General features: G+C 32.2%; 49 protein-coding genes, 2 tRNA genes and 1 pseudogene (1 of these 52 only partly in view). 22 read left to right on the plus strand and 30 right to left on the minus strand.

Features of this window, described 5'->3' with window-relative positions:
- The first annotated feature begins 684 nt into the window (after positions 1-684).
- The 5 genes from RCH18_RS07175 (at position 685) to RCH18_RS07195 (ending at position 5964) form a co-directional block, all read left to right on the plus strand.
- Positions 685-1899: a T9SS type A sorting domain-containing protein gene (locus tag RCH18_RS07175; RefSeq protein ID WP_326936072.1), complete on the plus strand. Its 1215-nt coding sequence runs from the start codon at positions 685-687 to the stop codon at positions 1897-1899.
- Positions 1900-2234: 335 nt separating this feature from the next.
- On the plus strand, positions 2235-2636 hold the full coding sequence (locus RCH18_RS07180; RefSeq protein ID WP_326936073.1) for an HYC_CC_PP family protein: 402 nt from the start codon (positions 2235-2237) through the stop codon (positions 2634-2636).
- Between the two features lie 74 nt (positions 2637-2710).
- Positions 2711-4735 carry a TonB-dependent receptor plug domain-containing protein gene (locus RCH18_RS07185; protein ID WP_326936074.1) on the plus strand — a complete coding sequence of 675 codons (2025 nt, stop codon included), beginning with the start codon at positions 2711-2713 and terminating at the stop codon, positions 4733-4735.
- A gap of 60 nt (positions 4736-4795) precedes the next feature.
- Positions 4796-5140, plus strand: coding sequence for a heavy-metal-associated domain-containing protein (locus RCH18_RS07190; protein WP_326936075.1), 345 nt, complete (start codon positions 4796-4798; stop codon positions 5138-5140).
- Positions 5141-5277: 137 nt separating this feature from the next.
- Positions 5278-5964: a DedA family protein gene (locus RCH18_RS07195; RefSeq protein WP_326936076.1), complete on the plus strand. Its 687-nt coding sequence runs from the start codon at positions 5278-5280 to the stop codon at positions 5962-5964.
- Positions 5965-6578: 614 nt separating this feature from the next.
- On the opposite strand, the gene RCH18_RS07200 is transcribed toward RCH18_RS07195, so the two are convergent.
- The 14 genes from RCH18_RS07200 to RCH18_RS07265 form a co-directional block, all read right to left on the minus strand.
- Positions 6579-7127, minus strand: coding sequence for an REP-associated tyrosine transposase (locus RCH18_RS07200; protein WP_326936077.1), 549 nt, complete (start codon positions 7125-7127; stop codon positions 6579-6581).
- Between the two features lie 106 nt (positions 7128-7233).
- Positions 7234-7449: a transposase gene (locus RCH18_RS07205; protein WP_326936078.1), complete on the minus strand. Its 216-nt coding sequence runs from the start codon at positions 7447-7449 to the stop codon at positions 7234-7236.
- 518 nt (positions 7450-7967) lie between these two features.
- Positions 7968-9596 carry a chaperonin GroEL gene (groL, locus tag RCH18_RS07210; protein WP_326936079.1) on the minus strand — a complete coding sequence of 543 codons (1629 nt, stop codon included), beginning with the start codon at positions 9594-9596 and terminating at the stop codon, positions 7968-7970.
- A gap of 136 nt (positions 9597-9732) precedes the next feature.
- Positions 9733-10008, minus strand: a complete 276-nt coding sequence (locus RCH18_RS07215; protein ID WP_326936080.1) for a co-chaperone GroES — start codon at positions 10006-10008, stop codon at positions 9733-9735.
- A 138-nt stretch (positions 10009-10146) separates the two neighbouring features.
- A complete protein-coding gene (secG, locus tag RCH18_RS07220; protein ID WP_326936081.1) occupies positions 10147-10476 on the minus strand; it encodes a preprotein translocase subunit SecG in 330 nt (109 codons plus the stop codon).
- Positions 10477-10479: 3 nt separating this feature from the next.
- The gene (locus RCH18_RS07225) at positions 10480-11331 is read right to left on the minus strand and encodes a tetratricopeptide repeat protein (RefSeq protein ID WP_326936082.1); all 852 of its coding nucleotides are present in this window, start codon (positions 11329-11331) and stop codon (positions 10480-10482) included.
- Between the two features lie 94 nt (positions 11332-11425).
- Positions 11426-11929, minus strand: a complete 504-nt coding sequence (locus RCH18_RS07230) for an LptE family protein (RefSeq protein ID WP_326936083.1) — start codon at positions 11927-11929, stop codon at positions 11426-11428.
- Positions 11930-11981: 52 nt separating this feature from the next.
- Positions 11982-13238, minus strand: coding sequence for a sigma-54 dependent transcriptional regulator (locus RCH18_RS07235; protein ID WP_326936084.1), 1257 nt, complete (start codon positions 13236-13238; stop codon positions 11982-11984).
- A gap of 297 nt (positions 13239-13535) precedes the next feature.
- A complete protein-coding gene (locus RCH18_RS07240; RefSeq protein ID WP_326936085.1) occupies positions 13536-13925 on the minus strand; it encodes a GxxExxY protein in 390 nt (129 codons plus the stop codon).
- A gap of 9 nt (positions 13926-13934) precedes the next feature.
- Positions 13935-15428: a tRNA (N6-isopentenyl adenosine(37)-C2)-methylthiotransferase MiaB gene (gene miaB / locus RCH18_RS07245; protein WP_326936086.1), complete on the minus strand. Its 1494-nt coding sequence runs from the start codon at positions 15426-15428 to the stop codon at positions 13935-13937.
- A gap of 450 nt (positions 15429-15878) precedes the next feature.
- Complete coding sequence (locus RCH18_RS07250) at positions 15879-16670, minus strand: hypothetical protein (protein ID WP_326936087.1); 792 nt, start codon at positions 16668-16670, stop codon at positions 15879-15881.
- 24 nt (positions 16671-16694) lie between these two features.
- Positions 16695-17423, minus strand: a complete 729-nt coding sequence (locus RCH18_RS07255) for an MIP/aquaporin family protein (protein ID WP_326936088.1) — start codon at positions 17421-17423, stop codon at positions 16695-16697.
- 24 nt (positions 17424-17447) lie between these two features.
- Positions 17448-18944 carry a glycerol kinase GlpK gene (gene glpK / locus RCH18_RS07260; protein WP_326936089.1) on the minus strand — a complete coding sequence of 499 codons (1497 nt, stop codon included), beginning with the start codon at positions 18942-18944 and terminating at the stop codon, positions 17448-17450.
- A 26-nt stretch (positions 18945-18970) separates the two neighbouring features.
- Positions 18971-20551 (minus strand): glycerol-3-phosphate dehydrogenase/oxidase, encoded by a 1581-nt coding sequence (locus RCH18_RS07265; protein WP_326936090.1) that lies wholly within the window; start codon positions 20549-20551, stop codon positions 18971-18973.
- Positions 20552-20715: 164 nt separating this feature from the next.
- On the opposite strand from RCH18_RS07265, the pseudogene RCH18_RS07270 reads away from it, so the two are divergent.
- The 8 genes and pseudogenes from RCH18_RS07270 to RCH18_RS07305 all read left to right on the plus strand — a co-directional run bounded on the left by RCH18_RS07270 (position 20716) and on the right by RCH18_RS07305 (position 31249).
- A pseudogene (locus RCH18_RS07270) lies at positions 20716-21481 on the plus strand (DeoR/GlpR family DNA-binding transcription regulator).
- 210 nt (positions 21482-21691) lie between these two features.
- Positions 21692-24220 carry a type I DNA topoisomerase gene (topA, locus tag RCH18_RS07275; protein ID WP_326936091.1) on the plus strand — a complete coding sequence of 843 codons (2529 nt, stop codon included), beginning with the start codon at positions 21692-21694 and terminating at the stop codon, positions 24218-24220.
- 3 nt (positions 24221-24223) lie between these two features.
- On the plus strand, positions 24224-25375 hold the full coding sequence (locus RCH18_RS07280) for a formimidoylglutamase (RefSeq protein ID WP_326936092.1): 1152 nt from the start codon (positions 24224-24226) through the stop codon (positions 25373-25375).
- A gap of 127 nt (positions 25376-25502) precedes the next feature.
- On the plus strand, positions 25503-26900 hold the full coding sequence (porK, locus tag RCH18_RS07285) for a type IX secretion system lipoprotein PorK/GldK (RefSeq protein WP_326936093.1): 1398 nt from the start codon (positions 25503-25505) through the stop codon (positions 26898-26900).
- Between the two features lie 43 nt (positions 26901-26943).
- Positions 26944-27591, plus strand: coding sequence for a type IX secretion system motor protein PorL/GldL (gene porL, locus RCH18_RS07290; protein WP_326936094.1), 648 nt, complete (start codon positions 26944-26946; stop codon positions 27589-27591).
- A gap of 44 nt (positions 27592-27635) precedes the next feature.
- Positions 27636-29177, plus strand: a complete 1542-nt coding sequence (porM, locus tag RCH18_RS07295; RefSeq protein WP_326936095.1) for a type IX secretion system motor protein PorM/GldM — start codon at positions 27636-27638, stop codon at positions 29175-29177.
- 39 nt (positions 29178-29216) lie between these two features.
- Positions 29217-30110: a type IX secretion system ring protein PorN/GldN gene (gene porN, locus RCH18_RS07300; RefSeq protein WP_326936096.1), complete on the plus strand. Its 894-nt coding sequence runs from the start codon at positions 29217-29219 to the stop codon at positions 30108-30110.
- Between the two features lie 89 nt (positions 30111-30199).
- Positions 30200-31249 (plus strand): NAD(P)/FAD-dependent oxidoreductase, encoded by a 1050-nt coding sequence (locus RCH18_RS07305; protein ID WP_326936097.1) that lies wholly within the window; start codon positions 30200-30202, stop codon positions 31247-31249.
- On the opposite strand, the gene RCH18_RS07310 is transcribed toward RCH18_RS07305, so the two are convergent.
- Entirely contained in the window at positions 31250-31633 is a 384-nt protein-coding gene (locus RCH18_RS07310) for a DUF983 domain-containing protein (RefSeq protein ID WP_326936098.1), read from the minus strand.
- A 73-nt stretch (positions 31634-31706) separates the two neighbouring features.
- On the opposite strand from RCH18_RS07310, the gene RCH18_RS07315 reads away from it, so the two are divergent.
- Complete coding sequence (locus tag RCH18_RS07315; RefSeq protein ID WP_326936099.1) at positions 31707-33614, plus strand: ABC-F family ATP-binding cassette domain-containing protein; 1908 nt, start codon at positions 31707-31709, stop codon at positions 33612-33614.
- Between the two features lie 35 nt (positions 33615-33649).
- Here RCH18_RS07315 and RCH18_RS07320 read toward each other — a convergent pair whose 3' ends face one another.
- A complete protein-coding gene (locus tag RCH18_RS07320) occupies positions 33650-34615 on the minus strand; it encodes an App1 family protein (RefSeq protein ID WP_326936100.1) in 966 nt (321 codons plus the stop codon).
- A 64-nt stretch (positions 34616-34679) separates the two neighbouring features.
- Between RCH18_RS07320 and RCH18_RS07325 the strand changes: the two genes are divergently transcribed.
- Positions 34680-35570, plus strand: coding sequence for a diacylglycerol/lipid kinase family protein (locus RCH18_RS07325; RefSeq protein ID WP_326936101.1), 891 nt, complete (start codon positions 34680-34682; stop codon positions 35568-35570).
- Here RCH18_RS07325 and RCH18_RS07330 read toward each other — a convergent pair.
- Positions 35563-36744, minus strand: a complete 1182-nt coding sequence (locus tag RCH18_RS07330; protein WP_326936102.1) for a GNAT family N-acetyltransferase — start codon at positions 36742-36744, stop codon at positions 35563-35565. The two genes, RCH18_RS07325 and RCH18_RS07330, sit on opposite strands and share 8 nt — an antisense overlap.
- Positions 36745-36803: 59 nt before the next feature.
- Between RCH18_RS07330 and RCH18_RS07335 the strand changes: the two genes are divergently transcribed.
- Positions 36804-37079: a 4a-hydroxytetrahydrobiopterin dehydratase gene (locus RCH18_RS07335; protein WP_326936103.1), complete on the plus strand. Its 276-nt coding sequence runs from the start codon at positions 36804-36806 to the stop codon at positions 37077-37079.
- A gap of 501 nt (positions 37080-37580) precedes the next feature.
- Here the strand turns inward: RCH18_RS07335 and RCH18_RS07340 are convergent.
- The 4 genes from RCH18_RS07340 to RCH18_RS07355 form a co-directional block, all read right to left on the minus strand.
- Positions 37581-38279, minus strand: a complete 699-nt coding sequence (locus RCH18_RS07340) for a pseudouridine synthase (RefSeq protein ID WP_326936104.1) — start codon at positions 38277-38279, stop codon at positions 37581-37583.
- 552 nt (positions 38280-38831) lie between these two features.
- Positions 38832-38945, minus strand: coding sequence for a GIY-YIG nuclease family protein (locus RCH18_RS07345; RefSeq protein ID WP_326936105.1), 114 nt, complete (start codon positions 38943-38945; stop codon positions 38832-38834).
- Between the two features lie 168 nt (positions 38946-39113).
- Positions 39114-39186: transfer RNA gene (locus RCH18_RS07350), tRNA-Met, on the minus strand.
- 31 nt (positions 39187-39217) lie between these two features.
- A tRNA-Met gene (locus RCH18_RS07355) sits at positions 39218-39290 on the minus strand.
- A 116-nt stretch (positions 39291-39406) separates the two neighbouring features.
- Between RCH18_RS07355 and era the strand changes: the two genes are divergently transcribed.
- Positions 39407-40288, plus strand: coding sequence for a GTPase Era (gene era / locus RCH18_RS07360; protein ID WP_326936106.1), 882 nt, complete (start codon positions 39407-39409; stop codon positions 40286-40288).
- A 222-nt stretch (positions 40289-40510) separates the two neighbouring features.
- On the opposite strand, the gene RCH18_RS07365 is transcribed toward era, so the two are convergent.
- Positions 40511-41008, minus strand: coding sequence for a hypothetical protein (locus RCH18_RS07365; RefSeq protein WP_326936107.1), 498 nt, complete (start codon positions 41006-41008; stop codon positions 40511-40513).
- 107 nt (positions 41009-41115) lie between these two features.
- Here RCH18_RS07365 and der point away from each other — a divergent pair, with 107 nt between their 5' ends.
- The gene (gene der, locus RCH18_RS07370; protein ID WP_326936108.1) at positions 41116-42426 is read left to right on the plus strand and encodes a ribosome biogenesis GTPase Der; all 1311 of its coding nucleotides are present in this window, start codon (positions 41116-41118) and stop codon (positions 42424-42426) included.
- A gap of 91 nt (positions 42427-42517) precedes the next feature.
- Complete coding sequence (locus tag RCH18_RS07375; protein ID WP_326936109.1) at positions 42518-45307, plus strand: outer membrane beta-barrel protein; 2790 nt, start codon at positions 42518-42520, stop codon at positions 45305-45307.
- A gap of 132 nt (positions 45308-45439) precedes the next feature.
- On the opposite strand, the gene RCH18_RS07380 is transcribed toward RCH18_RS07375, so the two are convergent.
- From RCH18_RS07380 to RCH18_RS07410, 7 genes are all read right to left on the minus strand, one after another.
- Positions 45440-46552: a formylglycine-generating enzyme family protein gene (locus tag RCH18_RS07380; protein ID WP_326936110.1), complete on the minus strand. Its 1113-nt coding sequence runs from the start codon at positions 46550-46552 to the stop codon at positions 45440-45442.
- Positions 46553-47215: 663 nt separating this feature from the next.
- Complete coding sequence (locus RCH18_RS07385) at positions 47216-47443, minus strand: hypothetical protein (RefSeq protein ID WP_326936111.1); 228 nt, start codon at positions 47441-47443, stop codon at positions 47216-47218.
- Between the two features lie 242 nt (positions 47444-47685).
- On the minus strand, positions 47686-48489 hold the full coding sequence (locus RCH18_RS07390) for a TPM domain-containing protein (RefSeq protein WP_326936112.1): 804 nt from the start codon (positions 48487-48489) through the stop codon (positions 47686-47688).
- Positions 48489-48926 (minus strand): TPM domain-containing protein, encoded by a 438-nt coding sequence (locus tag RCH18_RS07395; protein ID WP_326936113.1) that lies wholly within the window; start codon positions 48924-48926, stop codon positions 48489-48491. The genes RCH18_RS07390 and RCH18_RS07395 overlap by 1 nt, the downstream gene beginning before the upstream one ends.
- Positions 48927-49020: 94 nt before the next feature.
- Positions 49021-49608 carry a LemA family protein gene (locus RCH18_RS07400; RefSeq protein ID WP_326936114.1) on the minus strand — a complete coding sequence of 196 codons (588 nt, stop codon included), beginning with the start codon at positions 49606-49608 and terminating at the stop codon, positions 49021-49023.
- Between the two features lie 63 nt (positions 49609-49671).
- On the minus strand, positions 49672-50004 hold the full coding sequence (locus RCH18_RS07405; protein ID WP_326936115.1) for a MerR family transcriptional regulator: 333 nt from the start codon (positions 50002-50004) through the stop codon (positions 49672-49674).
- A 58-nt stretch (positions 50005-50062) separates the two neighbouring features.
- Positions 50063-51040 carry a peptidoglycan DD-metalloendopeptidase family protein gene (locus tag RCH18_RS07410; RefSeq protein WP_326936116.1) on the minus strand — a complete coding sequence of 326 codons (978 nt, stop codon included), beginning with the start codon at positions 51038-51040 and terminating at the stop codon, positions 50063-50065.
- A 328-nt stretch (positions 51041-51368) separates the two neighbouring features.
- On the opposite strand from RCH18_RS07410, the gene alaS reads away from it, so the two are divergent.
- From alaS to RCH18_RS07425, 3 genes are all read left to right on the plus strand, one after another.
- On the plus strand, positions 51369-54029 hold the full coding sequence (alaS, locus tag RCH18_RS07415) for an alanine--tRNA ligase (protein WP_326936117.1): 2661 nt from the start codon (positions 51369-51371) through the stop codon (positions 54027-54029).
- Positions 54030-54777: 748 nt separating this feature from the next.
- Entirely contained in the window at positions 54778-55734 is a 957-nt protein-coding gene (locus RCH18_RS07420; RefSeq protein ID WP_326936118.1) for a GSCFA domain-containing protein, read from the plus strand.
- A gap of 2 nt (positions 55735-55736) precedes the next feature.
- A complete protein-coding gene (locus tag RCH18_RS07425) occupies positions 55737-56357 on the plus strand; it encodes a DUF4230 domain-containing protein (RefSeq protein ID WP_326936119.1) in 621 nt (206 codons plus the stop codon).
- A gap of 273 nt (positions 56358-56630) precedes the next feature.
- Here RCH18_RS07425 and RCH18_RS07430 read toward each other — a convergent pair whose 3' ends face one another.
- Positions 56631-57671: the 3' portion of an aromatic amino acid hydroxylase gene (locus tag RCH18_RS07430; RefSeq protein ID WP_326936120.1), read on the minus strand. It continues 699 nt past the right edge of the window; only the last 1041 of its 1740 coding nucleotides appear in the window; its start codon lies beyond the right edge, outside the window — the gene reads right to left on this strand; it ends in the stop codon at positions 56631-56633.

Here is a 57671-nt window from a genome sequence, read left to right on the forward strand (position 1 = left end):
TTAACATTAAAGTTAGACATTCTTTTTAAATGTTTTTTTAGACCCACTTTCTAAACTCAGATAGTTATTTATAATAAATTAGAACATAGCTGATATGTTTTTAATAATAGTATTCTGTTTTTATATTAAGAGAGCAAACATTTCAGGATTTTGATCAAATTTTATTTAAACTAATTGAAGAGATGATAAATAGAATATGAAGTAAATATTCAATGGGCACTTAATACGCTAAAAACAAACTTTAGTAGTGCTTTTATAAAAAAGGCTTTTAAAGATAGAGCACTTTTGTTGTATTCAAAGTTTAAAATTCAAATTCACCCATAGGAGTTTTAAGATTAATGAGGAAAAATTAAACCAAAATCTTCATATTCTAATGTGTTCAAAAAATCAGTAAAAAAATATTTAGGAATTAATATTTATTTATATTGTACGAAAATTCTTTTTTAGTCAGTAAATATTTTAACTAACAGTAATATTTTACAAACTTATTATTCTTACTATTTTTAATGGACTTAGTGTTTGAGTTCTTAACACCTATTTTTAAATACAATTTAAATGAATATTATAATTAAAAGATGCTAATAATCAGTAAGTTACATCTTGCTTATTAAATATTTTTTGTAATTTTAAGGAGTTTTATATACTGATAAATTCAAAATTTTTTTTAATCCAAAAAAAACAATTATGAAAAAAATTACATTTATTGTGTTGATCGTTTTTACGACGATTACATTTCAAGGCCAAAACAAATTATTATCAAGTATTGATCAATATTATAACGGTAGCTCTTGGCAAACTAGGTCGGGTTACAATTATGAATATGACAGTAATAATAATTTAACTTTTGAAAAATATTATGATTATGATGCTAGCACCGGATTATGGCGAATGTCTGAGTCTGCAAATTATATATATAATACTAACAATAAAGTTATACAATCTACAGTTGAGAGCTGGGATACAGCCACCAATAAACTTGAAAATTCATATAGAATAATTTCGACATATAATGGTGGGAAATTTAAAGAATCATTAGAGCAAGAATGGGATAGTTCAAGTTTAACTTGGGTTATTGTATGGAAAAATGTTATGTCTTATAACAGTAATAATTTGCCTGACTCTGTTGTATCTTACAGCTGGGATGGTGTAAGATGGATAAACGAATATCGCGGAAATTTAACTTACAATAGTAGTAATAAAATAATATCCGCAGTAAATGAAAAGTGGGATAATGCACAATGGGTCAATTGGACTAAAACACTTTTAACGTATGATGCAAATAATAAAATTTTAACGTACAGAAATGCTGAGTGGGATGATTTTGATACTATTTTTAAAGAAAACGAAAGAACTGATTATGTTTTGGATGGTGCTGGTAACAGAATAAGTGAAACTACTGTTTATACTGATAATAATATGCCCAACAGAAGTAAAAAAGAATATATCTACGATTCCTCGAGCCTTATGTCTAGTTTTGCAAATCCATTTAGAGATAAGACAGGATTTGATTATATTTTCGAAGATTTTCCGCATGTAAATAAACCGCTAAGTTATAATGATTTTTCATACGATAACGTAACTAGTACTTATGCAAATAGAAATAGAACAATCTATGATTATACTAATTCCATTGTTTTATTTACAGAACAATTTGAAACAGTAAATAATACTATAACTATATTTCCAAATCCAACTCAAGATTTGCTGAACATTGAGTTAGTAGCTTTCTCACCTGCAACGCAAATCACAATTAGCGATATGTTGGGGAAAAAGCTTTATTCTCATAAAGTTGAATCCACTAAGACAGTAGTAAATATTAGTGGTTACACTAAAGGGATTTATTTAGTAGCTATTATGGATGGTAATAAAAAAGGGGTAAAAAAATTAATCATAGATTAAAAAATTGACAATATTTCTCGTTTAAAAAGTTCAAAAATATTGATAGATGAACAATAAAATGACATAAAAAATCTTTCAACTATAAAACTTGAAAGAGTTTTTAAATATAATTAAGTTGGTCTTTCATTAATTTCCTCACTAAATTTTTAATTTGAATACAAACAGAGATTACATTTTAGGTTTAATAATACCTATTATTAAATAGTAAGCTGATTGAAAAACTGTTGAAATATATTAATCACAGCAAAAAATAAAATTAGAAGTGCAAGAATTCAATTGTGTTTTTTAACATTGTATTTAGGTTTGCAAGTCACATTATTGACTAATTTTGCAACATGAATTTTAAAAAATGCACCAGTTTATTTTTAGCTTTCCTATTATTGGTTTCCAGTGCGGGATTAGCTTTTAATGTGCATTACTGTGGAGAGCAAATTGCCTCTGTATCGTTAAAAACTGCCACTTTTCAGAAAGTTGAAAAAGCTTGTTGTGTAAAATCTGCTTTAAAAGAGGAGAATTGTTGTAAAGATAAAGTAGTAAACTTTCAAAAAAAATCGGATAATACAGTCTTAAAAGTGTTTTCCATTGATTATCCTTATTATGTGTTTGATCAACACGTACAAACTGTTGTTTTTACTTTAAAGAAAAATGTAAGAAGTACAAAAAACAATGCTTATTTCTGTGAGACTAATGCACCACCACTTTTTAAGTTGTATAGTCAGTATGTTTTTTATGCTTGATATTTAATGTTTCAAAAGACAAATCATAATCTGTGATTTTAATCCACTTTTTACAAACATTAAATAATTTTAAAATGAATAAAATAATAATGCTTTTTATTGCTGTCTTTATTTCGCTTCCGGTATTTGCACAAGAAAATTTAGAGGAAGTGAAAATAGTAAAAAAGCGAAAAGGAATTCTCAAATCATATACCGTAACGGGAAATACAACTATTATAACCAGTAAAGAATTGCTCAAAGCTGCTTGCTGTAATCTAGCTGAAAGTTTTGAAACAAATCCATCAATTGATGTCAACTTTACCGATGCGTTGACAGGAACAAAACAAATAAAAATGCTTGGATTAACCAGTCCCTATTTGATGATTACAGAAGAAAATGTTCCCTCTGTACGAGGCGCTTCACAAGCTTATGGTTTGTCATTTACCCCTGGAACATGGGTAGAAAGTATTCAAATTACTAAAGGTGCCGGTAGCGTGGTGAATGGTTACGAAAGTATATCCGGTCAAATCAATACGGAATTAATTAAACCAATTAGCGACATTCCATTTTTCTTGAATGCATACGGTTCTACTGATTCTCGTTTTGAGTTAAACACCCATTTCAATACTAAAATTTCTGAGAAATGGAGTAGTAGTTTGTTTCTTCATGGCAATACTAGAGTTTCTAAAAATGATATGAATGATGATGGCTTTCTTGATAATCCATTAGCTAAACAGGTCAACGTACTCAATAGATACCAATATTATAACGAAGAAAAAGGTTTAGTTAGTTTTGTCAATTTCAGATATATGAATGATAAAAAGCAAACTGGAGAATTAAATTTTGATAAAAATAGAGATCGAGGAACAACTAATTATTGGGGTTCTGAAATCAATACGGAACGCTTAGATATATCTACAAAAGTGGGTTATGTTTTTAAAGATATGCCTTATCAGAGTATTGGTTTCCAAAACGCTTTTAATATTCATGATCAGGATTCTTATTTTGGTTTAAATCAATATAATATCAAACAAAGTAGTTATTATTCGAACTTGATTTTCAACTCAATCATCAGTAATACGATGAATAAATTTGCTACAGGATTAAATTTCACCTACGACAAGTACCAAGAATTTGTTAACATAAACGATTATAGTAGAATCGATAATTCCGTTGGTGCTTTTTTCGAATATACCTATGATAATGACGATAATTTTAGTTTAATTCTTGGCGGCCGAATAGATAATCATAATCGTTTAGGGACATTTATTACCCCTAGACTTCATGCGCGATATAATCCTTGGGAGCAAGGAGTATTGCGATTTTCTGCTGGAAGAGGAAAAAGGTCTGCTAATATTTTTGCCGAAAATCAACCTTTATTCGCTAGCTCAAGGAAATTTTCTGTTTTAAATTCTGATGGTAATATATATGGTTTAAATCCTGAAATTGCGTGGAATTACGGTTTAAGTTTTGCACAGAAATTTTCATTATTTGGCAGAAATGCAGATGTGGGTATTGATTTTTATAGAACTGATTTTCAAAATCAAGCTGTGGTCGATTTATATGTTAAGCCAACTATATTAGGAACACAACAAGTTCAGTTTTATAATTTAATGGGAAAATCTATTGCAAATACAATGCAATTGGAATTTAATTATGAATTAGCAAAACATTTAAATTTGCGTTCTGCTTATAAATATTATGATGTAACCACAGATTATCTGGCGGGTAAATATCAAAATCCTTTACAAGCAAAGCACCGTTTCTTTGGTAATCTAGAATTTGAAACCCATATAAAAGAAAAAGGTCAACAATGGAAATTTGATTATACATTAAACTGGATTGGTCAACAACAATTACCAATAACAGGTTTAAATACTATCAATAATCAAACACCACAAGTATCACCATCATATTCTTTAATGAACGCACAAATAACTAGAACTTTTTCTTCTACATTTGAAGTTTATATTGGCGGAGAAAATATAGGAAATTACAAACAAAAAAACGCGATTATTGGTAATGAAAATCCTTTTGGATCAAATTTTGACGCATCAGTTATTTATGCACCAGTTTTTGGACAAATGTACTATGCTGGTTTGCGTTTTAAAATAAAATAGCTTTACAGCTTTAAAATAGCTTTTAGTTCCAATTAATAACAATCAATAAAAATACAAATAATGAAAAATTCAATTATAGTTCTATTAGTATTCATAGCAGGATTTTCGACTCAGGCACAAGAGAAAAAGAATAAAAACGCAAAATACACTACAGAAGTAAATGGAAATTGTGAGCAATGTCAAAAACGAATTCAGAAAGCTGCTTATACAGTTGCTGGTGTTAAATCAGTAACATGGGATATAGCAACACACCAATTGAATTTAATTATCAATGAAGAAAAAACTACTGTAAATGCTGTTAAAAAAGCAATTGCCAAAGTAGGACATGATACAGATGAAGTCAAAGCAACTGATGCTAATTATAATAATTTACATCATTGTTGTTTATATGAAAGAAAATTATAAAATTACTTTTATAATCATTGACTTTTATTGATAAATTTATAGTTAATTAAAATTTAAAAAGATTCGATAAATTGTTGATGATGTAATTTTTTCAGTACTTTCACACGCAAATAATTTTAGCATAAAAATTACAAATAATGAATAGTTTTGATTGGAAGAATTTAATAGATCCACTATTTTACATACATTTTGATATCAATGGAGTAAAATTAGGAATTTATATCGTTTTATTTATTGTGTTTGCAGAAACCGGACTATTTGCAGGTTTCTTTTTACCGGGGGATAGTTTACTTTTTTTAGCAGGAATATATAGTCGAGAATTAGTCGAAAATATTTTATTGATTGACAATGATTTTCTAAACGTATTTTTATTAGCAACATTAGTAGCCGTTGCGGGTATTTTAGGAAATATTGTAGGTTATTGGTTTGGTGCCAAAAGCGGTTATTATTTATACAACAAGAAAGATAGTTTTTGGTTTAAGAGAAAGTATTTAGTACAGTCAAAGGATTTCTTTGAAAAGTATGGTGGAAAAGCAATAATTTTTGCACGCTTTCTTCCAATATTTAGGACATTTGCTCCTATAGTTGCTGGAATTGTTTCTATGGATAAAAACAAATTCATGTTTTATAATATTGTGAGTTCATTTATTTGGTCCTTTACTTTAATATTTGCAGGACATTATCTTTATGGTTTTTTATTAAATAATTATCAAATAGATTTAAAAGAACATATTGAGCTCATCGTATTAATATTGGTAGGAATTACAATTATACCAGTAGTTTATAAGTTTAGTAAAAAAACCAAGGAAGAAGAAATAGAATAGTCAAAAAATTAATAGTAAAAAAAAGACCGTTCAGATTAAATTCTGTACGGTTTTTTTTATGGATAAAAAATTATTCTCTAATTTAATTAAAGCTATTCGCTTGGATCGCTAAAGACATTTAGATGATCGCGGAGAATCGGATTATGTGCCTTCTCCAACTATAAAATTAAATAAATCTACACTACGATCCGAAAGTCTAAAAAAAAAGTGCCTGAGATTCCCGTAGCTAGCGCGAGCGTCCCGCTCGTGACTACAACCTAATTTATTTTAATTTCTAAAATTGCATGTTCATTATTGCCATAATTTCTGGCACCCCCACGCTAGCGCGAGCGTCCTGCTCGTGCCCACAATCTAATTCCCCACGCTAACGCGAGCATCCCGCTCGTGCCCACAATCTAAATCATATCAATTTCTAAACCCAGCTAGCGCGAGCGTCCTGCTCGTGCCCACAATCTAATTCATATCAATTTCTAAAATTGTATGGTCATTATTACCATAGTTTCTGGCCCCGCTAGCGCGAGCGTTCCGCTCGTGCCCAGCTTCCCCGCTAGCGCGAGCGTTCCGCTCGTGCCCAGCTTCCCCGCTAGCGCGAGCGTCCCGCTCGTGCCCACAATCTAATTCATATCAATTTCTAAGATTGTATGGTCATTATTACCATAGTTTCTGGCGCTACTATATTTCCAATCTATTGGGTCAGTTACAAATCCCGCTTTAACAGGATTATTATGAATGTACTCTAATTTTTGTTCAAATACTTGTAAAGACCAAATTTCTACTGGTTGATTGTTTTGTTGCCAAAACTGTTTTTCTTTTACATTACTATTTTTCTTTCCAGCTCTTTCAAACATCCAGAGCAACCATTCACGCCTACTTTCTTGTGGATTATCTCGAATTGTTTTCATTATTTTTCTTGATGTAAAGCCTTTTAAGTCCCGCATTAATCCCGATGGATCACCTAGAGATGACCTAAAAATCAAATGTATATGACTTGGCATAATGCAATAACTATAAATTTCCATTCCTTTGCTTTTTCTGCAATGGTCTAATGCTTCTGTCATTATTGCAAAATAAAGATCTCTTGTAAATACATCTATCCAATTTACTGTAGCGAAACTCACAAAATAAGCTCCCCCTTTTTCGTGAAATTTATATTTTCTACTCATAGTTTTTCGTAAATATAAATATTGTTAAAACAACAAACTACAACTTTTTTAGGGTTGTAGTTTGTTTTGTTTGCTCTCGTTTGCGGGTACGAGCTACAAGCTCGCACTAGCGTATTTGAGAACTAATGTTAGCGCCAGCTATAGGAGTATCTCGAATTGTTTTCATTATTTTTCTTGATGTAAAACCTTTTAAATCCCGCATTAATCCTGATGGATCACCTAGAGCTAACCTAAAAATCAAATGTACATGACCTGGCATAATGCAATAACCATAAATTTCCATTCCTTTGCTTTTTCTGCAATGGTCTAATGCTTCTGTCATTATCGCAAAATATAGGTATCTTGTAAATACCACGCTAGCGCGAGCATCCCGCTCGTGCCCACAATCTAAATCATATCAATTTCTAAAATTGTATGGTCATTATTACCATAGTTTCTGGCACTACTATAATTCCAGTCTATTGCTCGCGCCAGCTGAGAGTTATAGTTTGTTTTGTTTGCTCTCGTTTGTAGGTACGAGCAATATCGCACAAGCGTATTTGGGAACCAATGCTCGCGCCAGCTGGAGGTTTTAGTTTGTTTTGTTTGCTCTCGTTTGTGGGTACGAGCTAGAAGCTCGCACTAGCTTATTTGAGAACGAATGCTCGCGCCAGCTGGGGAAATTAATTTCCGTCTCGAAAGTATAACGAAGAAGTAATATTTATTTTTTTAATTTAAACTTTTACACACTTTTTAATACACTACCATAAAAAGTACAGCCTTGATTCAAAAATAGGCACAAAAAAATCCGAAGCGATAAGCTTCGGATTTTTAACTTTGTTTTTGTCTTTCGACAAAATATTACATCATACCTGGCATACCGCCACCCATTGGGTTTCCGCCACCATTATCTTCTTTGATGTCAATTAACGCACATTCAGTAGTCAAGATCATTCCCGCAACCGAAGCAGCGTTTTCTAGTGCTACACGAGTTACTTTTTTAGGATCAATAATTCCTGCTAAAAGCATATCTACATATTCATCAGTTTTTGCATTGTACCCAAAATCGCCAGTTCCTTCAGCTACTTTTGCAACAACTACAGAACCTTCAAGACCTGCATTCTCCACAATGGTTCTCAATGGAGACTCTACTGCGCGAGATACGATTTGGATTCCTGTAGCTTCATCAGCGTTTTCTGGTACAATTATGCTAAGCGCATTTTTAGCTCTCAAAAGTGCAACTCCACCACCAGCAACAATTCCTTCTTCAACTGCAGCACGAGTAGCATGAAGCGCATCATCAACTCTGTCTTTTTTCTCTTTCATTTCTACTTCAGAAGCAGCACCAACGTAAAGAACGGCAACTCCACCAGCTAATTTAGCCAAACGTTCTTGCAATTTTTCTTTGTCATAATCAGAAGTTGTAGCTTCCATTTGACCTTTTATCTGGTTCACACGATTTTTGATCATGTCAGCCTCACCAGCACCACTTACAATTGTAGTGTTGTCTTTATCGATAGTTACTTTTTTAGCAGTTCCTAACATTTCAATAGTTGTATTCTCCAGAGTATATCCTCTTTCTTCAGAAATTACAGTTCCTCCAGTCAAGATAGCAATATCTTCTAACATCGCTTTTCTTCTATCTCCAAAACCAGGTGCTTTTACAGCAGCGATTTTCAAAGCGCCACGTAATTTATTTACTACTAAAGTTGATAATGCTTCACCATCAACATCTTCAGCAATAATTAATAATGGTTTTCCTGATTGAGCGACAGGCTCAAGAACTGGTAATAATTCTTTTAAGGAAGATACTTTTTTGTCGTACAAAAGGATATAAGGACTTTCTAGCTCTACTTCCATTTTTTCTGAATTAGTTACAAAATATGGAGAAAGATATCCTCTGTCAAATTGCATTCCTTCAACAACGTCAACGTAAGTATCCGTTCCCTTAGCTTCTTCAACAGTAATTACACCTTCTTTTCCTACTTTTGCGAAAGCAGTTGCGATTAACTCACCAATTACTTCGTCATTATTAGCTGAAATCGATGCGATTTGCTTAATTTTTTCAGAATCACTTCCTACTACTTTAGCTTGTTTGGCTAAGTCAGCCACAATAGCCTCAACAGCTTTATCAATTCCGCGTTTTAGGTCCATAGGATTTGCTCCAGCAGCCACGTTTTTCAAACCTTCTTTTACGATTGCTTGTGCCAAAACCGTAGCAGTTGTTGTTCCATCTCCAGCTAAATCATTAGTTTTTGAAGCTACTTCTTTAACCATTTGAGCACCCATGTTTTCCAATGGATCTTTCAACTCAATTTCTTTAGCTACAGTAACTCCATCCTTAGTTACCGTTGGTCCACCGAATGATTTTCCAATGATAACATTACGACCTTTTGGTCCAAGAGTTACTTTTACTGCATTTGCTAATGCGTCAACACCACGTTTCAATCCGTCACGTGCTTCAATATCAAATTTTATATCTTTTGCCATTTTTTAAGCTTTTAGCTTTTGGCTTTTGGCTTTTGGAAAGAATTTTTATCTTCAAAAGCGAAAGCCAAAATATATTTATAATTAATTTTAATTTTTGTGCTAGCTAATAGCTAAAAGCTAATAGCCAAAAGCACTTTTAGATAATCGCAAGAATATCATCCTCACGCATAATCAAATAATCTTTTCCTTCTAATTTTAATTCCGTTCCAGCGTATTTTCCGTAAAGTACAGAATCTCCGATTTTTACAGTCATTGTGTGTTCTTTTGTACCATTTCCCACGGCAACTACAGTTCCTTTTTGTGGTTTCTCTTTAGCTGTATCTGGAATAAAAATCCCTGACGCAGTTTTTGTTTCAGCCGCAACTGGTTCGATAAGAACTCTGTCTGAAAGTGGTTTGATGTTTAAATCCATGATTTTATGTATGATTAAATTGTTTTTAAAAGCCTTTTTTTGAAGTTCAGAAATTATGCCACCTTACTACTTCTGCCACATTTACTTAAAAAAAATGCCAGCTTTGACAAGCTGGCATTTTAAAATTGTACTACATTATTATTTTGCTGGAGTGGGTACCGCAGGTGTATTTTGAACAGGAGCCACAGGAGCTGAAGTTGAAGTATTATCAATAATTTTAGAATCTGTATCACTTAATGATCCAGTAAAGCTCAAGCTTGAAAGAAGTATAAGTGCAATTAAAATAGTGGCGAGCATCCAAGTGCTTTTATCTAAAAAGTCAGTTGTTTTTTGTACTCCGCCCATCATTTGAGAACCACCCAGTGTAGAAGATAAACCGCCACCTTTAGGGTTTTGAACCATAATAACTACGATTAATAAAAAACAAACTATAGTTATTAAAACTAAAAAAATTGAAAATGTGCTCATTGTTTAATTATTGTTATGTTGTAAAATCTTTATATCCGATATGCGGTCTGCAAAGAAACTACTTTTTTCTGGATATTTCAAAATTAATATTTGATAAGCTTGAATCGCTTTTTGATACTTTTTTTGTTCTAAATAAACGCGTGCCAAAGTCTCAGTCATTAAATAGGAATTGTCACTTGCATTTAAATCAAATACAACAGTAGAAGGCACGCCATGCTTTACAGGAGAAATTTTTGGGCTTGTTTCAATAAACTTATCTATTAATTCTGATTTTTTTATTTTATCAACATCTTTTAAAGTAGTAATTTGATTTGTTACTTTTTCTTGTTTCCTCTGAATAGGTTGAAATCTAGAAAGCTGAAGCCATTCTTGAAAAGAATGTTGCTCATTTTTAGAAAAATCTAATGGTTTTCCAATAGCCAAGTTTTCTTGTGCTTTTTTAGAAGAATCTTTAGATTCGTAAATAGCAGCCTTCTTTATAGTGGTGAGTATAGATTGTTCTAAATTGTTTGCTTTTAGTGTAGCTTCTTCTTTGTTTACAACAATTTCACTATCAACCACCTGAGTATTAAAAAGTGTCAGCGCTTTTTTATCATATAATTTTTTGTCTATGGCAATAAAAGAATCCGATGTTATAAAATCAAATAAAACGGCTCTATCTGTTGAATAGGCAGCAGTTTTTTTTAAGGCAATATTATATTTAAAACTATTTTGATTATAAAGTTGTTTTAGCTGAATTGCTCGCGCACTTTGAAAATATGGAAATTCATCCAATACTTTGTCTAAAATCTCGGCTTGTTTATCGAGGACTCTATCTGGCTTGTTAATCAAATATATATAATCAGTTACATTCATTTTTTGAGTTTAGTGATCGGTGTTCAGTGTTCAGTGATTAGTTTAAATTTTATTAACAAATTGATAAAAATTGCAACTATTGATTTTTTACTTTTTACCATTTAGCTAAAGATTCATTAAAGATATCTTGCGTTATTCGTTCAAAAATATCCTTGAGAGCAAAGTTTAAAGTGGCGCCAGTTAATTGTTGCTCTGCGGGATAATCATAATAAAAAGAAAAGGTTTTTTCAAAATCATCAGTTTCCTTTTTTCTATTAGCAAATCGTACATTAATTCTTATCGTTAATCGGTTTTGAGAAGCTCTCTGATCTGCTGTTGCTGTCATCGGGCTTATTCTATAATCTATAATTTCTCCTTCATAAGATAAGTCAGCACCAGTTTTAACCAAATTTAAATTGGTTTGGTTCTGAATTAAATCCTGTAGTTCTAATGTAAATCTTCTGTCAATACCTGGTTCGATCAACTCAGCATTATTCTGAAAAAATCCTACTTGAAATGTTTTAGCATCAATTTTACCAGTCCCCGTAAAGTTATAAATAGAACAGCTATTTGTTAAGATTAAAATAAGTAATAATCCTGCTAAATAAATTTTTTTCATAAAGTTTTAAAATTACTATTGAAATGATTTTTTATATTTTTTCTTAGTTTAATTATAAATCAAACTGTTTAATTTTACGATATAAAGTTCTTTCTGAAATACCTAATTCATCTGCAGCAGCTTTTCGTTTTCCTTTATTTTTTTCTAATGATTTTTTAATCATTTCAATTTCCTTTTGCTCTAATCGCAAAGTTTCTTCTTCTTCTACAGTTTCTGCAAAAAGATAATTGTCATCATTTTCTTGATACAGTTCATCATCACGCTGAGAAGTGATTAATGCGCCTCTCGGTTGTTCTTCAAAATCAATTTCGCTATCATTTTCCTTAGAACCATATATCTTTTTAATTAAATTTTGATTTGTTTCTTGAACTTTGGAACTTCCATTTTGAATTAGTTCTAATGTTAATTTTTTCAAATCATTCAAATCACTTTTCATATCAAAAAGTACTTTATATAGAATCTCTCTTTCCGTACTAAAATCACTTTCACTGTTTTTATCTTTAATCACCGATGGTAAATTACTACCTTGTTCTGGCAGATAAGATTGAAGTGTGGCGGCAGAAATATCTCTGTTAGTTTCTAAAACGGAGATTTGTTCGGCAACATTTCGCAATTGACGGATATTTCCACTCCAGCGAAATTTTTGCAACAGCGGTATAGCGTTCTCTTCTAATTTTAATGGTGGCATCTTGTATTTATACGCAAAATCAGCAACAAATTTTCTAAATAAAAGATGAATATCGTCTTTTCGCTCTCTTAAAGGCGGTAAAATAATATCAACAGTACTCAAGCGATAATATAAATCCTCGCGGAATTTCCCTTTATTAATAGCATCAAATAAATTTACATTTGTAGCAGCTACAATTCTTACGTTTGTTTTTTGAACTTGTGACGAGCCCACTTTTATAAACTCACCGTTTTCAAGTACTCGAAGCAAACGCACTTGTGTTGTCAGAGGTAATTCACCTACTTCATCTAAGAAAATAGTACCTCCATCTGCTACTTCAAAATAGCCTTCACGAGTGTTTGTTGCACCTGTAAAAGCGCCTTTCTCATGTCCAAAAAGTTCACTGTCAATAGTTCCCTCTGGAATAGCACCGCAGTTTACTGCAATATATTTTCCGTGCTTTCTATGTGAAAGTGAATGTATAATCCTAGGAATATTTTCTTTTCCCACACCACTTTCTCCCGCTACTAATACTGTAATGTCAGTAGGAGCAACCTGAATGGCTTTTTCTATCGCACGATTAAGCTTTGGGTCGTTACCAATTATCTCAAACCGTTGTTTTATGTTTTGAACTGTTTCCATATATTATTGCGAGGAGCAGCGAGGCGAGTGGCAAAGCAAACTCATTATTATTTCTTGGACCACAAATTACACAAATTTTCACAAATCATGTTTTAAGTGTTTAATCAGTAGGAGCAACCTGAATGGCTTTTTCTATCGCACGATTAAGCTTTGGGTCATTCCGAATTATCTCAAACCGTTGTTTTATGTTTTGAACTGATTCCATATATTATTGCGAGGAGCAGCGAGGCGAGTGGCAAAGCAAACTCATTATTATTTGTTCGACCACAAATTACACAAATTTTCACAATTTATGTTTTAAGTGCAAATCAGTCTTTTATGAACTAAAGATTTGTTTTGGAAGTTTGCGATTATTCCAATGGGAGTATCTGCTAACTTCATATAATTTAAGGTTTGCGCAAGATGATCATTGCTAATCTCTTTTACTGATTTTACTTCTAGGATTATATCATCGTAAACTACAAATTCAGCATAAAATTTATTAGGTAAAATAATTCCTTTGTATTCTACATTATATTCTTTTTCTCTTTCATAAGGAATATTATTGTTTTTCAATTCTATTTCTAAAGCGTCTTTATATACAATCTCTAATAATTCAGGACCAAGTATTCTATGCACTTCCATACAAAGACCAACTATTTCATAATTTTCATTTTTCTTGTAATAATATTCATTAGTGTCACTCATATTCGATTCTTATAAGAATGAATTTGCGGAAATTTGCGCAATTTGTGGTTGATTTTTTAAATTCATTTCACTTAATCCAACAGCTTCACCTTTTAAAGTTCCACTAGTGCAACTTGTAATTTTCACATTGACAAAATCTCCAATTTTATAATTCTCTTTTGGAAAAACCACGGTAATACTTTGTGAATTTCTTCCAGAAAACTCTTCAGTTGATTTTTTTGAGACTTTCTCAACTAAAACTTCAACTATTTGTCCTATAAATTCCTCAGAGCGAAACCACGCATGTTTTTGTTGGAGATCCACAATTTCTTGTAATCTTCTGGCTTTTATAATTTCAGGCACATCATCCTTCATTTTTCTTCCTGCCAATGTTCCAGGGCGCTCCGAATACGAATACATATAACCAAAATTGTATTTAACATATTCCATTAAACTTAAAGTGTCTTGGTGATCTTGCTCTGTTTCTGTTGGAAAACCAGAAATCATATCTTGCGAAATAGATACATTAGGAATCATAGCTCTAATTTTATCAATCAAAGACATATATTCTTCGCGAGTGTGTAAGCGATTCATTTCCTTTAAAATTCTATTACTTCCTGATTGTACGGGTAAGTGAATGTGTTTGCAAATATTAGGATATTTTGCTATCACATGCAAAATGCTTTCATGCATATCCTGCGGATTCGAAGTCGAAAAACGAATTCTCATTTTAGGGAAACCTACCGCCACCATTTCAAGTAATTGATCAAAATCGATTGCTGTGGCTTGTTGCATTTCAGATGCATTTGTAAAATCTTTTTTCAATCCGCCACCATACCACAAGTAACTATCTACGTTCTGACCTAAAAGTGTTATTTCCTTAAAACCTTTTTCCCATAAATCCTGAATTTCCTTGATGATACTTTGCGGCTCGCGGCTTCGTTCTCGACCACGTGTAAAAGGCACTACGCAAAAAGTGCACATATTATCACAACCACGAGTAATAGAAACCAAAGCTGTAATTCCATTACTCATCAATCGTACTGGAGAAATATCACCATACGTTTCATCTTTTGACAAAATCACATTTATAGCATCACGTCCTTCTTCGACTTCACTTAATAAATTAGGCAAATCTTTATATGCATCAGGACCTACAACAAGATCAACAATTTTTTCTTCGTCTAGGAATTTTTCTTTCAAACGTTCAGCCATGCAGCCTAAAACTCCCACTTTCATTTTTGGATTAATGCGTTTTACCGCATTGTATTTCTCCAATCGTTTCCGAATCGTTTGTTCTGCTTTATCCCGAATAGAACAAGTATTTACTAAAACTAAATCAGCATCTTCAAGTGTTTGTGTGGTATTGTAACCATTGCTAGACAATATAGAAGCCACAATCTCGCTATCCGAAAAATTCATCGCACAGCCGTAACTCTCTATAAAAAGTTTTTTCGTATTCTCAGGTTTATTCTCTAAAACTAGACTTTCGCCTTGTTTGCTCTCTTCAATAATCTTTTCCATCAAGTAATTTAAAATGCAAAGATAATGTAAATACAATAATTATGACAAGATGTCAGATTAAGAATTAACAAAATTTAGGGGATTGAAGTTTTGTTAGTAATTATCAATAAATACAAAACGGAGTTATGTTTTTTTAGGAATAAACATGCTGACTGTTATAAAGTAAATTTGAAATCAATCCCGAGACTTCGGAACGTTATTCAAAATTCTGAAATCATTTAGAGCTCTTTGCTTTCCGCGGTAATTCTGAGTTTTTAGTACTCGTAAAATAATTAAAGTCTTCAGGGTTTATTAAAGAAGATTATTTAGTGGCTTTTGTTCTGAAAAAATATTTCATCTTCCTTTGCGATTCCAAACTTTCGCATTTATTAATTGAACTCAAATTATAAATAAAAGGCTCTCTTTTATTACTAAAATAGAGCCTTTGACCAACAAATTAAAATCATAAAATTAAAATAAATCGACATTTAATTGAATTCTAGCAATTTTATTAGCCGGATTCCACATCGCAGTTGCTGAGACAGGTAATTTGTATTGAAATATTTCAATATTTTTAGCGACTGTCATTCCTGCATTTACAATATCAAAATCACTTTCTACTGCATTAGTGTATAAGTGCTTATTACCACTAAGAGGAAAAGCCGCTCCCATAAATAAATTTAGATTTACTTTTTGATCTCTAATTATAGGGTAACTTATTTCTACATAGGTAGAGTTTCTGCTGCTATAATTATTGCTTCCTTTTACTTCACGATCATTTAGACCGCTGTACAGCAACATATCTGCTTCAATCCTTAAGGGGAAGGCTGCAGGAAAACGATAGGATGTTCTTAAATCAATAAGATGCGTGGTGCTGTTTTTATTGTAATTGAAAACTTCTGGTTTTTCTATTCCGGTCGTGTTGAATAGATCCCACAAACCGATAGAAAAATTATTTTTTTGGTATTGAATGAAATAATTTATTTCAGTGTATTTTCCATTAAATCCTGCGCCTCCCCAAAATCCAACGCTGAGGTTACGTTCTTTTCCAAGTGCGTAATGGATGTAACCAGTTGCGGTCATGCCGTCATTAATGACAAGCCCCCGCCATAAATGACTAGTTTTAAGATTAACATTAAAGTCTAATCGAGATGTTTTTGTCTCTTCTAAGGGAGTAACTATTGTGTCTGAAATAACTGTGTTTTGAGCGTATCCAGACATCCCTGTAAATAAAAGTACAGCGGCAATTAGTATTTTTTTCATGATTTAGTTTTTTTAAACGAAGTGTTAACTAAGTAGTATGTAGCAAAATGCGGCTAAAGTCGATCCTATTATAGGACCTAAAATAGGAATCCAAGCGTAACTCCAATCACTATTCCCTTTTAGAAGCAAGGAATGTACGATCCTAGGACCTAAATCTCTAGCGGGATTTATTGCATATCCTGTTGTGCCGCCTAAGCTTAATCCAATTGCCCATACTAGAATAGCAACGGGCAAAGCACCTATTGAACCTAATCCAATTTTAGCATCTGCTGCATCTGCAATGCTAACATTTGGTCCTGCTAGATAAAAAATCACAAAAATCAATACAAATGTTCCTATGATTTCGCTGATTAAATTTGAAGAATAATTGCGGATCGCTGGTCCTGTGCTGAAACAAGCTAATTTTGCGCCTTCGTCGTCAGTGGCAGCAAAGTGGTCTTTGTGCGATAGCCAAACTAAAAATGCGCCTAGCATCGCTCCAATAATTTGTGCCAATACGTAAGAAGCTAATTGGCTCCAGGCAAATTTACCTACAAGCGCTAATCCTAACGTTACTATTGGGTTTAAGTGTGCGCCACTTACTGGACCTGCCACTACTACGCCAACAAATACGGCAAACGCCCAAGCGGTAGTAATCACAATCCAACCTGAATTATTTCCTTTTGTGCCTTTTAGAACTACGTTTGCAACTACGCCGTTTCCTAAAAGAATCATTAACATCGTGCCAATTATTTCTGCTATAAATGGTGTCATATCTTCTGCTTTTCTGTTTTAAGTCTAATTTTCGATCCAGTTTTCTGCACGGCCAACGGCTTTATGCCAGTTTCTAACTAGTTCGTCTACTTCTACTTTTGGCATCTCAGGAGAAAAAACATGATCAATCGACCATTGTTCTTGTAATTCATCAATACTTTTCCAGTAGCCGACAGCTAAGCCAGCTAAATACGCTGCTCCTAATGCGGTAGTCTCAAGCATTTTGGGTCTAATTACATTAAAACCAAACAAATTAGATTGAAATTGCATCATTAAATTATTAACTGCTGCACCACCATCTACCCGTAATTCTTTTCCTTTTTTTCCAAAATCAGCTTCCATTGATTTTACCAAGTCATAGACTTGATAGGTAATTCCTTCTATAGTTGCTCTTGCTATGTGTGCGTGTGTTGTTCCTCTCGTTATTCCTAAAATTGCCCCTCTGGCATATTGATCCCAATGTGGTGCTCCTAAACCTGTCAAAGCAGGTACAAAATAAACCCCTCCATTATCAGGCACACTGGCAGCTAAAGTTTCTATTTCCTCTGCAGAATCAATCATTTTAGCGCCGTCTCGCAACCACTGTACTGCTGCTCCTCCTACAAAAACACTTCCTTCTAAGGCATAAGTCACTTTTCCGTTTATTTTCCAAGCAATTGTGGTAAGTAAATTATTTTTAGAATAAACAGGTTTGCTTCCAGTATTCATTAGCATAAAGCAACCCGTTCCATAAGTGTTTTTGACCATTCCGGGTTCGGTGCATAACTGTCCAAAGAGAGCCGCTTGCTGATCGCCAGCTACACCTGCAATTGGAATTTTAGTAGAAAATAATGTAGTACTAGTTTCGCCATATATTTCACTACTTTGTTTTACTTCTGGTAACATGGATCTAGGTATATCGAATAGTTCGAGTAATTCAGTATCCCATTCTAGGGTATGAATATTTAACAATAAAGTTCTGCTTGCATTAGAAACATCAGTCATGAACATTTTACCGCGAGTGAGTTTCCAGATTAACCAAGTATCTACGGTGCCAAAACATAGTTTTCCTTGTTCTGCTTTTTCTCTTGCTCCTTCCACATTGTCTAAAATCCATTTTACTTTAGTTCCAGAAAAATAGGCATCCAAAACTAATCCTGTCTTTTGTTGAATCATTTCTGCATACCCTGCCACTTTTAAATCATCACAATATTTTGCTGTTCGACGATCTTGCCAAACAATAGCATTGTACAAAGGTTCACTAGTTTCTCGATCCCAAACTATTGTTGTTTCACGCTGATTAGTGATTCCAATGGCTGCTATTTCTTTCCCTGAAATACCAAGTTTTGCAATCACCTCTGCAGCGCAACTTATTTGAGAAGACCAAATTTCATTAGGATTGTGCTCTACCCATCCTGGCTTAGGGAATAGCTGTTCAAAAGTTTTTTGAGTGACACCTACAATCTCTCCATCATGGTTAAAGACGATAGCTCTCGAAGATGTTGTTCCTTGATCTAATGTTAAGATTAATTTGTTTTTCATGATTATAAAATTTTTGGTTAATAGTATTATTTTTTAAATTCTTTCAGAAGGAATCCATTTGCAAGAGTTTTAAAATCTGCTATTTGGTTTTGTGTCCATGTCTTGTCATGACCTAATTCTTTTGCTAATAATTGTGCTACTTTTTCACATGATGCTATTGCTGCGCGAGCATCTAAGAATAATAAGCGAACTCTTCTAGCTAAAACATCATCAATTGTTCTTGCCATTTCGTGACGAATTGCCCAAGCTACTTCAGCCATCGTATAGTCGTAATCAGGATGTAATTTTTCTTTTAATTCAGGTTCTTGATTTTGTAACTCTACTATTTTAGAAATATCCGTTCCGTAGATATATAAATGATTCTTGCGGTCTCTTGCGTTTGTTATTTTGTTCCCGTGAATAGCAATATGTTCTGTTTTGCATTCCTTTTTTGGTAATTTACGTACCCGTATCGCTTTATCTATAATATCTTCTGCAATTTTTCGATACGTTGTCCATTTTCCTCCAGTTATCGTTATCAGTCCAGTCTCCGAAACAAATATTTTATGGCTTCTAGAAACTTCTTTGGTGCTTTTTCCTTCTTTTTCAGGAGCTGCAAGTGGTCTTAATCCGGCAAAAACGGATAAGACATCGGCACGTGAGGGTTTTTTTGATAGAAAGCGCTGTGCTGTTTCTAGTACAAAGTCAATTTCTTTTTCTAAAGCAATTGGTTCTAAACTATGGCTTTTAATTAGGGTGTCAGTTGTTCCTACAACAATTTTATCATGCCAAGGCACAGCAAATAGGACTCTACCGTCAGTTGTTTTTGGTATCATCAAAGCGTGATCGCTTGGTAGGAACGATTTATCAAATACAAGATGTATTCCTTGACTTGGAACAATATATTTTTTATAAACAGTATCGTTTAGTTTCATTATTGCATTAGTAAAGACTCCAGTTGCATTGATGATCGCTTTTCCTTTTAAGTCGATTAACTCTCCAGTTTCTTGATTTTTAACTTGAACGCCAGTGACTTGATTGTTACTGTCTTTTAATAGATTAACAACCTTTGTGTAATTTAATAGACAAGCGCCTTGTTCTACGGCTGTTTGTGCAATATTGATAGCCAAACGCGAATCATCAAATTGACCATCTTGATAAAGAACGCCACTTACTAATCCCTTTTGCTCTATTGTAGGGAGTAGCTCAATAGTTTTTTTCTTCGAAATATATTCAGATTTACCCAGACTTAGTTTGCCAGCTAACATGTCATAAATAGTAAGTCCTACGGTATAGAAATAACCGCCCCACCAATTGTAATTTGGTATCACAAAAGATTGATTTTTTACTAAATGGCCAGCATTTTGTGCCATTAAGCCTCTTTCTTTAAGCGCCTCTCTAACAAGAGAAATATCACCTTGCTCTAAATAGCGTACGCCGCCATGAACTAATTTAGTGCTTCGGCTTGAGGTTCCTTTTGCAAAATCTACTGCTTCGACTAAAATGGTTTTATAACCTCTGCTGGCGGCGTCAAGAGCAGTTCCAAGACCGCTGGCACCTCCACCAATAATGATTATATCCCATTCTGGAGTTTGTTTTAACTTTGATAATTGTTCGTTTAGTTTCATAATGTGTTTTTTAATTGTAAATTAAATATATTTACTTTCACATTACAAACATAATGAAGTAAAACGAAACTTTTACTATTTTCTCAAAAACTTTTTACTGAAATTGTGTTTTTGAGAAAAAATATGTTATAATTGTGTAGTTATAACTATTAAATATTGCTTTTATGAACAAGAGACAGGATGATATACTCAATGAATTAGATCAAAAGGGGTATGTGAATGTAGTTGATTTATGTGATACTCATAATGTTTCAGCTGTTACCATACGAAAGGATCTAAATTTTTTAGAAAATGAAAAGTTATTGCACCGAATGCATGGAGGAGCTAGTAAAAAAGCATTGTATGCTTTTGAGCGTAATATTGATGATAAACAGGAAATGCAAGTGGAGCAAAAAAAAACAAATTGCAGAAGAAGCATTAAAGTATATAAGTAACAGTGATTATATTATACTAGGTTCTGGTTCTAATATTCACTATTTATCTCAAATTATTAAGGGCTTTCATAAATTAACAGTTTTAACTCCTTCATTAAAGGTTTCTCTGGAGCTTTGTAAAGAAGCTAGTATTGATACAATTCAATTAGGGGGCGATATTCGAAACAGTTCAACGTCGGCTGTAGGGCCTATTGCTGAAGCTATCTTGAGTCAATTTTCTTGCAATAAATTATTTTTGGGAACTGATGGAGTGCATTTAGAATTTGGTTTAAGTACATCTAATGCTTTGGAAGCCCATTTAAATCAAGCCATGATTGAAGTTGCCGAGAAAGTTATCGTGTTAGCTGATTCTACAAAAATGAATATTAGAGGATTTGGTAAAATTTGCAATCTAAACAAGATTGACGTGCTTATTACTGATGAAGGTATCGATGTCGAAACTAAAATGAAACTAGAAGAAATCGGAATCAATGTTATTATAGCAGGTAAATTATAATAGTAAAATTTGAATTGTATCCTTGAAATACATCTAAAATCTAACTAATATACCTTGGTTTTTTTGTTGTCTTGTAATGATTATTTTTCTTCATCGACTAAAAATTTATGCTGTATTTTAACGTCTGATCCTTTTTAAAAATATTTTTAAAATTACCAAAAGTGCGTTATTTAAAAAAAACTTCTACTTTTGCCACAGAAAAATAGAGCAATGGCAAAGAATTTAGTAATAGTAGAGTCACCAGCAAAGGCAAAAACAATCGAGAAATTTCTAGGAAGCGATTTTCAAGTGGAATCGAGTTATGGACATATAGCCGACTTGCCTTCTAAAGAAATTGGGGTAGATGTAGAACATGGTTTCAAACCTAAATACGAAGTTTCTGCTGATAAAAAGGCCTTAGTAACTAAATTAAAAGCACTTGCTAAAAAAGCCGATATGGTCTGGCTAGCAAGTGATGAGGATCGCGAGGGAGAAGCTATTTCTTGGCATTTAGCCGAAGAATTAAATTTGGATAAAAAGAAAACAAAACGCATTGTTTTTCATGAAATCACCAAAACAGCTATTTTAAAAGCAATTGATAATCCGCGTGAAATTGATTATAATTTGGTAAACGCTCAGCAAGCGCGAAGAGTACTTGATCGATTAGTGGGTTATGAATTATCGCCCGTTTTATGGAGAAAAATAAAAGGCGGACTTTCGGCTGGTCGTGTACAATCGGTTTCTGTTAGGTTGATTGTGGAACGTGAAAGAGAAATTCAAAATTTTAATGCAGTTGCAACTTATTCTGTTGTAGCTGAATTTACAAATGAATCTGCTAAATCATTTAAAGCTAAACTGCCTAAAAATTTCAGTACTAAAAAAGAAGCGGAAGAATTTTTAAATAAAAATGTTGGCTCTGCATATAAGGTCTCAGATTTAGAAACAAAACCAACTAAAAAATCACCAACTGGCCCTTTTACAACTTCAACTTTGCAACAAGAAGCGGCTCGTAAATTGTATCTTCCAGTAGGGATTACTATGCAATTAGCACAGCGTTTATACGAAGCGGGACTTATTACCTATATGAGAACCGATAGTGTGAATCTTTCTAAAGATGCAATGGATGCAGCTCAGGCAGAAATCATTAAATCGTATGGGAAGGAATTCTCTAAGCCACGAACTTTTGTCAATAAAAGTAAAGGAGCGCAGGAAGCACACGAAGCCATACGGCCTACGGATATGTCCAGACATACAGTAGATATTGATAGAGACCAAGCGCGTTTATATGATTTGATTTGGAAAAGAACTTTAGCTTCCCAAATGAGCGATGCGCAATTAGAACGAACAAACGTGAAAATTGAAGCGAATAATCACAACGAAATATTTTCGGCTTCTGGCGAAGTTTTGCTTTTTGAAGGTTTCTTGAAGGTTTACTTGGAAGGTCACGATGATGATGAAGAGGAGCAAGAAGGAATGTTACCGGCAATGAAAGTCAACGAAAAGTTGCAAAACAATTATATTACAGCTACCGAGCGTTATTCACGCGCTGCTGCAAGATATACCGAAGCCTCTTTGGTTAAAAAATTAGAGGAATTAGGTATTGGTCGTCCTTCTACTTATGCACCAACCATTTCGACGATTATCAACAGAAATTATGTTGAGAAAGGAAATATGGACGGTCAGGAACGCAATTATACGCAACTTACTTTACAATCAGGAAAAGTAGGCGAGAAGTTGCTAAAAGAAAATACAGGCTCCGATAAAGGGAAACTGGTTCCTACAGATATTGGAACTATTGTTACTGATTTTTTGGTTAAAAATTTCGGAAATATATTAGATTATAATTTTACTGCTAAAGTAGAGCAAGATTTTGATGAAATCGCAGAAGGAAATATCGTTTGGACAAAAATGATGCAAGAATTCTACGATCAGTTTCATCCAAATGTGAAAGATGTAGAAGCTAATGCAGAAAGAGAAAGCGGAGAGCGGATTTTAGGAACCGATCCAAAAACTGGAAAGCCAGTTTCGGTACGCTTAGGGAAATTTGGGCCAATGGCTCAAATAGGAGCTGCAGATGACGAAGAAAAGAAGTTTGCTAGTTTGATGAATGATCAAAACATCGGTAATATTACATTAGAGGAAACGCTGAATTTATTTTTATTGCCAAAGAATCTTGGAACTTATAAAGATGAAGAAGTTGAAGTAAGTAACGGCCGTTATGGTCCGTATATTCGTCATGGAGCCGCTTTCGTTTCTTTGCCAAAAGGCGAAAATCCATTAGATATAGATTTTGACAGGGCAAAAGAACTAATTGACGAAAAAGCACTTGCTGATGCGCCAATTGCCATTTATAAAGGAGAAGGCGTCCAAAAAGGAGTAGGACGTTTTGGTGCTTTTATTAAGTGGGATGGTTTATTTATTAATGTTAGTAAGAAATATGATTTTGATAATTTATCACAGTCAAACATTGAGACATTGATTGAAGATAAACTACAAAAAAACATTGATAAGGTTTTACATAACTGGGAAGAGGAAGGTATTTTAGTTGAGAAAGCACGCTGGGGACGTTCCGTTATTACTAAAGGCAAGGTCAAAATTGAATTGAGTAAAGATGTTGACGCTACCAAATTAAGTTTAGAAGAAGTTCAGGAAATGATTGCGAAAAAAACTCCAGCTAAAAAAGTCACTGCTAAAAAAGCACCTGTAAAAAAAGCGACCGTAAAGAAAGCTGCAGTTAAAAAACCTGTTTCAAAAAAATAAATAATGGAATTTGACTTTTTGAGGCCTTTGCAAGGCGAAATAATAGAATATATTAATGAAATTACTACTCAGCAATTAGGAAGTAAAATTATATTAAATACACTAGAAGTATTTCCCGATCTAGACAAAATAAAAATTGCTATAGTTGGTGTTTTAGAAAATCGAGCTGATAAAAATGCTTTTGCAAATGTAGATTTGCTTTCAGTACGGAAAGAATTGTATAATTTATTTCCAGGAAATTGGGTTACAGATATAGCTGATTTAGGCGATATTTTGCCAGGAGATTCAGTTACAGATACTTATTTTGCCGTTAAAAATGTAGTTTCAAGCTTACTAAAGAAAAAGATCATTCCTATTATAATAGGTGGTTCTCAAGACTTGACTTATGCCATATATAGAGGATATGACCAGTTAGAGCAAATGGTTAATTTAGTTGCAATTGATAATAAATTTGATTTTGGGAAGGACGATGAAGTGATGACCGCATCATCATATTTAACCCAAATTATCATTGACGAACCTAATAATCTATTTAACTATTCTAATTTAGGTTATCAAACCTATTATAATTCGCAAGAAGAAATTGATTTAATCGAAAAGTTATATTTTGATGCTTATAGATTAGGTGAGGTCTCTAATAATAGTGCAATCGCTGAACCTGTTTTTAGAGATGCTGATTTAGTTAGTATTGATATGAACTCAATTAAATCTGCTGATTCTGGTAACGTTGTTTCATTTGAACCAAATGGATTCAATGGTAAAGAAATTTGTACTTTGTCAAGATATGCTGGACTAAGTGATAAAGTATCATCATTAGGAATATTTAATCATACTAATAATGCACAAGAATCAAAGTTAATCGCGCAAATAATTTGGTATTTTATGGAAGGTTTTCACTACCGATCTAATGAATATCCTTTTGGAAGTAAAGAAAATTATTTGAAGTATATAGTCCCATTAGAAGAGCAAGAACTTGTCTTTTATAAAAGTGATAAAACAGGTCGCTGGTGGATAGAAATTCCATTTATTTCTAATGCTAATAATAAACTAAAAAGAAATACGTTATTACCCTGTTCTTATAATGAATATTTATTAGCATGCGATCAGGAAATCCCTGAGAGATGGTGGAAAGCACAAAGAAAAAATACGCTGTAAAATACTTTAATGTTAATTTAAGAAAAATTTAAATAAAAATTTTTGTTTGTAATAAAACAATTGTTTTTTTGAAAAAAAATAAATAGGTTTACAGCCTTTAAAATAATGAATAGATAACCAAATTTAGATGAAGAAGTTCATAGTTTTTGCTGCAATTATAACACTGACAATTGGATGTGGTAAATCAAGCGACAAGGGGGAATTAGTTGGTATTGATGGAGGAAAATGGAATCCCGAAAAGCCATACGGAATGGCTTTGATTCCTGGTGGTGCTTTTATTATGGGTAAATCAGATGCTGATTTAGCTAACGTTGAAGATGCACCTACAAAAACCGTTACTGTACGCTCATTTTATATGGACGAAACTGAAATTACTAATAGCGAGTACCGTCAATTTGTAGAGTGGGTTAAAGATTCCACGATAAGAGTTCGATTAGCTATTTTAGCAGATCTAACAGGTCAAAAAGCTGGCTCTGGTAAAGGTAAAAATGCTTCTGGAATTGGTGACTATGCTTTTAACGATGCCGATCCTGCTAAAATGACTCCATACGATAAATACATGACTGACAATTATTATAGTATTGGTACAGCTGATGATGAATACGCGGGAAGAAAGTTAAATAAAAAAGTAAAACTGATCAAAGATACTAAGTTATATCCTGATGAATATTATACAGAAGTAATGGACTCTATGTATATTCCTTTAGCGGAATCGTATAATGGTTTGCGAACAATTGATGTTAATAAGTTAAATTTCCGTTATTCTTGGATGGATATTCAAGCAGCAGCTAAGGCTAAAGTGGGAAAACGAAAAGATTTTATTAAACCAGAGGTGGTAAATGTCTATCCAGACACCACCGTTTGGATTAAAGATTTTGCCTATTCTTACAATGAACCAATGCATAACGATTATTTTTGGCATAAAGCGTATGGTAATTATCCAGTAGTAGGGGTTAAGTGGTCTCAGGCAAAAGCATTTTGTGCTTGGAGAACTTTAAATAAAAATACGTACTTAAAATCAAAGAAAAAAAGTCGAGATTTAGTTAATAGCTTTAGATTGCCAACAGAAGCTGAATGGGAATATGCCGCTAGAGGTGGTTTACAATCAGCAACTTATCCATGGGGTGGTCCGTATACTAAAAATGATAGAGGTTGTTTTCTAGCAAATTTTAAACCGAATAGAGGAGATTATGCAGCTGATGAAGCATTATATACAGTAGAAGCTAAATCTTTTGATCCAAATGGGTATAACCTTTATAATATGGCGGGTAACGTCTCAGAGTGGACTGACTCTTCTTATGATCCGAATGCTTATGAATTTGTTTCATCTATGAATCCAAATGTATATGATGAATCTAATAAGCGAAAAGTTTTACGCGGAGGATCTTGGAAAGATGTAGCTTATTATCTACAAGTTAGCACTAGAGATTACGAATATGCTGATTCAGCCAGGAGTTATATTGGTTTTAGAACTGTACAAGATTATATGGGTTTACAAACCACTGTAAACGTGAAAAAGAAATAATTAAATTGAACTAATTCTATTAAAACATAAATAAAAAAATATTATGGCATTATTGAGCAAAAAAACTATGAATTTCTTTTACGGCATGGGAGCTGCAATTGTAATCCTTGGAGCATTATTTAAGATCACACATATTGAATTTGGATTTTTAACTGGGAATTTAATGCTTACAATAGGTCTAGTTGTAGAAGCATTTATCTTTGCTTTATCAGCTTTTGAGCCTGTTGATAAAGATTTAGATTGGACATTAGTTTACCCTGAATTAGGAAATGGTCAATCAAGAGTAGTTGCTAATAAAGTTGAAGCCACGACAGATACTCAAGGAATGTTATCTCAAAAATTAGATGCAATGTTAAAAGACGCTAAAATTGATAGTGAATTAATGGCAAGTTTGGGAAACAGTATTAAAAATTTTGAATCTGCTGCTAAAGGTATTGCTCCAACAGTTGATTCTATTGCTTCTACAAAAAAATATAGTGAGGAACTGTCTTTAGCGGCAGCTCAAATGGAATCGTTAAATAGCTTGTATAAAATTCAATTACAAAGCGCTTCAAGAAACGCTCAAATAAATGAAGAAGTTGCAGAAAATAATTTAAAATTAAAGGATCAAATGCAGTCTTTAACTACTAATTTATCTTCACTTAATAATGTTTACGGAGGAATGCTTTCTGCAATGAGTAATAAAGGATAATTAGTTTTAAACTATAATCAATAATAAACTAATTATTAGAAAATATGGCAGGAGGAAAGTTAACCCCTAGACAGAAGATGATCAACCTAATGTACTTGGTTTTTATCGCAATGTTAGCACTTAATATGTCCAAAGAAGTATTGTCAGCTTTTGGATTAATGAATGAAAAATTTGAAAATTCAAACGTCTCTGCTGAACTTTCTAATAATCAAATGTTAGTAGGTTTAGATGCGAAAGCTGCTGAGGCTGGAGGAGAATTTAATGTAGCTTCAGTTACCGCTCATAAAGTGGAAACAATTACCAAAAATTTTTATGAATATATAGGTTCGATAAAATCAGAACTTTTAGCAGGTTATGAAGTTGATCCTGAGACAGGAAAGTTACCTTATGAAGAGATGGATAAAGGCGACAATATTGATAATTTGTGGTTTGGTCCAAATGGTAATTCAGCTAAAGGAAATGAAGTTATTGCTACAATTGAAAAGTATAAGGCTGATATGAAATTGGCACTTGGTAATAACCCTAAACTAGCATCAATAATCGCTGAAGTAGATAGTAAATTTGATTTGTCTAAAGTTAAAAATAAAGATGGAATTGACATCGATTATTTAGATTATCACTTTAAAGGATTTCCAGCAGTTGCTTCATTAGCAAAATTATCAGCTTGGCAAAATGATGTAAGGAAAACAGAAACTGATGTTTATAATACTTTATTAGGAAAAGCGGCCGTTGCAGCTGCTTCATATAGTAATTATGAAGCCATTGTAGTTCTTGATAAAAGCGCCTATTTTCAAGGTGAGAAAGTAACAGGAAAAGTGGTTTTGGGAAGATATGACCAAAATACAAAACCAACTTCATTTTCTGGTCCTGGAAAAATTGTAAATGGTCAAGCTTTAATAGCTATGACTGCTGGAAATGTAGGGGAGCAAGCAATAAATGGACAATTTACATTTATGGAAGATGGTAAATCGATTCCTTTAAAATTTAAAGGCAATTACGTTGTTGTTCCTAAACCAAATTCTGCTACAATTTCTGCTGATAAAATGAATGTTGTTTATAGAGGTGTTGTAAATCCTATATCAGTTTCTTTTGCAGGTATTGGTGCGGATAAAATTTCTGCTTCAGCTCCGGGGTTAAGTCCAGCGGGTAAAGGTAAATACAATCTATCACCTGGTGGTGGAGATGAAGTAACTATTACAGTTACGGGAACTTTACCTAATGGTGAAAAAGTATCAGACAGAAAATTATTTAGAATAAAAGGTATCCCAGGCCCAACAGGGACTATTAGAGGAGAAATGGGTGTAGTAAAAGGACCTAAATCGAATCTTGAGATTGCCACTATTGGAGCTAAATTACTTGATTTTGATTTTGAGGTAGGTTTAGATGTAGTGGGTTTTAATCTTAAATTAACAGGACAACCTACAGTTGTTGTGCAAGGAAATAAATTAAATGCACAATGTAAGGCTGTACTTGCTAAAGCGGGTAAAGGGGATCAAGTTACAATTTCTGAGATTAAAACAAAGCTAAGTGGAGCAGGTAGTTATTTACTACCTAGAACTGCCCCAGTAATTTTTGAAATACAATAAAATAAGGTTTATAGCCTACTTTAATATAGAAAGTATCAGATGAATAAATTAAAAATTAGTTTAATTGCGTTACTGTCCTTGGCGTTTGGTGGTGTCTCATTTGCGCAGTCAAATTTGCTTAATGCAAAGACTCCAGATCAAATAGGATTTAAAACGACCGCACAACTAAAATCGGATAATGACAAACCATTAACTTATGGTTATGTTGAAGATCGAGATGTGATGATGGGTAAAACCACTTGGGAGATTATCGACCTAAGCGAGAGAATCAATTTTGCATTATATTTTCCAGTAGATACAACTAATATAGGTCCTAGTAGACGCTCGCTTTATGATGTGCTTACTAAAGCTATGAAAAATGGAGAGATCACTGAGGTATATACCGATAGTTATTTTAACACTAAAAAATCGTTACAAGATATTCAAAGCTCTTTGACACGTATTGACACTACTGATGCGGGAAGAGAACAAATAAACGCAGGTAAAAATATCTCAGAAGAGTATATTTTAAAGCAAGACTTAACAGCTGCAGATGTTTTGCAATATAAAATCAAAGGATATTGGTATTTTGATAAACGCCAAAGTGAATTGAAATATCGCTTACTAGGAATTTGTCCAGTAACTCCTGATGTTTACACGATGAATAATGATGAGAAAGATTATATAGAATTGTTTTGGGTATTTTTTCCCGCAGCAAGAGATGTTTTGCATCAAGCAAAAGCCTTTAATGAAAAAAATTCAGCGATGCCAGTTTCATTTGATCAAATTCTAAATTCTAGACGTTTCAACAGTATTATATATAAGGAAGAAAATGTTTATGGTGATAGAACTATTGACGAGTATATGAAAAATAATGCTCAAAATCAATTACTAGAATCAGAAAGAGTCAAAGAAAAAATTAGAAATTTTGAATCAGATATGTGGAACTATTAATCCATTTTCACTAAAAGATAAAACTCCGCCTTTACTGGTAGGAGTTTTTTTAATTTAAATAATTGTTTATTTAAAAAAAAATTAGATCAATGATTGATTTTTTAATAGTTGGCTCTGGTTTAGCAGGGATAGCTTTTGCAGAAGTAGCATTACAAAATGACAAATCCATTTATGTTATAGATAACAATTCTCAGAATTCTTCTAAAATTGCTGGTGGTCTTTATAATCCAGTTATCTTAAAGCGTTTTAGCGAAGTTTGGAAAGCGCAGGAGCAACTAACAATAATGAGTGAATTTTATACCGCTTTAGAATGTAAACTTTCGATAAAAGTAGATTTTAAACTTCCGATTTTCAGAAAATTTTTCTCTATCGAAGAACAGAATAACTGGTTTGCAGCTTCAGATAAAATAGGATTAGCTCCATTTTTATCTCCAAAGGTTTTATCAAATAAATTTGAAGGTATCGATTCGGCTTATGGTTATGGGGAAGTTTTGCAAAGCGGTTATATTGACACTGCACTTCTTTTAAAAGAATATAGAAATTATTTAGATTTAAATAATTGGCTGGATGAAAGCAGTTTTGAATATGGAGCTATGAAAATTGCAGATAATAGTTTACTCTATAAAAATATAGAAGCGAGAAATATCATTTTTGCTGAAGGTTTTGGAATACACAGTAATCCATTCTTTAATTACCTACCATTAGATGGAACCAAAGGTGAATTATTTATCATAAAGGCGCCTGGATTATCATTAGATGTAATAGTTAATACCAGCGTGTTTATTTTGCCATTAGGCGATCACTTATTTAAAGTAGGGGCAACGTATAATTGGAAAGATAAGACCGATTTACCTACAGATGAAGGAAAACAAGAACTGATAGATAGGATTAAAGAAATAATAATCTGTGATTTCGAAATTATATCTCATTTTGCGGGAGTTCGTCCTACAGTAAAAGACAGACGACCTCTAGTAGGAACACATCAAATTCATAACTCCATACACGTTTTAAATGGTTTAGGAACTAGAGGAGTTATGCTTGGACCTGCAATGGCTAAAGCACTTTTTGAATCTATTGAATATAAAATTCCCTTAGACAAAGAGATAGACATCAATAGATTTAAAAAAAGCATACTTTAATTATTTTAATTTAGTTTTAGGGTCGTAGGACACAAACATGTTTATATAAATATTTCTAGACATTCTTAAAACTAATGGAAATAAAATTATGATCGCTAAAATAATTACAATAAAGGCCACTTTTAATCCTGAGCCGAAAATATAAAATGACACTAAAAAGGCTGCAATTCCAAGGGCAACATTTAGACCATAACTAACATACATGGCACCGTAAAAAAAAGAAGGTTCTAATTGGTATCGCAAACCACAATGGCTGCAATTTTCATTCATTTTTAATATATTGCCTAGGTGAAGCGGATTTTTATCTAAATACATACTTTCATTTTGACATTTTGGACAAGTTCCTGTTAAAATGCTATATAATTTGGATCCTTTTTTTAACATTTGCAAAAAATTTAATTTTTCCATTTTTGGAAGTACAAAATTACGTATTCAAAAAGGAATAAAATCACAATACATGCTTAATATACATAATTTATCTGTTTCTTTTGGAGGTACCTATTTATTCGAAGAAGTTACCTTTCGTTTAGGTGCTGGCGACCGAGTAGGACTTGTTGGAAAAAATGGCGCAGGTAAATCGACAATGCTTAAAATTCTTGCTGGAGATTTCAAACCTGATTCCGGTCAAATCGCAACCGAAAAAGAAGTGCGAATGGGTTTCTTGCGTCAAGATATTGATTTCGAACAAGGAAGAACTGTTCTCGAAGAAGCTTATGAGGCTTTTACCGATATAAAGATCGTAGAAAAGAAATTAGCAGAAATTAATCATTTATTAGTTACGCGCACAGATTATGAGAGTGATGAATATAGCCAAATTATAGAAGATCTATCTGATTATACCCATCGTTTTGAATTACTTGGTGGTTATAATTATGTGGGCGATACAGAGAAAATTTTGCTCGGTTTAGGTTTTAAAAGAGAAGTATTTGATAATCAAACGGAGACCTTTTCAGGCGGTTGGAGAATGAGAATAGAACTAGCTAAATTATTACTACAAGCTAATGATATATTATTACTTGATGAGCCTACAAATCACTTGGATATTGAAAGTATTATTTGGTTAGAAAGCTTTCTACGAAATTATCCTGGAGTAGTTGTAATTGTCTCGCATGATAAAATGTTTTTAGACAATGTCACTAATAGAACAATTGAAATTTCGCTTGGTAAAGCGTATGATTTTAATAAACCATATTCTGAGTATTTAACTTTACGCCATGAAATTAGAGAAAAGCAATTAGCTACTCAAAAAAATCAAGCTAAAAAAATTGAAGAAACGGAAAAATTAATAGAAAAATTCCGTGCCAAAGCCTCTAAAGCATCAATGGCGCAATCTTTAATTAAAAAGTTAGATAAAGTGGATCGTATTGAAGTTGATGAAGATGATAATTCAGTAATGAATATAACTTTTCCAGTTTCTAAAGAACCTGGAAGAGTAGTGATAGAAGCAGAGCATGTTACAAAAAGCTACGGTGATAAAACTATTTTAAAAGATATTAATCTTTTAGTTGAACGTGGAAGTAAAATTGCTTTTGTAGGTCAAAACGGCCAAGGTAAATCAACTTTTATTAAAGCTATAGTTGATGAATTTGAATATAATGGAAATATTAAATTAGGTCATAATGTGCAACTAGGTTATTTCGCTCAAAATCAAGCCGAATATTTAGATGGAGAAATAACTTTGCTTCAAACTATGGAGGACGCAGCGGCAGATACAAACCGTATGAAAGTGCGTGATATGTTAGGATCTTTCTTATTTAGAGGAGATGACGTAGAGAAAAAGGTAAAAGTGCTGTCAGGAGGCGAAAGAAACCGTTTAGCGCTTTGCAAACTACTTTTACAGCCTATTAATGTTTTATTAATGGATGAGCCTACAAATCACTTGGATATTAAATCTAAAAATGTGTTGAAGGCAGCTTTGCAAAAGTTTGGTGGAACTTTATTATTAGTATCGCATGATAGGGATTTCTTGCAAGGAATGTCAAATTTAGTTTACGAATTTAAGGATCAAAAAATAAAAGAATATTTAGGAGACATCAACTATTTTCTGGAGCAACGCAATATGGAAAATATGCGGGAAGTAGAGAAAAAAGATGCCCAAAAAGGAACTTCTCCTAAGGAAAGTAATAAGGCTTCATACGAAGATCAAAAGAAAGGGAAAGCTTTACAAAATAAACTCAGTAAGGTAGAAAGCCAAATAAAACAATTAGAAAAAGATATTCAACAAGATGATAAAATGTTGAGTTCTAATTATGATAAGCATATTGAAGATGCTAAATTTTTTATAGCTTATAACAAGAAAAAAGCAGAATTAGACAAGCTTCTTTTAGATTGGGAACTTGTTCAAGAAGAAATTGATAATTCATAAATTGTAAAGAGTCCATAAAAGGACTCTTTTTTGTATCAAATAATTCCAATTGATTTTGAATGAGCAATAGCCTCTGCGCTATCTTTAAAATAGCAAATAGCAACATTAAGCGATTGTAGATTTTCCATTACAGATAGTACCTTATCTTTCTTTTTTGCTGACGTTTGTCTTATATAAACGGCTTTTACAGTAATAGGAAAAATTTTGGCAATTGCTTCGTATAAAAAAACATCTTGTTGGGAGTCGTCTCCTAAAAGTACATATTCTAAGTTAGGATAAAATTCTAAAATGTGTTTTATCTTCTCAAACTTATGATTATGATCACCATGACCCGTAAAAATAAAATCTTTTAAGCTTGTTTTAATATCTTTTAATAATAATACCGCTTTTGGGAGTTTATGAAGTTCTGTGAATTTTATAATAAAGCGGTATAAATTCCATTCACTGCTAGAAACATAAAAAAAAGCATTTTGTTCACCATGTTTTTTTCTTCCTGCAGTGCTTAACGCTTGATAGTGCGAGACTACGTCATCATAAACTTTTCTTTTATTTACATTTTTAAATAGTAATACATATAATTTTTTTAAAGGATTCTTTGTGTGCGATACTAAAAAAGTATCGTCAATATCTGAAATAATTCCAAGATTTCCTTTGTGTGGTCTAATATAAGTTTCCTTTGTAATAATAGTTTCCTCCTTATGAATGATACTTACCTGATAATTAATCCAACCATAAGTTATGCTTTGATCAAGAGGAACGCAAAACTTAAAATAACCATCGTTTAATGTTTTAGTATGTATTTTAGTATCATAATAATCTAAATATACATCAGCATTAGCTTGCGTTTTTATTTGAAACATTTTAATGACTGATGTGGCATTTTTTAAATTCTTTTTTTGGAAATTATATTCTTCAAGTGAGGTGGGTCTAAAAACATGTCCCATGACTATTAATTCTTGTTCATTAGCGTAACCGCGATATAATTTTAAAATAGGTTTCATAAATTGTACTACATTTGAAAAAAGATGAAAGTAAAGTTTTTTAATTAATAATCCTGAATAAATCTTGAAAAATAATAATATCCTAATTGTTAACCCTATTTCCGGTGGTTTAGATAAGTCTGCACTTATCGAATCAGTAAATTTTTTTGTTGAAAAGTACAAAATTACTCTCTCCACTTATTACACTTCTGGAGTTTCGGATATTGACGAGATTAAAGAGCTTTGTAATTTGCTTAAACCGGATCGTATAATAATAGCTGGAGGTGATGGAACTATAAAAATGGTGGCAGAGGCTGTGCAAGAATTTGATGTGATAATTGGGATTTTACCTGCTGGATCGGCTAACGGTTTAGCAGTAGATTTAAATTTGCCAGAAACTATTGAGCAGAATCTAGAAATTGCATTTTTTAATCATTATATGGAAGTGGATATCATTTGCATAAATGGTAAAAAAAGTATTCATCTTAGTGATTTAGGATTAAATGCTGAAATGATCAAAAATTATGAAAACAGTGCCATTAGGGGAAAATTAGGTTATGCTTTACAAAGCTTATATACATTAGCTGATTTAGACGATCCATTTATTGTAACGATTACAGGGGAATTTCCTACTGTTATTTGCGAAGCGCGAATGATTGTTATTGCTAATTCGCAAAAATATGGAACTGGAATAACCATAAATCCAAATGGAAAAATGGACGACGGAAAGTTTGAACTCGTTATTTTAAAGAATATGGACTTAATTGTACTTGGTAAAATTATCACTGGAAACATACCAATAGAAACTAATGATGTCCAAATTATTTCAACTGAAAAAGCAACTATTTTGACAAATGTTCCTGTGAGTTTTCAAATTGATGGTGAGTATTGTGGAATGGAAAAACAATTAGATATCACAATCTTGCCAAGACAAATGAAAGTAGCGATTCCAAAATTACAGCAAATCATTATTTAAATGGATTTCGCTGTTGCCAAGTCGTTTCTGGTTCTAAATATTTAAATATTCGAGACATAAAAGAATTGAGAAATGGATTTGTGTGAGAAATAATTCCATACATTTTTTGTGGTTTAGCGCCTACTGAACTTTTAATTTCTAAAGCTGTACGTGCAAAAACTATTTCATCAAAATTTTTATTGATCGAATAAGCAATCATATCATATAACATATTCAGGTAAAGCATATATTCTCGTTGGATACTTTCGTCATAACCTAAAAAATAAGTCTCCATCACATTTCCATTTTTAATAAGCGTGTTGAAGCCAATCAGCTTATCGCCAATGAAATAGCCATAAAATAAAAATTTATCTTTAAATGTTTCTTTAAAAACTTTAAAATGATTTCTTGGCAAAAAGAAAGTATTAAAGGGTGCATTCTGAGCTACATGTAAATATAGATTATATATTTCGTCCTCTAACCTAATGATTTCCGCCAACGACAGTTTTCTCTTCTCAAGAAGACTAGCTTTTTTTCTGGCTCTTTTATATTGATCTCGATATTTTTTAGAAAGAGAATCGATATAATTTTGTTCCGTTTTCCAATTTTCATCAATTGTAAAAATCATATTAGGTTGCGTAGAAAACTGATGCTCTTTATTTAATTCTGGAATATCAAAATTTTTAATTTCTTCTTTATTAAAATCTTTATAAGTGGTAATATGAACTTTAATGCCTTTATTTGCAAAATTAGTTTTTATACTTGATGCTGCTTTATATAAGGTTTGAATGGCTTTTTTATCATCAAATCCGTTCATCAAAGTATAGGAATTCTGGCCGGTCAACATATTATTTCCTAATACAAGAACTTGAGAAGCAAAATTTTTAAATATAAAATTCCGAATTTTTGTTTTAGTTCGTTTATCACGATCACCAAAGGACTCTAATTTTTTCAAATCCAAAAACTGAGAAAGTGCAATACCAATTAACTTTTCATTTTCAAAAATTCCAATGAAATAGCAAATCATATTTTCAGGTGATGATTTTTCTAAAACTGTAAAGTATTGTGTACTTAAAAAAATTGTCGAAATTGCTAACTCATCCCAATTAACGGGAAGTTCAGAAGTATTTTCGTAAATAATGAATGAGTATGCTGAATCCAAATTAAAAAATAATATTTCACCAAAATTAGTCATTAAACTTAATATATCTTTTGTTGAATTAAATTTAACTAACTTTATAAAAATATAAAATCATGAAAACATATTCAGAAGAATCTATTCAAGAACATTTAAAGGAACTAAATGGTTGGCATTTTGACAATAATGGAATTGAAAAAAAATTTAAATTTAAAAATTTTTCGCAAGCTCTTGGTTTTATTATCCAAGTAGGTGTAGAAGCAGAGAAAAATAACCACCATCCTGAATTGTATAATGTGTACAATAAAGTAAACATTCGATTGAGCACCCATGATGCAGATGGAGTTACAGATAAAGATGTTGAGCTAGCTAAAGCAATAGAAAATATTTAATTGTAAATATTTTTATCAACATGCAATAAGAGCAATGGATCATTAATTCAATAATTATTAGACACTCCTATTTTTAAGAACAAAAAAGGCGATTTTTAATAAATTCTTTTACACTACCTGAGATAACTTATTTGTTACCATTCATGGCTTCTGTTTGAAAACTATAAAATTTTATGTGAATTTTTTCACATGATTTAAATTGTCTAAATATATAATTTTTCATGAGGAATGATGTTAAATTTAAATTTTTCTATTAAACTCGAAGTAAGAGTAGTGGCGTTTTTAATAAATTTTCTAGAATAAAGAACACGAATAATGAATTGATCCAGTATTACGATGATTTCAAATGACAAAAGCTTTACATTTCTTTGAAGCTTTTTTAGTGGCAGGAAGTACTATTATAACGAAGCAGTTTTTATAGGCTTAGAATAATATTTTAAAATGGGCATATTAACTTTCAAAATACAAGAATATTTAAAATTACAATTTAAAATTATTATTCTATTTATATCTACGTAAATCCAGATTAAGAATGGTAGCTACTTTACTAAATTCTTCATTAATCTTTGCATTTAAGATTACTTGTTCATTTTTTACTGGATGATAAAAAGTCAACTGATGTGCATGAAGCATCATTCCTTTAAGGTCATAATTCTCCAGCCATAATTTATTTTGTTTGTTACAACCATGTGGGCGACTTCCTAAAATAGGGTGAAAGATATGTTTAAAATGTTTTCGTAATTGATGCATACGTCCAGTCTCAGGAATTGCTTCTACTAAACAATATCGCGACGTTGGTTGATTGTTAAATTCTAATTCAACTTCGGCATTTTGCAAACGATGAAAGTAGGTGATTGCATTTTGCCCAACACCAACATCATTAGTTAAATCATAGTCAATCGTTAGTTCATTGGGTGCCCAGCCACGTAAAATCGCTAAATATTTTTTTTCAACTTCGCGTGTGGAAAAACGATCATTCATAATTTTCAAAACCGCTTTGTCCAATGCAAATAATAAAACACCAGATGTTTTGCGGTCTAAACGATGAATAGGATAAACGTGTTGTCCTCCTATTTGATTTCTTAATTCTTGAATAGCATACACTTTTGCATCGCGCGCATAAAAAGATTTATGGACAAGCAATCCACTTGGTTTATTTATTGCGATAATGTATTCATCTTGATAAATAATTTCTAGCATTTGGCAAAAATAAAAGAGATTTTGATTAAAATTACTTTTACGAATTATTTATTTTAATAACTTTCTCTAAGAGAAAGTCTCGTGCAATGCTGTGCGAATGACTATTTACTTTGTAATAGTAATCTTGATCAGTTAATTAAAAAATATATTTATTTAAGCGTGTTTTTTATTTTTCAATTTGAATATAAAATAGGTGGTCTAAAAACTGATTTCCTTGATTATTATGTTTTATATGAGAACTTCAATCGCTGGGATAGGACTTACTTCGCTATAGCGCTTATTTGTGATCAGTGCCCATAGATTGAATTACAAAAGTGATTTAAAATAAAAAAAGCTTCACATTTCTGTGAAGCTTTTTTAGTAGTTCGTCTCGGTGAAGACTCGAACTTGTGTGGATATGAGACTTGGAGACTAATAGTTAACAATAAGGTTTTGAATAAATTCTCTACCAATTCCTGATTTAAAATATTTTTCTCTTGTCATGGCTGCTGCTTTAGAATAGAAAAAATCAACATGAATCACAGTCCAAGGTCTGTATCTAATGGTATGCCCTTATGTTGCTAATAAATTATGAGATTTGAATCTTTCAATTAAATTAGAAGTGAATCCAGTATAATTTTGATTAAATTTTTTGGAATAGAGGATATAGACAATAAATTCTTCCATGTGATCTTTTCAGTATAAATATAAACAAAAAATCCTCTTATTTCTCTGAAGCTTTCTTAGTATTCCGCTGCGGCGGAGCTTCGAACCTGTGTCCGCCTTGGCGGATATAAGCCTTTCTCTATTTTTTAGATATAAAAAAAGCTCCAGATTACTCTGAAGCTTTTCTAGTAGCGGGAACAGGACTCGAACCTGTGACCTTCGGGTTATGAGCCCGACGAGCTGCCTACTGCTCTATCCCGCGATATGCGTTTATAATCTCAATAAAATCTTAGTAGCGGGAACAGGACTCGAACCTGTGACCTTCGGGTTATGAGCCCGACGAGCTGCCTACTGCTCTATCCCGCGATTTGTGAGTGCAAATGTACAACTAAATTTAACAAAGCCAAACATAAATTTAAAAAAATGTTTTATTTTATCTATTGACTTGATATAACTACCTTTGCGAAATAAATAAAAAAGAAATGCAACATAAAGCAGGTTTTGTAAATATAATAGGCAATCCAAATGTTGGGAAATCAACATTAATGAATGCTTTCGTGGGAGAAAGATTGTCTATAATTACATCTAAAGCACAAACAACTCGTCATAGAATTTTAGGAATAGTTAACGGAGAAGATTTTCAATTAATATTGTCAGATACTCCTGGAATCATCAAACCAGCTTATGAAATGCAAGCTTCGATGATGAACTTTGTAAAATCAGCCTTTGAAGATGCTGATATATTGATTTACATGGTAGAAATAGGTGAACAGGATTTAAAAGATGAAGCTTTTTTTAATAAAATTATTCACGCTACGATTCCAGTCTTATTGTTACTAAACAAAATTGATAATTCAAACCAAGAGCAGCTAGAAGAGCAAGTAGCTTTTTGGACTGCTAAAGTTCCGAATGCTGAAATTTTTCCAATATCTGCTCTGAAAAATTTTAATGTGCCAGAAATTTTTGGTAGAATAATTGAGTTATTACCGGAATCTCCCGCTTATTATCCGAAAGATCAATTGACTGATAAACCCGAACGTTTTTTTGTAAATGAAACGATTCGAGAAAAAATATTATTGAATTACAGTAAAGAAATCCCATACGCTGTTGAAATTGTTACGGAAGAGTTTGTTGAAACTGATGATATTATTAGAATTCGTTCTTTGATTATGGTAGAAAGAGATACTCAAAAAGGAATCATTATAGGTCATAAAGGTACTGCTCTAAAGAAAGTAGGGATGGAAGCACGCGCCGATTTGGAGAAATTCTTTGGTAAACAAATACATATTGAATTATACGTGAAGGTAAATAAAAATTGGAGAAGTAATACTAACATGTTAAAACGATTTGGTTATAATCAATAGTATGGTGCTTATCTTTTTTACTACTCACATAAGAGTTTTATTATAAATCAGTATTAGAATTATTTTTAATACTGATTTTTTTAAACTAATACGAAATGGAAAATTGAGTGTTATTACTGTTTTGAGTGAAGAAAAGCAAATTAGATAGTTATGTACTAAAACTTAACTGAAAAGTCTTTGTAAATTTATAGCTATAATTAAGTGCTAATTTGAACATTATAATTAAGATGCTACGATTTCTGCAAATAAATTTTCAAGTTCGTGCATTTGGTCGTTTCCGTTGTTTCGAATTTGTTTAGCAATAAAATAAAGTAAAAACCAGCAAATAACCATTAGCATAAGAACTACCAAATCAAAGGTATAACTTTGATTTAAAACGGAGTTGGAGTAGGCGATACCGCAAAAAATTAAAAATATTCCAGCAATTACAAAGTGCAGGAACATAAACAGTGTCCATAAAGTAGGATCTGGTCCAAAAAGTCCCCTAATATGTGTTTCATTTTCGTTTTTAGCTTCAAATTCTAAATGTAAGTCTGGAGAATAATAAGATTTTTGCGACCCTTTTATATTTAGCCAAATATGGTTTCCTCTTGTTTTTATTCCATAATTAGTGGGAGCTGATTTAGCAAAAGCGGCAAATTTTTGACTTAAAACTTCAGAACTAATCATTACATCCTTATAAAATCGTAATCTTAGTCGTATTTCATTGTTAGTATCCATAATCTTGATTTGCTTCCGTTAATATGGTAAGGTTGCGCTAATATATCAAAAAAATTGATAGTCATGGTATTATATACTACCTTTGCAAAATATAAGAATATAGTTTTATGAATAACATAGTTGCCATTGTAGGAAGGCCAAACGTAGGAAAATCGACATTATTTAATCGATTGATACAAAGAAGAGAAGCAATCGTAGATTCTGTTTCGGGAGTTACTCGTGATCGAAATTATGGAAAAAGCGAATGGAATGGAAAAGAATTTTCGGTTATTGATACTGGCGGTTACATACGCGGTTCAGATGATGTATTTGAGGGTGAAATACGCAAGCAAGTAGAACTTGCAATAGACGAGGCCGATGTTATTATTTTTGTAGTGGATGTTGAAGAAGGGATTACTCCAATGGATGATGCTGTTGCCAAATTATTGCGTAAGGTAACAAAGCCAGTTTTACTTGCTGTAAATAAGGTAGATAACTCGATGAGGGAAAAAGATGCAGTTGAGTTTTACAATCTTGGTTTAGGTGAATATTATACTTTTGCAAGTATTTCAGGAAGTGGAACTGGAGATTTATTAGATGCGTTAATTGATGCTTTTCCTATAAAACCAGAGCCTACTCAAGAAGAAATAGTTTTACCACGTTTTGCGGTAGTTGGTCGTCCCAATGCTGGAAAATCAAGTTTTATAAATGCTTTAATAGGGAAGGATCGATATATAGTTACTGATATTGCTGGAACTACTCGTGATTCTATTGATACAAAATTTGACCGTTTTGGATTCGAATTCAACTTAGTTGATACTGCGGGAATTCGTCGTAAAGCTAAAGTAAAAGAGGATTTAGAATTTTACTCAGTGATGCGTTCTGTACGTGCAATTGAGCATGCAGATATTTGTATCTTAATTATTGATGCTACGCGTGGATTTGAAGGACAGGATCAAAGTATTTTTTGGTTAGCGGAGAAAAATAGAAAAGGAGTTGTAATCTTAGTAAATAAATGGGATTTAGTTGAAAAAGAGACCATGTCAACCCGTGATTATGAAGAAAAAATAAGAGAAGAGTTAATGCCATTTACTGATGTGCCCATTCTTTTTGTATCTGCTTTAACTAAACAGCGTTTATTAAAAGCACTTGAAGCAACTGTAAAAGTGTATGAAAATAGGCAACAACGTATAGCTACGTCAAAATTCAATGAATTTATGTTGAAAGTAATTGAAGCCTATCCACCGCCAGCAACTAAAGGAAAGTACGTGAAAATTAAATATTGCATGCAATTGCCTACGCCAACTCCTCAGTTTGTGTTTTTTGCTAATATGCCACAATATGTAAAAGAACCTTATAAGCGGTATCTTGAAAATAAAATTAGAGAAAATTGGGACTTTTCAGGCGTGCCAATTGACATTTATATTAGAGAAAAATAGATGTTAAAATTAAGGTAAGAAATATCATTTTTATAAAATAAATAACTTAATTCGCTGCTGATTGAAAATCATCACAGCGAATTTTTTAGTTATGGCAAAAAAGCACTTACTTATCTTAACAATTTTGTTAAGCATTTCCGCATTTGCACAAAGCAACATTAGTCTTAAAGGCAAAATATTAGATAAAAAAACTCAAGTTCCTATTGAGGCTGCAACTGTATTTTTGACTTCAGTAAAAGACTCCACTGTTATTGATTATACGATTTCAGATAAAAATGGTTTCTTTAAAATGGATACCAAAAAAATTACCAAACCTTTCTTTTTGAAAATTTCTTATTTGGGTTACGAAACCTTTAAAAAAGAAATCCCATCAATATCTGAAAGCAAAGACTTTGCAATTTTGTCATTAATCGAAAATGCTAATAATTTGAATGAAGTGGTGATAAAAAATGATGCGCCACCTATTCGAATTAAAAAAGATACCCTAGAATTTAATGCTTCCTCCTTTAAAGTTCGCCCTGATGCGAATGTAGAAACCTTATTGAAACAATTGCCTGGAGTAGAAGTAGGGACTGATGGTAAAATTACCGTAAATGGAAAAGATGTAAATCAGATTTTAGTAAATGGAAAACCATTCTTTGATAAAGATGGAAAAATTGCATTACAAAGTTTGCCTTCAGACATAATCAATAAAGTGCAAATTTCAGATACCAAAACTAAGAAAGAAGAATTGAGCAAGGAAGCTTCGACTTCTAATAACGCCAGTATTAATTTAACCATCGATGAAAAGAAGAACAAAGGTTTCTTTGGACGATTTATGGGAGGTTATGGTACGGATGATCGTTACGAGAGTAGTGCTTTGATAAATTATTTTAAGGGTAAAAGAAAGATAAGTTTATTGGCTTCTTCTAACAATATCAATTCCACAGGATTTTCTATGGATGAAATTTTTGATAATATGGGCGGTGGTCGAAATAGTTCGATATCGTACAACTCCAGTGGTGGTGCTTTTACGGTAAATGGAAATCGTTTTGGTGCGGGAAATGGAATTACCCGTTCGAATATGGTAGGTATAAATTATGCTGATGAACTGATAAAAGATGTGGAAACTAGCGGAAGTTATTTTTTCTCCAATTCGAATTCTGATAATTTAAACAGAAGCAAAGTAATTACTTTTTTACCAACAGGAAATATTACCAGAGAATCAGAAGCGACAACAAACGGTGAGAATTTTGGACATAATTTAAGTTTTCAACTAGAGTATATAGTAGACTCGACTGCAACTATTTTTGTTGGTCCAAAATTCATGAAATCGAATTCAAAATTCACTAATGATTCTTTTGAAAAATCTTTCAATGACAGCGGACAATTAATAAATGATAGCAAATCCCAAAGTTTTGATGATAGTGATAGAGGAAGTTTTAGTAATGCGATTAACTTTAATAAAAGATTCAAACGTAAAGGCCGTTTTTTAAGTGCGTCATTCGATAATGATAATTCAAAAGAGGAATTAAGCTCTTTAAATAAAAGTAATACGGTATTTTATCAAGGTACTAATCCTGACATAGTTCGTGATCAGGTTAGAAAAAATAGAAATATAGTTGATAAATATGTTGCTGAAATTGAATATTCTGAACCAATAACGGATTCTTTAAATATAAAAGTTGGAATGAACTACAGTAACGAATTCAAATCTGATAATAGAAATACGTTTGATTTTAATGCGGGTTCTCAATCTTATTCTGATTTGAATCCAGAATTGACTAATTATTTGACATCTTCTACAACAACCTTTCGCCCTCAAGCAGGATTTTCTCTCAACAAGAAAAAATATGATATAAGTGCTAACGTTGGACCATCTATCACACAGTTTGATAACAATTCATTTTATCTTGGTTTACCCACTAGTTTGTCTAAAAATTATGTATTGCCGTATGCGAATGCGAGAGTAGGATATCGTTTTACTAAATCAAAATCAATCTATCTGAATTATAGTTATGATGTAGATTTTCCTAACGCTAACCAAGTTTTGCCTGTGGAAGATTTGTCAAATCCGCTGAGCACTGTTAGAGGAAATGTAAATTTAAAACCTAGTAGCAATCAATGGGGTTATTTTAGTTTCCGCAATTTTGATTATGCTACTCGTTCTGGTTACTCTATTTATATTGGAGGGAATTTATATGGCGATCAAGTAGTCTCTTCAACACTTTATGATGCTAATATTAAGAGCACTACAACTTTTGAAAACGTTTCTGGAACCTATTCGGGATGGTTTGGAGCAAACTGGAATAAGTCAACAAAAAGAGAAGCTCATAGTTTTAAATATGGTGTAGGTTTTAGCGGTAATTACGGTTTGTCAAAAGGATTTGTTAATGGAGAAATGTTCGAAGCCAATACAGTAAGGCTGAATCCAAGAGCCAACTTTACTTACGATTACGGAGAGTTGCTTTCTATAGCGCCAACTTATAATTTCACTTACAACGACTCAAAATATACGAATTATAGAACTACCGGAGCCTCAAGTGTGATTCATCGTTTCAATATTCAAACAACAAATTACTGGCCTAAGAATTGGGTTTTCGGGAATGATTTTGGATATACTTATAATTCTAATATTGCAGATGGTTTCAAGAAGGATTTTTATTTATGGAACACTAGTTTAGCGTATAGCTTTTTTGATAAAAAAATGACGGCTAAAGTAAAGGTTTATGATTTATTAAATCAGAATCAAAGTGCTACTCGAACTATTTCGCCAACTAATATTCGCGACGAAGAAAATACAGTTTTAAAGAGATATGTAATGTTTTCATTAACGTATAAACTGAATAAGTTTGGTATGAAGGAAAAGCCTTCTGGAGGTAATAGAATGATTTTTCACTAGAATAAATACACTTTCTTTTTGGAATTATTGTGTAGAAACGAAAAGTCCCGATGAAAATCGGAACTTTTTTGTGTTTTTAATCGATCAATATTCCAATCTGAATTATCAACTAGATTTTTTTAATTTAACTTCTTATTTATTGTCTGCCACACATCTAAAACCAGTATGATTTAAACCCGTATCAGGAGATGATTTCATTCTAGCTGTTACTCGATATCCTTTGCAGTAAGAAGCATTACATAAAAAAGAACCTCCTCTAACTACTCTTTTTGGAACCGTTGGCTCCATTGGATCATAACTTTTAAAGGGCCCTTTTGGATTGTTTGTAGTGCTACCATACAATTCTTTGTAGTATTCAGGAGTGTACCAATCACTACACCATTCCCATACATTCCCTGCCATATCATATAATCCGTATTTATTAGGCGCGAACGATTTTACTGGTGCAGCTCCTACAAATTTATCTTGACTTGTATTCAAATAAGGGAATTTCCCTTCCCAAATGTTGGCTTTTGGTTTTCCTTTTTCTGGGTCTTCATTTCCCCAAGTATATTTTTGATCGTTCAATCCGCCTCTTGAAGCAAATTCCCATTCGGCTTCAGTGGGTAGTCTTTTGCCAGCCCATTTAGCATAAGCATTAGCATCATCCCAAGAGATGTGTACCACGGGATAATTTTCTCTGCCTTTAATCGTGCTATTAGGACCTTCAGGATGTTTCCAACTGGCGGCTGTTGTCCACTTCCACCATTTTGAAGCATCATTTAAATCGACAGCAATTTTGGTAGGCGTAAAAACAAGAGAGGCAGCAACTAAAACACTTTCATCTGGTTTTTGAGTTCCTGCTGGTAGTTGTTTTTTTATCTCTTCCCAATCAGGTTTGATCTCTGCAGTGGTAACATATCCAGTAGCTTTCACAAATTTTTCAAATTGAGCATTAGTTACCTCTGTTATATCCATCCAGAAACTATTGACTTTCACTTTATGTTGTGGATATTCATCTTGCCTACCTTCATCATCTGAAGCGCCCATTAAAAATGTTCCTTCAGGAATTTGTACCATTCCATTGTATGAAACTGTTTTTGAAGGAGCAATAGAATCTGTGGTATAATTAGTAGAAAATCTTGAAGGGAGTGATGACTCACAGCTCATTGCTTCTGCACTTCCTATCGCTATTTTATTTTCCTCTTTATTCTTGCAAGCATTTAAAGTTAATAAGAAGACTAAAGTAATTGTATAATGTTTCATTTTTTGATTTAATCTATAGATAAATTTTATTTTCGCTAATTGTTATATTGTATTTTACAAAAATAATTAATCTTTACTGTCTTAGGACTTTTATTTTATTTAATAATTGTGAAATTTCAGAGGTGTTTGCATATTTTATGTATTAATCGCTTAAAATAGTACCTCCGTAACTGTATAAACAAAATTGAGTTCTATCACTTCAATTGATAAACAGTTATTTTATACAAAACATAATGTTTATAATTTATTGAATCAAAATGTTTTTACTCCAAAAAGTAGTTGAATTGGTAGTTTTTCATTTCTTTAAAAAAATTATTTAGCACTTATAAAGTAGCTTTTTAGCAACTATCTCATCACTACAAATACAATGAGTTTTGGATTAGCAATAAAATACAAACAGCATTTTTTATAAGTTGATAAGTAATTCACTATCATTTTCTAATAACTGTAATAAATAAAGCCTCATAATAGAAAAATATCTTCTATTATGAGGCTTGCAATGCTCACTACAAAGCCAACTAAAATAAAACTAAAAAAATATTATATAAAAAGATGTAGAATTATTTTAAACAGTGATTACCATTTTGTCTCTAAATAAAATCAAAAAGTGCATCACAATAAAATTAAATAATCTTGCTATTTATAGCATAACCATTATAGCTGTTATTCATCAAGCATGTTTAATGGTCTGTCTTCATACCAATTTTTAAATGTCTTTTTTGTGGTATAATTATCAATTAGCACATTATAAACCATAAATACTATTAATACATTACCAACAATAAATAAACTCATTAGAACTGGCATACTAATATTAGTTTGACATAAACCAGCAAAAACAAAAACAAATAAAGTACAAAACCAGACTAATTTTATGGCGAAATTTTTCATAATATTTAATTTTCTTATTTTGTTTAAAGTTAAGCTTTGAATACGGTATTTATGTTAAATTTAAATTAAATTTATATGTGTTTTACGATTTTTATAAACATCTTTATTTTTTACTGCATTTTTAACGCTTATCTACAGTTTTTTAAGAGCTATATATACAACTTAGATTATTTAAAATTTTATTAATACAAAAGGCTACATAAATGCAGCCTTTTGTATTAATAGATAAATAAAATTTAATATTACCAGCCTCCACTAGATCCACCGCCAGAGAAACCTCCTCCACCAAATCCGCCACCGAAACCGCCTCCACCAAATCCGCCGCCAGCAGAGGAACCACCAAAGCCCCCACCTCCGCCGCTTCTGCCAAGGCTGCTTAGTATAAGCACATCTAATAAATTTAGTCCACCGCCGCTATTTCCAGAATTGCCACCACCGCCTTTATTTCTTGATATTAGAGCAATTATTATTACAATAATGATTATTAAAGGAAGTATCGGAAAACTTTTTTCCTGTTTCTTTTTACGCTCCCCTTTATATTTTCCTTTAAATACATCAATTAATGCGTTAGTACCCTTATCTAAACCAGTGTAAAAACTTCCTGCTTTAAATTCAGGTATGATAATATTTCTAATTATTTCACCACCAAGACCTGCAGTTAATCGGTCTTCTAATCCGTAACCTGGATTAATGGCTATCTTTTTTTCTGCTTTAGCTAGTAAAACAATTACGCCATTATCATCTTTTTCTGTACCACCTATTCCCCAAGTTTGTCCCCACCTTGTAGCTAATTGACTTACATTTTCATTTTGTAGGCTTTCAATAGTAATTACAACAATTTGAGTAGTGGTTGAATCGGAATAACTAATTAATTTTTGCTCTAACTGCGCTTTTTCATTTGCACTTAAAACATTAGCATAGTCATAAACAGATGTTTGTAGACTAGGTTTTTCAGGGATTGTATATTGTGCAAAATTAATTTGGGTAAAAAACAATAAAACAAATAGCTTCAAAAAAACTATTGCATTTTTTTTATGTAATAACATTATCCTTTAGATATTTCGTTTGATAATTCATTTTCATCCCCTTTTAAATATGGGAAATAACGCTGCAACTGTTCTCCAGCTCTAGTAATTCCATCTACAAGACCTTGCTTAAAATTTCCATTTTTGAAGTGACTAACCATTACATCGCGAGTAGAATTCCAAAAATCAGTTTCAACAACATCATTAATCCCTTTGTCTCCACAAATGACAAAATTGCGATCCTCAACAGCTAAATATATCAATACTCCATTTTGAAGTTCAGTTGCGTCCATTTTAAGTTCGTTAAAAATTTCCATAGCACGATCATAGGGATCTAGTGAGGTTGTTTTTTCCATGTGAATTCTTATTTCACCGGAAGTGTTTTTTTCAGCCATGCGAATGGATTCAACAATTTCCTGCTCATCTTCTTTAGTTAAGAAATATTCTACTTTTGACATTGAAAAATATTTAAATGATGATTAACGATTTTTGATTTGGAATTTATTTTCTGAATCAAAAATCGTCAATCAACTATTAGAGAAATCATTGTTTTTAGAATGTTACTTCTACTGGTCTATCTGCGCCTTCTACAGCATTAAAATATGCTTTTTCATTAAATCCAAAAATTCCAGCAAACATACTATTTGGGAAAGTTTTGATATGAGAATTATAAGGTTTAACTGCTTCATTAAAACGGGTACGAGCGGTTAAAATTTGGTTCTCAGTACTTGCTAATTCATCTTGAAGTTTTAGAAAATTTTGGTTGGCTTTCAAATCAGGGTAAGCTTCTACAGTTACTAATAATCTAGACAGCGAACTGCTCACTCCACTTTGCGCTTTATTGAATTCAGCTAATTGTTCTGCAGTAATGTTTGCAGGATCTATTTTAACAGATGTAGCTTTTGATCGAGCTTCAATTACTGCAGTCAAGGTGCTCTTTTCAAATTCAGCAGCTCCCTTTACTGTATTTACTAAATTCCCTATAAGATCATTTCTTCTCTGGTAAGCAGTTTGAACATCTCCCCAAGATTGCTCTACATTTTGATTTAAAACGACAGCCGTGTTATTAATTCCTTTAAACCAGCTATAAAATGCAAAAATTACTACTGCTCCAATTATCCAAGGCAAAAATCTTTTCATGTGTATTTAATTTAAGTTTAATGTTTAGTTTTCTATTTTTTTATTGTTTCTCTACTTTATTATTTATAATTCGTTTTTGATATTAATTAATTCTACTCTAATCGTTTCTAACTTTTTAATGATGTCAAAATTGTTTAAAATCTTTTTCTGACCTTCTTTTAAATGAATCTTAGCGCCTTCAAGAGTAAAACCTCTTTCTTTGACGAGATGATAAATCAATTGTAAATTTGTAATATCCTCTGGGGTAAACATTCTATTTCCCTTCGCATTCTTTCTAGGTTTCAAAACATCAAATTCACTATCCCAAAATCTTATAAGTGAAGTATTTACATGGAACGCCTTTGCTACTTCGCCAATACTGTAATATCTTTTATCTTTTGAGAGTTCAATATGCATTTTTTTAATTTTATCTATTTTCTAAAAAACTTCATAATAAATATACAAATTTAAAGCATTAATCTAAAGATTGGTTTTCTTGATTAGCTAAATGCGCAATAGCTACATATTCTACCGCTGAAATATTTCCGTAATAAAAGTTTAATGGATTTACAACTTTGCCATCTTTATGCACTTCATAATGTAAATGCGGCGCTTCTGATCTACCTGTACTCCCTACGTAACCAATAATATCGCCTCTTTTTACGCGCTGACCTGCTCTAGACTTGTATTTGCTTAAATGAGCATAAAGTGTTTCGTATCCAAATCCATGCCGAATCACAATATGATTTCCATATCCAGAAGCAGAATTATCAGCCTTAGTAACTACGCCATCACCAGTAGCGTAAATAGGAGTGCCCGTTTTTGCTGTGAAATCCATTCCTTGGTGCATTTTTTTTACTTTTGTAAAAGGATCTGTTCTATAACCAAAACCAGAAGCCATGCGTTTTAAATTTTCATTTCTAACAGGCTGAATGGCAGGAATAGCTGCCAAAAAATCACTTTTTGCATCAGCCAATTTCAATATGTCATCTAACGATTTAGACTGCACTGCTAATTCTTTAGCAATTACATCCATCCTTTTTGTAGTGTTTGAAACTAACTGCGAATTATCATAACCTTCTAATAACTTATATCTATTTATTCCAGGCAAACCCACTTTTCGAATAGAATCAGGAATAGCCATTTTATTAAAATAGACACGATATAAATTATTGTCACGGTCCTCAATAGCAGCGATAACATTATTTACTTGGTCCATTTTTTTATTTAGAAGAGCATAATTTATTTTTAGATTTTCAATTTCTCGCGCTTGTAATCTATCTTTTGGAGTTTCAAAATATGGAGTGTTTAATAAAATTATAAAACTAAGTAAACCGAATAATGCAGCCGCTAATAAAAAAAGCATAAAAACACCAAATTTTTTTCTTTTTCGTGTATTAATTTTGCGATAAGCGAGATTTTCAGAATCGTAATAATATTTTACTTTCGACATATTTTAAAATATCCTATTTTTGCACATTGTAAAAAGATTAGGCGAACAAATTTAGGAAATGTTTCATTTGTAACGCTATTTTTTAAAAATAATTATTATCGAATACCTAATACAGTTAACAGTTGCAAGTTTATATCTTGAATTATTTTTTTAACAATCCATCAGTAGCTTCATCCGTCGCTCTGTCATTCTAAGAAAATAATATTTTAAAAGCAAAGAGCTTTATACCTGAATTTGGACAAAATAATTTACATAATTAACCGATTAGAAAATTTTCAAATTTTCAAATTTGCTACTTATCATATTGATTAATTTTCTAATTAAAAACATGAAATCACAAGACGTACGTAAACAATTTCTCGATTTTTTTGCTTCTAAAGGCCATTTAATAGTTCCTTCAGCACCCATAGTTCTTAAAGATGATCCCACCTTGATGTTTAATAATTCAGGAATGGCGCAGTTCAAAGAATATTTTCTGGGGAATGCCACGCCAAAAAGTAGCAGAATTGCCGATACCCAAAAATGTCTTCGTGTTTCAGGAAAACACAATGACTTAGAGGATGTGGGTTTTGACACCTATCATCATACCATGTTTGAAATGCTTGGCAATTGGTCTTTTGGCGATTATTTCAAAAAAGAGGCAATCAATTGGGCTTGGGAACTTCTGACTGAAGTTTATAAAATCCCAAAAGAAAATATTTACGTTTCTGTTTTTGAAGGGAGTGACGAGGAAAATGTACCATTTGATCAAGAAGCTTGGGATATATGGAAGGAATTAATAGATGAAGACCGAATTATCCTTGGAAATAAAAAAGATAATTTTTGGGAAATGGGTGATCAAGGTCCTTGTGGTCCTTGTTCAGAAATTCATGTTGATTTACGAACTGCTGAAGAAAAAGCAATGGTTTCAGGGAAAAGTTTAGTGAATAATGATCACCCACAAGTTGTTGAAATCTGGAACAATGTATTTATGGAATTCAATCGTAAAGCTGATGGTTCTCTTGAAAAATTACCCGCAAAACATGTTGATACCGGAATGGGATTTGAGCGTTTGTGTATGGCGCTACAAGGAGTAACATCTAATTATGACACTGACGTTTTTACGCCACTTATTGAAAAAGTTACTCAAATCACGGGATTGAAGTATATTAATAATTCTGTCATTGCGAGTGCCGCTGAAGAGAAAACTAATATTGCTATTCGCGTAATTGTAGATCACTTGCGAGCGGTAGCATTTGCAATTGCTGACGGTCAATTACCTTCAAATACTGGAGCAGGATACGTAATACGTAGAATATTACGTCGTGCTATTCGTTACGGCTTTACATTTTTAGATACTAAAGAACCTTTTATTAATCAATTGGTAGGCGTTTTAGCAAACCAAATGGGAGCGTTTTTTCCCGAAATTAAAGCACAGGAAACTTTTGTGACAAATGTAATTCGAGAAGAAGAAGCATCTTTTTTAAGAACATTAGATTTGGGCTTACAATTATTAGATAAAGTGATTGTTGATAATGCAAAAGTTATTCCTGCAGAGAATTTACAAACCATATCAGGTGCTAAAGCATTTGAATTGTACGATACTTTTGGTTTTCCAAAAGATTTGACAGCTTTAATCTTAAAAGAAAAAGGGATGTCATTTAATGAAGCTGAATTTGATGCTTCAATGCAAGCTCAAAAAGCTCGTTCTCGTGCTGCATCAGAGGTTTCAACAGAAGACTGGTCTGTTTTAATTGCTGGTAATGTAGAAACATTTGTGGGCTATGATCAAACTGAAAATGAAGTTAAAATCACTAGAATTCGCAAAGTAGATAGTAAAAAAGATGGTATTCTATACCAAATTGTTTTAGATAATACACCATTCTATCCAGAAGGAGGAGGACAAGTGGGTGATAAAGGAACATTAATTTCTGCTAATGAAAAGATTGAAATTATTGATACCAAAAAAGAAAATAATCTAATTCTGCATTTTACTAGGCAACTACCTGAAAATATAGAAACTAATTTTGTTGCAAAGGTTAATACTGAATTAAGAACATCGACATCTAGAAATCATTCGGCTACACATTTGATGCACCAAGCTTTGAGAAGTGTTCTGGGGACTCATGTGGAGCAAAAAGGTTCTTTAGTAAATCCAAATTATTTACGTTTTGACTTTTCTCATTTTAGTAAAATGACAAATACAGAATTACAACAAGTGGAAGATTTTGTAAATACTAGAATTCAAGAGCAATTGCCGCTTATTGAAAGAAGAAATATTCCTTTTGCTCAAGCAGCAGAAGAAGGAGCAATGGCTTTATTTGGCGAGAAATATGGTGATCATGTTCGTGCAATTAAATTTGGCGAAAGCATGGAATTATGCGGAGGTATTCACGTACAAAACACGTCTGAAATATGGAACTTCAAAATTGTTTCTGAAGGAGCTGTTGCAGCTGGAATTCGCCGTATTGAAGCGATTACCAGTGAAGCAGTAAAAGCGTTTTATGCTTCTCAGGAAAACATGCTGAATGAAGTAAAAGCAGTCTTAAAAAATCCTCAAGATGTTTTGAAAGCGGTTCATTCGATGCAAGAAGAAAATGCTAAATTCAAAAAGGAAATTGAGCAATTAATAAAAGAAAAAATTGAAGGTTTAAAAAATAATTTAGTTGCTGACTTTGTCACAATCAATGGAATCAATTTTTTATCTACACAAGTAGATTTGTCTATGAATGCCACAAAAGATTTGGCTATGGCAATTGGAAGTTCAAAACCAAATTCATTTGTGTTTTTGGCTTCAATTGAAAATGGTTTACCTAATATACATTGTTATATTTCTAAAGAATTAGTTGCTGAAAAGAAACTTAATGCAGGCAATGTGATAAGAGAATTAGGAAAATTAATTGATGGTAATGGTGGTGGACAACCGTTTTTCGCCTCCGGAAAAGGAAAAAATGTTGCGGGAATTAAAGAAGCATTACAGGAAGCTAAAGAATTTTTGATTGCAGATTAACGTCTTGAAGTCTCGGGATTTATTTCAGATTTGTGATAAAAAGTCAATTATTTACTTATTTTTAAGTATGCCTTTTTTAGAAGAATCTGCACTAAAGGAGTTATTTTAAACGATAAATTTAACGACAAGAGCCGAATTTTAGAAAAGAATAAAAATCTTTGTTGGTACATTAAGAAAGATAAGACCCAAGATATTGGCAACGAAGTCTTGGTAGAATTTGTTTTTAAATACGGCACATGAGAAGATGTAAAAGAGCTCATTAAAATTATTGGGTTCCCAGAATTAAAGGTTGTTTACGAGGGAATCACCGATAGGAAAATTGGAAATTATCACTTAGAAATTTTAATTATTTGGGATTAATTGTAACGAAATATGCATCTTTAAATTTTAAATCAAAATCAAAAAGACTTACTATCATTCATTAGCAAATTCGAAAGAGAATATTATTTGGTTGATAGTACGGCGATTGCTTTGCATACTGGCCATCGTGAATTGATCGATTTTGATTTATTTAAATTAGCTGATCTACGAAAGAACGATATCTAGAAAAAAGTTAAAAATTAAAAAATTAATTCAAAATTTGGTTACGAAAAGCACGACCAATTTTCTGAAAAACTTTTTAAAATGCAACTTGGTTATTTCAAAGGCATTAATGACGATGCAGAAGTATTTTAATTAATACCTAATCCACTAAACGAACAAGAAATTAAGATTTATAATCAATATAAGTGTTGACGAACTTTAAAATATGCAATTCACAACTAAAATCCCTATAAAACATTTAAAAAAACCGATAGATTATAATTCCAAAATTATATCAATAGGCTCTTGTTTTGCTGTAAATATGGCCGAGAAATTTGACTACTTTAAGTTTCAAAATACTTGCAATCCATTTGGAATTTTATTTCACCCTTTAGCGATTGAAAAATTTATTGATTTTGCAATTTCTGGAAAGGAATTCACTGAAAAAGATATCTTCTTTCATAGTGAACTTTGGCATTGTTTCGATGCGCATTCTGATTTAAGTAATGCGGATAAAAAAGAATTGCTATCATCATTAAACTCGATAATTATTTCAACTAGATTAGCCGTAAAACAAGCTTCGCACATTATAATTACTTATGGAACTTCTTGGGTTTATAAAGATAGTGAAAGCAATGAAATTGTTGCCAATTGCCATAAAGTACCTCAAAAGAAATTTGAGAAATCTATTTTAACGATAGAAACCATTCAAAAATCTATTGATAATACAATTCGCTTAATTGAAAAAGTAAATCCTAATTGCAGTATTATTTTTACCATTTCTCCAGTTCGTCATATAAAAGATGGTTTTTCAGAAAATCAATGGAGTAAGGCTAATTTGATTGCTTCAGTCCATCAGATTATACATAATAGTGAATTTAATTTGAACTTAGAATACTTTCCGAGTTATGAAATCATGATGGATGAACTACGAGATTATCGTTTTTATAGTGACGATATGTTACATCCTAGTTCAATAGCAGTTGATTATATTTGGGAGCGTTTTAAAGAAACTTCCATTTCAGAAACACTATTTACCACAATGGATGAGGTTGAAAATATCCAAAAAAGTCTTTCTCATAGACCTTTTAATCCAAAATCTGAAAGTCATTTGAAATTCTTGGCTAAATTGAGCGAAAAAATCACTAAATTGGAGAACCAATACTCATTTATGAAATTTTAATTATGTTAAGAAGAATACTTATAGGAATAGGAATAATTGCAGCAATATTTTTATTGTTCAAATATTGTGATTTCAAGAAACCCGATGATACTACAACAATTGATAGCGCAGGTTTAATCCAAGAGCAGATTTTAAATGTAGGTAAATTAATTGTTACCGAGGGACATTTTTCAGAAGTGATAACCTATAAAAATCAGCAAAAATATTTATTAGATATGCTTTCTTTCGAGAAAAAGGCACTTGTGATAGTCAATGCAGATGTGACTGTGGCTTACGATTTACAAAAAATGAAATATGATATTGACGAACAAAATAAAACCATCACTATTGTTTTTATTCCAAAAGAAGAGATAAAAATAAGCCCAGATATTAAGTTTTATGACGTGGAGCAAAGTAAATTAAATCCTTTTACCGGTGATGATTACAATAAAATTAATAAATCAGTCAAAGCGAACTTAGCTAAAAAAATCGAAAAATCTACTTTAAAAACGAATGCTCAAAATCGTTTAATTAGTGAATTATCTAAATTACTTATTACAACTAGCCAATTAGGTTGGACATTAAAATACGAAGGCAAAGTAATTGAGAATGAGAAAGAATTTGGACGACAAATTAAATTATAATTTATAAGAAAACCGCAGATTGGCAGATTAATTTAAAATCTGCGAATCTGCGGTTTATTTATTTGTCAAAAATCACACGAATTGGTATCAATGTTAGTGCTTTTAAAAGAAAAAAATTTAGTTTTTACTTTTGGAAAATTCGTGTAATTCTCCACTATCCAAATTCGTGTTTTTCGTGAGATTAGTGTCTAATTTCTACTCTTTTTAAGTATAAGTTTAACTTGTTATGCTTCTACTAATATCCGAAAGCGCAGTCTATTTATTTTTAAAAAATTAAATCAAATCAAGTCCACCGCTAATCAGGTGCGCTACTTCTGGTCGTCGTTGCTGCAAAGTTTCAAGATAATCCATTACTTCTTGTAAAAGTTCAGGTTCGTTTCTTTCCTTTAAAAGTTCTGCAATTTCAACAGCTAATAACCAATCATTAGGATGATTTACTTTAAGTTTTTCAAAAATTGGAATTACATTACTGCTTGTGTCTTTGGATTCACGACTAATTCGTACAGTTTGATATAAAAGAGCTAAGTCATCACGTTCCGCGGTTCGTTGTGCTTTTATAGTTTTGCTAGATGGTATATGCGAAATCAAATCAAAACTATTTACATCAGCAGGACCTGAAAAGGCCGAAATTAGCTTTTTACCGACAGCCATATCATAAATTCCCCATTCTGGTTCAAATAAAATGTTTTCCCCGTGAGTTACAGTACAGTCTTTAAAACTAATTAATATAATCTCTCCATGTAAATTTCTAGAACCAGTTATAATATCTCCTTTCACGGTAATATCTCCTTCAAAATCTAAAGTTACCGTTTGGTTTTCAGTGATTGAATAAGCACTTAAATCCCGTGGACTCATATCTTCAATAGCAAGATTAATACCTTTTAGTTTACCAATAGGACTTCCAAAACCGCCCAAATGCTTATTAGTACCGTGACCTACCAATTCCTTTTCTCTGTATGCTAATGCCGTTTTTCCTGTAGTTTGAATATAAACTGGTTTTCCATCCGCTGCGATAACATTCGTAAAAACTCCCGAAATTTGTAGGCCAGTACTTAATTCAATAGTTCCTAATGCGCTTGATTGTATGAGTTTATTTATTCCTGACAAACCTCCTGTGCGTAATGCCATTTTATTAGCAAACTCCTCTAAAACTAAGCTTAAATAAGCAAAATCAGGAGTGACGTATAGTTGTGGTTGTAATTGTGTAATGTCAAAATTCTGGTTTGCTGCCGTTAGATCATAAGGTATTTTTTTGACTTTATTAGTCATACAATGCGCACTTTCGCCAATAGAGGAAAGCAAACCTGCACCATA

Origin of the sequence: Flavobacterium sp. PL11 (genome assembly GCF_035985025.1) — a bacterium.
GTDB lineage: Bacteria > Bacteroidota > Bacteroidia > Flavobacteriales > Flavobacteriaceae > Flavobacterium.

Excerpts from the sequence above, each read along its gene's own strand:
- RCH18_RS07425 (WP_326936119.1), top strand. The coding sequence starts at position 55,737 with ATGTTAAGAAGAATACTTATAGGAATAGGAATAATTGCAGCAATATTT.
- RCH18_RS07185 (WP_326936074.1), top strand. The coding sequence starts at position 2,711 with ATGAATAAAATAATAATGCTTTTTATTGCTGTCTTTATTTCGCTTCCG.
- RCH18_RS07240 (WP_326936085.1), bottom strand. The coding sequence starts at position 13,925 with ATGAGTGACACTAATGAATATTATTACAAGAAAAATGAAAATTATGAA.
- alaS (WP_326936117.1), top strand. The coding sequence starts at position 51,369 with ATGAAATCACAAGACGTACGTAAACAATTTCTCGATTTTTTTGCTTCT.
- porK (WP_326936093.1), top strand. The coding sequence starts at position 25,503 with ATGAAGAAGTTCATAGTTTTTGCTGCAATTATAACACTGACAATTGGA.
- RCH18_RS07385 (WP_326936111.1), bottom strand. The coding sequence starts at position 47,443 with ATGAAAAATTTCGCCATAAAATTAGTCTGGTTTTGTACTTTATTTGTT.
- RCH18_RS07375 (WP_326936109.1), top strand. The coding sequence starts at position 42,518 with ATGGCAAAAAAGCACTTACTTATCTTAACAATTTTGTTAAGCATTTCC.
- RCH18_RS07280 (WP_326936092.1), top strand. The coding sequence starts at position 24,224 with ATGGAATTTGACTTTTTGAGGCCTTTGCAAGGCGAAATAATAGAATAT.
- RCH18_RS07205 (WP_326936078.1), bottom strand. The coding sequence starts at position 7,449 with ATGACAGAAGCATTAGACCATTGCAGAAAAAGCAAAGGAATGGAAATT.
- RCH18_RS07230 (WP_326936083.1), bottom strand. The coding sequence starts at position 11,929 with ATGAAAAAAATTTATTTAGCAGGATTATTACTTATTTTAATCTTAACA.
- RCH18_RS07315 (WP_326936099.1), top strand. The coding sequence starts at position 31,707 with ATGCTTAATATACATAATTTATCTGTTTCTTTTGGAGGTACCTATTTA.
- RCH18_RS07310 (WP_326936098.1), bottom strand. The coding sequence starts at position 31,633 with ATGTTAAAAAAAGGATCCAAATTATATAGCATTTTAACAGGAACTTGT.
- RCH18_RS07225 (WP_326936082.1), bottom strand. The coding sequence starts at position 11,331 with ATGAATGTAACTGATTATATATATTTGATTAACAAGCCAGATAGAGTC.
- RCH18_RS07215 (WP_326936080.1), bottom strand. The coding sequence starts at position 10,008 with ATGGATTTAAACATCAAACCACTTTCAGACAGAGTTCTTATCGAACCA.
- RCH18_RS07320 (WP_326936100.1), bottom strand. The coding sequence starts at position 34,615 with ATGAAACCTATTTTAAAATTATATCGCGGTTACGCTAATGAACAAGAA.
- RCH18_RS07380 (WP_326936110.1), bottom strand. The coding sequence starts at position 46,552 with ATGAAACATTATACAATTACTTTAGTCTTCTTATTAACTTTAAATGCT.
- era (WP_326936106.1), top strand. The coding sequence starts at position 39,407 with ATGCAACATAAAGCAGGTTTTGTAAATATAATAGGCAATCCAAATGTT.
- porN (WP_326936096.1), top strand. The coding sequence starts at position 29,217 with ATGAATAAATTAAAAATTAGTTTAATTGCGTTACTGTCCTTGGCGTTT.
- RCH18_RS07420 (WP_326936118.1), top strand. The coding sequence starts at position 54,778 with ATGCAATTCACAACTAAAATCCCTATAAAACATTTAAAAAAACCGATA.
- RCH18_RS07195 (WP_326936076.1), top strand. The coding sequence starts at position 5,278 with ATGAATAGTTTTGATTGGAAGAATTTAATAGATCCACTATTTTACATA.
- RCH18_RS07265 (WP_326936090.1), bottom strand. The coding sequence starts at position 20,551 with ATGAAACTAAACGAACAATTATCAAAGTTAAAACAAACTCCAGAATGG.
- RCH18_RS07340 (WP_326936104.1), bottom strand. The coding sequence starts at position 38,279 with ATGCTAGAAATTATTTATCAAGATGAATACATTATCGCAATAAATAAA.
- porL (WP_326936094.1), top strand. The coding sequence starts at position 26,944 with ATGGCATTATTGAGCAAAAAAACTATGAATTTCTTTTACGGCATGGGA.
- miaB (WP_326936086.1), bottom strand. The coding sequence starts at position 15,428 with ATGGAAAAGATTATTGAAGAGAGCAAACAAGGCGAAAGTCTAGTTTTA.
- RCH18_RS07335 (WP_326936103.1), top strand. The coding sequence starts at position 36,804 with ATGAAAACATATTCAGAAGAATCTATTCAAGAACATTTAAAGGAACTA.
- RCH18_RS07305 (WP_326936097.1), top strand. The coding sequence starts at position 30,200 with ATGATTGATTTTTTAATAGTTGGCTCTGGTTTAGCAGGGATAGCTTTT.
- RCH18_RS07250 (WP_326936087.1), bottom strand. The coding sequence starts at position 16,670 with ATGAAAAAAATACTAATTGCCGCTGTACTTTTATTTACAGGGATGTCT.
- RCH18_RS07330 (WP_326936102.1), bottom strand. The coding sequence starts at position 36,744 with ATGACTAATTTTGGTGAAATATTATTTTTTAATTTGGATTCAGCATAC.
- der (WP_326936108.1), top strand. The coding sequence starts at position 41,116 with ATGAATAACATAGTTGCCATTGTAGGAAGGCCAAACGTAGGAAAATCG.
- RCH18_RS07410 (WP_326936116.1), bottom strand. The coding sequence starts at position 51,040 with ATGTCGAAAGTAAAATATTATTACGATTCTGAAAATCTCGCTTATCGC.
- RCH18_RS07200 (WP_326936077.1), bottom strand. The coding sequence starts at position 7,127 with ATGAGTAGAAAATATAAATTTCACGAAAAAGGGGGAGCTTATTTTGTG.
- RCH18_RS07235 (WP_326936084.1), bottom strand. The coding sequence starts at position 13,238 with ATGGAAACAGTTCAAAACATAAAACAACGGTTTGAGATAATTGGTAAC.
- groL (WP_326936079.1), bottom strand. The coding sequence starts at position 9,596 with ATGGCAAAAGATATAAAATTTGATATTGAAGCACGTGACGGATTGAAA.
- RCH18_RS07180 (WP_326936073.1), top strand. The coding sequence starts at position 2,235 with ATGAATTTTAAAAAATGCACCAGTTTATTTTTAGCTTTCCTATTATTG.
- RCH18_RS07365 (WP_326936107.1), bottom strand. The coding sequence starts at position 41,008 with ATGGATACTAACAATGAAATACGACTAAGATTACGATTTTATAAGGAT.
- glpK (WP_326936089.1), bottom strand. The coding sequence starts at position 18,944 with ATGAAAAACAAATTAATCTTAACATTAGATCAAGGAACAACATCTTCG.
- topA (WP_326936091.1), top strand. The coding sequence starts at position 21,692 with ATGGCAAAGAATTTAGTAATAGTAGAGTCACCAGCAAAGGCAAAAACA.
- RCH18_RS07395 (WP_326936113.1), bottom strand. The coding sequence starts at position 48,926 with ATGTCAAAAGTAGAATATTTCTTAACTAAAGAAGATGAGCAGGAAATT.
- RCH18_RS07175 (WP_326936072.1), top strand. The coding sequence starts at position 685 with ATGAAAAAAATTACATTTATTGTGTTGATCGTTTTTACGACGATTACA.
- secG (WP_326936081.1), bottom strand. The coding sequence starts at position 10,476 with ATGAGCACATTTTCAATTTTTTTAGTTTTAATAACTATAGTTTGTTTT.
- RCH18_RS07255 (WP_326936088.1), bottom strand. The coding sequence starts at position 17,423 with ATGACACCATTTATAGCAGAAATAATTGGCACGATGTTAATGATTCTT.
- RCH18_RS07345 (WP_326936105.1), bottom strand. The coding sequence starts at position 38,945 with ATGGAAGAATTTATTGTCTATATCCTCTATTCCAAAAAATTTAATCAA.
- porM (WP_326936095.1), top strand. The coding sequence starts at position 27,636 with ATGGCAGGAGGAAAGTTAACCCCTAGACAGAAGATGATCAACCTAATG.
- RCH18_RS07405 (WP_326936115.1), bottom strand. The coding sequence starts at position 50,004 with ATGCATATTGAACTCTCAAAAGATAAAAGATATTACAGTATTGGCGAA.
- RCH18_RS07190 (WP_326936075.1), top strand. The coding sequence starts at position 4,796 with ATGAAAAATTCAATTATAGTTCTATTAGTATTCATAGCAGGATTTTCG.
- RCH18_RS07400 (WP_326936114.1), bottom strand. The coding sequence starts at position 49,608 with ATGAAAAGATTTTTGCCTTGGATAATTGGAGCAGTAGTAATTTTTGCA.
- RCH18_RS07390 (WP_326936112.1), bottom strand. The coding sequence starts at position 48,489 with ATGTTATTACATAAAAAAAATGCAATAGTTTTTTTGAAGCTATTTGTT.